The organism is Clostridium sp. 29_15, from assembly GCF_001916075.1.
GTDB classification, from domain to species: Bacteria; Bacillota; Clostridia; order Clostridiales; family Clostridiaceae; genus Clostridium; species Clostridium lentum.
Window position 1 is genome coordinate 1 of sequence record NZ_MNRT01000039.1, and the last position, 57,671, is coordinate 57,671.

The 57,671-nt window shown below is 27.3% G+C and carries 55 protein-coding genes, 2 CRISPR repeat arrays and 2 riboswitches (1 of these 59 running past the window's edge); of the genes, 37 read left to right on the plus strand and 18 right to left on the minus strand.

The features are described from left to right. Positions 1–121: 121 nt before the first annotated feature. A CRISPR array of direct repeats spans positions 122–874; the repeat unit is 29 nt; unit sequence GTTTTAGATTAACTATAAGGAATGTAAAT. Between the two features lie 251 nt (positions 875–1,125). From BHW04_RS09335 to BHW04_RS09405, 15 genes are all read left to right on the plus strand, one after another. Beyond that, the gene (locus BHW04_RS09335) at positions 1,126–1,371 is read left to right on the plus strand and encodes a helix-turn-helix transcriptional regulator (RefSeq protein ID WP_302699440.1); all 246 of its coding nucleotides are present in this window, start codon (positions 1,126–1,128) and stop codon (positions 1,369–1,371) included. A 57-nt stretch (positions 1,372–1,428) separates the two neighbouring features. Then, positions 1,429–2,061, plus strand: coding sequence for a WYL domain-containing protein (locus BHW04_RS09340; RefSeq protein WP_302699441.1), 633 nt, complete (start codon positions 1,429–1,431; stop codon positions 2,059–2,061). A gap of 69 nt (positions 2,062–2,130) precedes the next feature. Continuing rightward, complete coding sequence (gene cas6 / locus BHW04_RS09345) at positions 2,131–2,865, plus strand: CRISPR-associated endoribonuclease Cas6 (protein WP_302631275.1); 735 nt, start codon at positions 2,131–2,133, stop codon at positions 2,863–2,865. Positions 2,866–2,877: 12 nt separating this feature from the next. After that, the gene (gene cas8a1 / locus BHW04_RS09350) at positions 2,878–4,551 is read left to right on the plus strand and encodes a type I-B CRISPR-associated protein Cas8b1/Cst1 (RefSeq protein ID WP_302631274.1); all 1,674 of its coding nucleotides are present in this window, start codon (positions 2,878–2,880) and stop codon (positions 4,549–4,551) included. Next, positions 4,544–5,425 (plus strand): type I-B CRISPR-associated protein Cas7/Cst2/DevR, encoded by an 882-nt coding sequence (gene cas7i / locus BHW04_RS09355; RefSeq protein WP_302631273.1) that lies wholly within the window; start codon positions 4,544–4,546, stop codon positions 5,423–5,425. Before cas8a1 ends, cas7i begins: the two co-directional genes overlap by 8 nt. A gap of 9 nt (positions 5,426–5,434) precedes the next feature. Further along, entirely contained in the window at positions 5,435–6,175 is a 741-nt protein-coding gene (cas5b, locus tag BHW04_RS09360; RefSeq protein WP_302699442.1) for a type I-B CRISPR-associated protein Cas5b, read from the plus strand. Positions 6,176–6,224: 49 nt separating this feature from the next. Then, positions 6,225–8,552 (plus strand): CRISPR-associated helicase Cas3', encoded by a 2,328-nt coding sequence (gene cas3, locus BHW04_RS09365; RefSeq protein ID WP_302631272.1) that lies wholly within the window; start codon positions 6,225–6,227, stop codon positions 8,550–8,552. A gap of 79 nt (positions 8,553–8,631) precedes the next feature. Then, positions 8,632–9,153, plus strand: coding sequence for a CRISPR-associated protein Cas4 (gene cas4, locus BHW04_RS09370; protein WP_302631271.1), 522 nt, complete (start codon positions 8,632–8,634; stop codon positions 9,151–9,153). Continuing rightward, the gene (gene cas1b / locus BHW04_RS09375) at positions 9,153–10,136 is read left to right on the plus strand and encodes a type I-B CRISPR-associated endonuclease Cas1b (RefSeq protein WP_302631270.1); all 984 of its coding nucleotides are present in this window, start codon (positions 9,153–9,155) and stop codon (positions 10,134–10,136) included. Before cas4 ends, cas1b begins: the two co-directional genes overlap by 1 nt. Before the next feature lies 1 nt (position 10,137). Continuing rightward, entirely contained in the window at positions 10,138–10,401 is a 264-nt protein-coding gene (gene cas2 / locus BHW04_RS09380; protein WP_302631269.1) for a CRISPR-associated endonuclease Cas2, read from the plus strand. 190 nt (positions 10,402–10,591) lie between these two features. Then, a CRISPR array of direct repeats spans positions 10,592–13,959; the repeat unit is 29 nt; unit sequence GTTTTAGATTAACTATAAGGAATGTAAAT. A gap of 401 nt (positions 13,960–14,360) precedes the next feature. Next, on the plus strand, positions 14,361–15,137 hold the full coding sequence (locus BHW04_RS09385) for a potassium channel family protein (RefSeq protein WP_302653264.1): 777 nt from the start codon (positions 14,361–14,363) through the stop codon (positions 15,135–15,137). Positions 15,138–15,202: 65 nt separating this feature from the next. Beyond that, on the plus strand, positions 15,203–16,165 hold the full coding sequence (locus BHW04_RS09390) for a D-2-hydroxyacid dehydrogenase (protein ID WP_302699443.1): 963 nt from the start codon (positions 15,203–15,205) through the stop codon (positions 16,163–16,165). Between the two features lie 125 nt (positions 16,166–16,290). Next, on the plus strand, positions 16,291–17,958 hold the full coding sequence (gene leuA / locus BHW04_RS09395) for a 2-isopropylmalate synthase (protein WP_302699444.1): 1,668 nt from the start codon (positions 16,291–16,293) through the stop codon (positions 17,956–17,958). A 57-nt stretch (positions 17,959–18,015) separates the two neighbouring features. After that, positions 18,016–18,092, plus strand: a riboswitch (glycine riboswitch). Further along, a riboswitch (glycine riboswitch) is annotated at positions 18,093–18,179 on the plus strand. A 101-nt stretch (positions 18,180–18,280) separates the two neighbouring features. Next, complete coding sequence (locus BHW04_RS09400) at positions 18,281–19,657, plus strand: alanine/glycine:cation symporter family protein (RefSeq protein ID WP_302699445.1); 1,377 nt, start codon at positions 18,281–18,283, stop codon at positions 19,655–19,657. Positions 19,658–19,803: 146 nt separating this feature from the next. Then, a complete protein-coding gene (locus BHW04_RS09405; protein WP_302631027.1) occupies positions 19,804–20,766 on the plus strand; it encodes a glycoside hydrolase family 73 protein in 963 nt (320 codons plus the stop codon). Positions 20,767–20,803: 37 nt separating this feature from the next. Here BHW04_RS09405 and BHW04_RS09410 read toward each other — a convergent pair whose 3' ends face one another. The 6 genes from BHW04_RS09410 to BHW04_RS09435 are packed head-to-tail and all read right to left on the minus strand — an operon-like array spanning position 20,804 to position 25,432. Then, positions 20,804–21,073: an acylphosphatase gene (locus BHW04_RS09410; protein WP_302631026.1), complete on the minus strand. Its 270-nt coding sequence runs from the start codon at positions 21,071–21,073 to the stop codon at positions 20,804–20,806. Between the two features lie 13 nt (positions 21,074–21,086). Then, on the minus strand, positions 21,087–22,145 hold the full coding sequence (locus BHW04_RS09415; protein WP_302632859.1) for an ABC transporter substrate-binding protein: 1,059 nt from the start codon (positions 22,143–22,145) through the stop codon (positions 21,087–21,089). Further along, positions 22,146–22,949 carry an ABC transporter permease gene (locus tag BHW04_RS09420; RefSeq protein ID WP_302631024.1) on the minus strand — a complete coding sequence of 268 codons (804 nt, stop codon included), beginning with the start codon at positions 22,947–22,949 and terminating at the stop codon, positions 22,146–22,148. Then, the gene (locus BHW04_RS09425) at positions 22,950–23,789 is read right to left on the minus strand and encodes an ABC transporter permease (RefSeq protein ID WP_302699446.1); all 840 of its coding nucleotides are present in this window, start codon (positions 23,787–23,789) and stop codon (positions 22,950–22,952) included. A 1-nt stretch (position 23,790) separates the two neighbouring features. Next, on the minus strand, positions 23,791–24,834 hold the full coding sequence (potA, locus tag BHW04_RS09430) for a spermidine/putrescine ABC transporter ATP-binding protein (RefSeq protein WP_022211081.1): 1,044 nt from the start codon (positions 24,832–24,834) through the stop codon (positions 23,791–23,793). Positions 24,835–24,892: 58 nt separating this feature from the next. Beyond that, positions 24,893–25,432: a helix-turn-helix domain-containing protein gene (locus BHW04_RS09435; protein ID WP_302631709.1), complete on the minus strand. Its 540-nt coding sequence runs from the start codon at positions 25,430–25,432 to the stop codon at positions 24,893–24,895. Positions 25,433–25,841: 409 nt separating this feature from the next. Between BHW04_RS09435 and pflA the strand changes: the two genes are divergently transcribed. Next, positions 25,842–26,558 (plus strand): pyruvate formate-lyase-activating protein, encoded by a 717-nt coding sequence (gene pflA, locus BHW04_RS09440; protein WP_022211083.1) that lies wholly within the window; start codon positions 25,842–25,844, stop codon positions 26,556–26,558. Between the two features lie 86 nt (positions 26,559–26,644). Here the strand turns inward: pflA and BHW04_RS09445 are convergent, their stop codons facing one another. Next, on the minus strand, positions 26,645–27,277 hold the full coding sequence (locus tag BHW04_RS09445; RefSeq protein ID WP_022211084.1) for a 3'-5' exonuclease: 633 nt from the start codon (positions 27,275–27,277) through the stop codon (positions 26,645–26,647). Positions 27,278–27,376: 99 nt separating this feature from the next. Continuing rightward, positions 27,377–28,276, minus strand: a complete 900-nt coding sequence (rocF, locus tag BHW04_RS09450) for an arginase (RefSeq protein WP_302699447.1) — start codon at positions 28,274–28,276, stop codon at positions 27,377–27,379. A 374-nt stretch (positions 28,277–28,650) separates the two neighbouring features. Here rocF and BHW04_RS09455 point away from each other — a divergent pair, with 374 nt between their 5' ends. The 4 genes from BHW04_RS09455 (at position 28,651) to BHW04_RS09470 (ending at position 33,320) form a co-directional block, all read left to right on the plus strand. Further along, entirely contained in the window at positions 28,651–29,949 is a 1,299-nt protein-coding gene (locus BHW04_RS09455) for an LCP family protein (RefSeq protein WP_370545590.1), read from the plus strand. A 125-nt stretch (positions 29,950–30,074) separates the two neighbouring features. Next, on the plus strand, positions 30,075–30,710 hold the full coding sequence (locus BHW04_RS09460; protein ID WP_022211087.1) for a site-2 protease family protein: 636 nt from the start codon (positions 30,075–30,077) through the stop codon (positions 30,708–30,710). 71 nt (positions 30,711–30,781) lie between these two features. Then, positions 30,782–32,158 (plus strand): hypothetical protein, encoded by a 1,377-nt coding sequence (locus BHW04_RS09465; RefSeq protein WP_302631023.1) that lies wholly within the window; start codon positions 30,782–30,784, stop codon positions 32,156–32,158. Positions 32,159–32,204: 46 nt separating this feature from the next. Beyond that, the gene (locus BHW04_RS09470) at positions 32,205–33,320 is read left to right on the plus strand and encodes an AI-2E family transporter (RefSeq protein ID WP_291660875.1); all 1,116 of its coding nucleotides are present in this window, start codon (positions 32,205–32,207) and stop codon (positions 33,318–33,320) included. Positions 33,321–33,342: 22 nt separating this feature from the next. On the opposite strand, the gene feoB is transcribed toward BHW04_RS09470, so the two are convergent. Beyond that, entirely contained in the window at positions 33,343–35,241 is a 1,899-nt protein-coding gene (feoB, locus tag BHW04_RS09475) for a ferrous iron transport protein B (protein WP_302631022.1), read from the minus strand. Positions 35,242–35,253: 12 nt separating this feature from the next. Further along, the gene (locus BHW04_RS09480; protein WP_022166644.1) at positions 35,254–35,475 is read right to left on the minus strand and encodes a FeoA family protein; all 222 of its coding nucleotides are present in this window, start codon (positions 35,473–35,475) and stop codon (positions 35,254–35,256) included. A 206-nt stretch (positions 35,476–35,681) separates the two neighbouring features. Here BHW04_RS09480 and BHW04_RS09485 point away from each other — a divergent pair, with 206 nt between their 5' ends. Next, complete coding sequence (locus BHW04_RS09485) at positions 35,682–36,377, plus strand: ribonuclease H-like domain-containing protein (RefSeq protein ID WP_302631021.1); 696 nt, start codon at positions 35,682–35,684, stop codon at positions 36,375–36,377. Between the two features lie 47 nt (positions 36,378–36,424). On the opposite strand, the gene BHW04_RS09490 is transcribed toward BHW04_RS09485, so the two are convergent. Next, positions 36,425–37,294, minus strand: a complete 870-nt coding sequence (locus BHW04_RS09490) for a ComEC/Rec2 family competence protein (RefSeq protein ID WP_302631020.1) — start codon at positions 37,292–37,294, stop codon at positions 36,425–36,427. A 114-nt stretch (positions 37,295–37,408) separates the two neighbouring features. Here BHW04_RS09490 and BHW04_RS09495 point away from each other — a divergent pair, with 114 nt between their 5' ends. After that, positions 37,409–38,125 carry a lysophospholipid acyltransferase family protein gene (locus BHW04_RS09495; protein WP_302653273.1) on the plus strand — a complete coding sequence of 239 codons (717 nt, stop codon included), beginning with the start codon at positions 37,409–37,411 and terminating at the stop codon, positions 38,123–38,125. Positions 38,126–38,488: 363 nt separating this feature from the next. Next, positions 38,489–40,237: a phosphoenolpyruvate carboxykinase gene (locus tag BHW04_RS09500; RefSeq protein ID WP_302631018.1), complete on the plus strand. Its 1,749-nt coding sequence runs from the start codon at positions 38,489–38,491 to the stop codon at positions 40,235–40,237. 38 nt (positions 40,238–40,275) lie between these two features. On the opposite strand, the gene BHW04_RS12265 is transcribed toward BHW04_RS09500, so the two are convergent. The 3 genes from BHW04_RS12265 to BHW04_RS09510 form a co-directional block, all read right to left on the minus strand. After that, a complete protein-coding gene (locus BHW04_RS12265) occupies positions 40,276–40,938 on the minus strand; it encodes a putative ABC transporter permease (RefSeq protein ID WP_022211095.1) in 663 nt (220 codons plus the stop codon). A 91-nt stretch (positions 40,939–41,029) separates the two neighbouring features. Continuing rightward, the gene (locus BHW04_RS09505) at positions 41,030–41,230 is read right to left on the minus strand and encodes a DUF378 domain-containing protein (protein WP_022211096.1); all 201 of its coding nucleotides are present in this window, start codon (positions 41,228–41,230) and stop codon (positions 41,030–41,032) included. A gap of 63 nt (positions 41,231–41,293) precedes the next feature. Beyond that, complete coding sequence (locus BHW04_RS09510) at positions 41,294–41,761, minus strand: Lrp/AsnC ligand binding domain-containing protein (protein ID WP_022166651.1); 468 nt, start codon at positions 41,759–41,761, stop codon at positions 41,294–41,296. A 203-nt stretch (positions 41,762–41,964) separates the two neighbouring features. Here BHW04_RS09510 and BHW04_RS09515 point away from each other — a divergent pair, with 203 nt between their 5' ends. Then, a complete protein-coding gene (locus BHW04_RS09515; RefSeq protein WP_302631017.1) occupies positions 41,965–42,312 on the plus strand; it encodes a hypothetical protein in 348 nt (115 codons plus the stop codon). Between the two features lie 24 nt (positions 42,313–42,336). On the opposite strand, the gene BHW04_RS09520 is transcribed toward BHW04_RS09515, so the two are convergent. Further along, complete coding sequence (locus tag BHW04_RS09520; protein WP_302623721.1) at positions 42,337–43,380, minus strand: CehA/McbA family metallohydrolase; 1,044 nt, start codon at positions 43,378–43,380, stop codon at positions 42,337–42,339. Between the two features lie 121 nt (positions 43,381–43,501). On the opposite strand from BHW04_RS09520, the gene BHW04_RS09525 reads away from it, so the two are divergent. Further along, positions 43,502–44,002, plus strand: coding sequence for a gamma carbonic anhydrase family protein (locus tag BHW04_RS09525; RefSeq protein ID WP_022211099.1), 501 nt, complete (start codon positions 43,502–43,504; stop codon positions 44,000–44,002). A 13-nt stretch (positions 44,003–44,015) separates the two neighbouring features. Continuing rightward, on the plus strand, positions 44,016–44,849 hold the full coding sequence (locus BHW04_RS09530) for a CvfB family protein (RefSeq protein ID WP_022211100.1): 834 nt from the start codon (positions 44,016–44,018) through the stop codon (positions 44,847–44,849). A gap of 69 nt (positions 44,850–44,918) precedes the next feature. Here the strand turns inward: BHW04_RS09530 and BHW04_RS09535 are convergent, their stop codons facing one another. Next, on the minus strand, positions 44,919–45,410 hold the full coding sequence (locus BHW04_RS09535) for a restriction endonuclease (RefSeq protein WP_022211101.1): 492 nt from the start codon (positions 45,408–45,410) through the stop codon (positions 44,919–44,921). After that, the gene (locus BHW04_RS09540) at positions 45,403–45,957 is read right to left on the minus strand and encodes a restriction endonuclease (RefSeq protein WP_302631016.1); all 555 of its coding nucleotides are present in this window, start codon (positions 45,955–45,957) and stop codon (positions 45,403–45,405) included. The genes BHW04_RS09535 and BHW04_RS09540 overlap by 8 nt, the downstream gene beginning before the upstream one ends. Before the next feature lie 263 nt (positions 45,958–46,220). Here BHW04_RS09540 and BHW04_RS09545 point away from each other — a divergent pair, with 263 nt between their 5' ends. The 6 genes from BHW04_RS09545 (at position 46,221) to BHW04_RS09570 (ending at position 52,303) form a co-directional block, all read left to right on the plus strand. Continuing rightward, a complete protein-coding gene (locus tag BHW04_RS09545) occupies positions 46,221–46,607 on the plus strand; it encodes a hypothetical protein (RefSeq protein WP_302653278.1) in 387 nt (128 codons plus the stop codon). A gap of 80 nt (positions 46,608–46,687) precedes the next feature. After that, entirely contained in the window at positions 46,688–47,110 is a 423-nt protein-coding gene (locus BHW04_RS09550) for a YaaR family protein (protein WP_302623494.1), read from the plus strand. A 21-nt stretch (positions 47,111–47,131) separates the two neighbouring features. Continuing rightward, a complete protein-coding gene (locus tag BHW04_RS09555) occupies positions 47,132–48,847 on the plus strand; it encodes an ABC transporter ATP-binding protein (protein WP_302699448.1) in 1,716 nt (571 codons plus the stop codon). Positions 48,848–49,074: 227 nt separating this feature from the next. Continuing rightward, positions 49,075–49,389 (plus strand): thioredoxin, encoded by a 315-nt coding sequence (gene trxA / locus BHW04_RS09560; protein ID WP_186834816.1) that lies wholly within the window; start codon positions 49,075–49,077, stop codon positions 49,387–49,389. A 16-nt stretch (positions 49,390–49,405) separates the two neighbouring features. Then, positions 49,406–50,266: an NAD(P)/FAD-dependent oxidoreductase gene (locus tag BHW04_RS09565; RefSeq protein ID WP_022211107.1), complete on the plus strand. Its 861-nt coding sequence runs from the start codon at positions 49,406–49,408 to the stop codon at positions 50,264–50,266. Positions 50,267–50,374: 108 nt separating this feature from the next. Beyond that, positions 50,375–52,303, plus strand: a complete 1,929-nt coding sequence (locus BHW04_RS09570) for an HIRAN domain-containing protein (RefSeq protein ID WP_302699449.1) — start codon at positions 50,375–50,377, stop codon at positions 52,301–52,303. Between the two features lie 47 nt (positions 52,304–52,350). On the opposite strand, the gene BHW04_RS09575 is transcribed toward BHW04_RS09570, so the two are convergent. Further along, a complete protein-coding gene (locus BHW04_RS09575) occupies positions 52,351–54,255 on the minus strand; it encodes an NAD(+) synthase (RefSeq protein WP_302699450.1) in 1,905 nt (634 codons plus the stop codon). 430 nt (positions 54,256–54,685) lie between these two features. Here BHW04_RS09575 and BHW04_RS09580 point away from each other — a divergent pair, with 430 nt between their 5' ends. The 5 genes from BHW04_RS09580 to BHW04_RS09600 form a co-directional block, all read left to right on the plus strand. Beyond that, entirely contained in the window at positions 54,686–55,114 is a 429-nt protein-coding gene (locus BHW04_RS09580; RefSeq protein WP_022211110.1) for an NfeD family protein, read from the plus strand. Between the two features lies 1 nt (position 55,115). Next, on the plus strand, positions 55,116–56,054 hold the full coding sequence (locus tag BHW04_RS09585; RefSeq protein WP_302631356.1) for an SPFH domain-containing protein: 939 nt from the start codon (positions 55,116–55,118) through the stop codon (positions 56,052–56,054). Positions 56,055–56,180: 126 nt separating this feature from the next. After that, the gene (locus BHW04_RS09590; protein WP_302699451.1) at positions 56,181–56,681 is read left to right on the plus strand and encodes a GNAT family N-acetyltransferase; all 501 of its coding nucleotides are present in this window, start codon (positions 56,181–56,183) and stop codon (positions 56,679–56,681) included. A 221-nt stretch (positions 56,682–56,902) separates the two neighbouring features. After that, the gene (locus BHW04_RS09595; protein WP_308779218.1) at positions 56,903–57,118 is read left to right on the plus strand and encodes a hypothetical protein; all 216 of its coding nucleotides are present in this window, start codon (positions 56,903–56,905) and stop codon (positions 57,116–57,118) included. A gap of 13 nt (positions 57,119–57,131) precedes the next feature. Continuing rightward, positions 57,132–57,671, plus strand: partial view of a MutS-related protein gene (locus BHW04_RS09600; RefSeq protein WP_302631357.1) — the beginning only. Its footprint extends 1,167 nt past the window's final position; 540 of the gene's 1,707 nt are visible here — the first part of the coding sequence; it begins with the start codon at positions 57,132–57,134; the stop codon falls past the right edge of the window.

The window sequence follows — 57,671 nt, forward strand, 5'->3', positions numbered from 1 at the left end:
TATTATTTCCAATTTATTATGTGTTTTAGAGGTATTTTTTATAAAGGGTGGCCTACTTTTTAATGAAATTTATGGTCTACTAATAGTGTCTCCTATACACCACTGTTATTTTTAACAACGAGTTTTAGATTAACTATAAGGAATGTAAATTCACATAACGAATTAAATTTGTCAATTAAATCAACTGGTTTTAGATTAACTATAAGGAATGTAAATGAAGGTATAACAGTACATAATACTGCAAATGATGCAGTTTTAGATTAACTATAAGGAATGTAAATTTTACATTAAAAGAAAAATATTTATTTGCTATAGAAGGTTTTAGATTAACTATAAGGAATGTAAATATATTATTATAAGTAATTCCATCTTGACCAATTCTACGTTTTAGATTAACTATAAGGAATGTAAATGATTCTAAATTTATAAAAGATGATATTGTAAGTAATGTTTTAGATTAACTATAAGGAATGTAAATGATGATATTGATATATTTTATGGTACACTACCACTATGTTTTAGATTAACTATAAGGAATGTAAATTAAAAATAATCTTCAAACTACCAGGATTATTAATTGGGTTTTAGATTAACTATAAGGAATGTAAATTCCAATAATAAAGCACTACAGGCATCTGTAACTAAAGTTTTAGATTAACTACAAGGAATGTAAATTCATCTTCTGTGATATTTTCTTGACAGCCTATAGAGTATGTTTTAGATTAACTATAAGGAATGTAAATTTTGTAATAGCCCATACTTTAGTTTGAATTTGTGTAGGTTTTAGATTAACTATAAGGAATGTAAATTATTTATCTTGTCCACATCCTGCTGATTTTTCTATTGTTTTAGATTAACTATAAGGAATGTAAATTAAGGTATAGATAAGTTTTATATTATCTATGCTTTATTATTTTAAGTAATGAATTTACACCATACAAAGAATATTATTTTAATTCCACTGCAAATGTGTTAAAGGTTTTTTAAAATTATATAAATATAATATTGACGGTTAATTTAAAAATAAAGTAACATAAAAATACAATATTATACAAAGTTATACAAGTTTATAAGAATATATATTTTAAAATTTGACTATAGAAAATTAAAAAAATGGGGATCAATATGGGAGCATTAGAAAATACATTAAAAATGTTATTTAAATTAAGAAATGGGGGAGTAATAAAAAGGCAAGAGCTAGCTGAATATTTAGGGGTTAGTGAAAAGCAAATTGCTAGATATAAGAAAGAATTAGATTCAATGTTTACTATTGAAACTATTCCTGGACCTTTAGGTGGTTATAAATTAGTAGATAGCTACTTTCCATTTAAGGAGTTATTATCTGATAAAGAAATTGAATTATTAAAATAATATAGTAAATCGCTTCAATATATTAATAATAAAGAAATAGAAAAAGCTTTAGATAAGATGAATTATTCAATATTAAATAGTAAAAAAGATTTTAGTGCAGAGATAATACCATATTCAAGAATTAGAGATGACTTTAATATTAGTAAATTTGAAGGGGAAATTTATGAAGCAATTTTGGATAAAAATGAAATAATTATCTCATATAAATCTAACAGAGGAATAATAACTAGAAGAAAAGTTCAACCATTTAAACTATTTATATATAAAGGTGAATATTACTTAATAGCTAAATGTTTAACTAAGAATGATATAAGATATTTTAAGCTTACAAGAATAAAGGATATGATTAAAACAAGCTTTAAATTTGTAAGTGATTTTAATGTTGATGTTTATTTAAAAGATGCTAAAGAAAATAGTTTAGGAATTTTCTTTGAAAAAAGTTATAATATTAAGCTAATAGTTTATCCACCTATGGCTAATACAATTAGTGAGAGAATATGGGTAGATAATCAAGTAATAACTGAATTTGAAGATGGAAGAATATTATTTGAAGCAACTATGAAAGGTGGACCAGAAATAGTTTCTTGGATATTATCTATGCAAAGTCATGTAGAAGTTTTGGAGCCTCAATCATTAAAAGAAGAATTGAAAGAAGAATTAGAAAAAATGATAAAAAAATTAAAAGTTTGAAAATCCATGACCGTTTTTGGGAGGGATATAAATTATATTTAATTTAAAGTTAATAATAGGAGGTAAGTTATGAGGTTTAAAATAGAATTAAATGCTTTAGATAAAAAAATTCCTATTGGCAATAGATTTATGATTTGTAGCTTAATTAAGAGAGCTATTTCAGATGGGGATACAGAATTATTTAATAGTATTTATAAATATGAAGATAAGAAAAATAAGAAGATAAAAGATTTTACCTTTTCTATATATCTTAATGATTTTAAAGTTTCTCAGAGCTATATAGATGTTAATGGAAAAATTATAGTAACAATTAGTACTAGTAATTATAATGTTGGAATTGCAATTTATAACGGACTTTTAGGAAATAAGAGTTTTACTTATAAAGATTATAAATTAGAAGTTGTTAAGGTTACTTTACTTAAGGAAAATAAGGTAACTACGAATAGCATAGTTTGTAAAACATTATCTCCTATTTTTATAAAGGATAAAGAAGGAAAAGCTATAGATATTTATGATGATAGTTTTGAAGAAACACTTAATTATATATCTGATATATATTTAAAGACATTTAGGGGAATGGGATTAACTGAAAGAATTAAGTTTTCACCTATAGATATGAAAAAGGTTGTAATTAAAGAGGAAATTGCAGGTTTCCAAGAAGTGACTGGAAAGAAATTTATATTTATTGATGCATATAAGGGAGTTTTTAATTTACAAGGAAATATTCACGACCTTCAAATTTTACTAGAAGCAGGCTTAGGTTTTAGAAGAAGTGAAGGATTTGGTTTAATAGATTTAATATAAGGAGGTGGTATTTTGGCTTTGATAAAAATTGAGAGTGGAGATTGGTTAAAGAATGCATCAATAGTAGGGATTATAAAAGTATTAAAAAACAAAAGAAAAAGTAATGAAAATATTGAAATTGCAAGTAATTATATTCAATTTGATTCAGCAATGTTAGATGGATTTGAAGAAGCTTATTTTGAAACTATATTTGAGGAATATGGCAAAAGAGTATCTTGGAATAAATTGGTTGGATATATAGATGCAATAGAAGGTATAAACAAGCAAGCGATTACTTTTGAAAATATAAAGAAATTTAATAAGATAATCGATGATGTTAAAAAGATAATTAAATCTTCTAGTTATAAAAGTGCCTATCTTTTACTTGAGGATGGAGCTTGGATAGAAGGTAAAGAGAGTGAATTAAAAAAGATTAATTGTAAGAAGAAAGATAATCCTGAAGACTTTAAAGACAGTGTATTAATTCAATTAAATTTAATGGTAGATATAATTAATTGGTTTAATAGAAAAGATGTAAAAAGAGTAATATTAGCTAAAAATGTTATGTATGATTATATTCAACCGTTTTGGAATAACATAAGTATCTTATTAAGCAACAATAGTAATAAAGATATGTACAAATTATATAAAAATGATTTTATAGACTCTACAATTAATTATATTAATAGTGATACAGAGCTTTATAAGAATAATTGCTTTACTTGTGATAAAAAGATAAAGACATTAAATAAACCAAATGCTTTTGATTTAACATGGCTAGTTAAAACTGGGGTTGATATGAGGAGAAAGTCTTCTCATTTCTGGAATATGAATGGAGATGCTTATATTTGTCCAGTATGTAATTTATTATATTCATGTTTGCCCATAGGATTTAAAACGATAAATAATAAAGGTATTTTTATAAATTTTAATCATAATATTAATGTTTTATGTCAGGCAAATATTACAAAAATGAATGAGGAGATAACCTTTTCCCAGTTGGAGAATTTATCCTACTATAATGTAATAGATTCAATGGATCATATGTATACCAAAAATATTGAGAATGAATTTGAGAATATACAAGTTGTTAAGATAGATGGGAACAATTCATTAAGACCGTATAGTTTTAGTATATTATCACCTAATATTATGAAGGTGATATATCGCAATAAGAAAAATTTAGAGTATCTAATAAAAATAAAAGTAAAGATAACAGAAAAGTATTCTATAAATTTATATAATGAGGTAATAAACCGAATATATGAAGGTAAAAATCTATTTGATTTAATAAATAAACTTCTATTTATATATTTAGATGGTAAGTTTAATAATATTAAAGCAATTAGAAATATTATTATAATCAATAATTTCTTATTAGGAGGAAAGGCAATGAGGATTGATGATATAAATAAGTTCGAAAACTATGGTTATGAATTAAGAAAAAGCTATTATGAAAAAAATGCAGAAGCAAAATTAGTGGGTATTATTTATAGATTACTAAATTCAATTAAAATTAAAGATTCAAGCAAGTTTATGGATACAACAATTAATTCTTATATGTATTTAGGGAAAAGTATTCCAAAGGGATTTTCCTTAGCTCTTAGTGATAGTGATAGATTACAAAATATAGGATATGCATTTATTTTAGGATTACAAGGTGAAATAAATAAAGACTCTAAAAAAGGAGATGAAGGTAATGAATAGTATAAAGGGCTTAACAATGACTTTTGTTTTTGAAGCAGAAAGTGCAAATTATGGTGAAGGTATAGGTAATGTAACTTCTTTAAAAAAGCTATCAAGAGACAGTGGAAGAGCATATACGTATATATCAAGACAAGCATTAAGATATAATATAATAAATCAAATGGGGTGTGATAATACACCATTAGATTTATATAAAGATGTTATACAATTTGCTCCAGATGCAACAATTAAGGACTATCCTGAGATTGATTTATTTGGATATATGAAAACAATTAAACCGACAAGGACAAGACCAGCTGTTACAAGATTGTCAAATGCAATTGCACTTGAAACATTTAATGCTGACTTAGATTTTTTAACTAATAAAAATTTGTTAGATAGATATAATGAAGATGTTAGTAAGAAAAAAAATGGATCAAATATATCTCAAAGTGAAATACATAAATCTTACTACTCATATACAATAACTATAGATTTAGATAAAGTTGGTATTGATAAAAATGATAAAATTGAAATAGAAAATAGTGAAAAGGCAGAAAGAGTTAAAAAGCTTTTAGATGCAGTTAAGTTCTTATATAGAGATATAAAAGGAAGAAGGGAAAATCTTTCTCCAATATTTGCAATAGGAGGAGTATATTCTATAAAGAATCCTTTCTTTGAAAATAGAGTGAAATGTTATAATAATATGATTAATATTGAAGCAATAAAAAGTGTATTAAATTTAGACAAAGAAATTTCTGATAATACAAATGTTGGTTTAATTAATGGTATATTTAGAAATAATGATGAACTTATCAATGAATTAAATGCAATTGATATGTCTGAATTATTTGATAAGATTAAAGGCGAAGTAGACGCTTATTATAAAGAGTAGGTGTTATATATGAGTGCTAAAAAGGCAGTACGTTTATGCTTATATCAAAATCTAGTTAATTATAAAAAGCCTACAAGTTTTCAATTAAAAGAAAGTTATCCATTACCACCTCCATCAACAGTTATAGGAATGGTTCATTTTGCATGTGGATATAGTGAATATGAACCTATGGATGTTTCAATTCAAGGTAACTTTAATTCAATAGTATATGATTTATATACTAGATATGAATTTGCAGGTTTAGATTATAGAGAAGATAGGCATCAACTTAAATTTGAAAGTAAGGATAATAAAACTTATGGAGCTGTAAGAGGAATTTCAACAGCAGAATTATTAGTTGATGTTAATCTTATAATTCATATATGTCCTACAAATCAAAATAAAATTGATGAAATATATAATGCTTTTAAATATCCAACAGAATATCTATCGTTAGGTAGGCGTGAAGATATAGTGCAGATAAATGAAGTTAAAATTGTAGAGCTAAATGAAGAAAGTATAGAATTTGAAGTTTTAGATGAAAATATTAACTATTATATACCAATAGATAAGGTTGTAAATAATGAGGTTGATACTAATGCTACAATATATACTCTTAACAAGGTTTATAAGAAGGAAACAGTAAGAAAAGGTGTGGAATTTAGAAGATGGGAAAAAAGTAGGGTAGCATATTGTGTTGGTGGTAAAAATACCATTGATTTTACAGAAGTACATAGAGACAATGATAAGAAAATAGTATTTCTTATTTAGTTTGAAGCAGTTATATTATTGTATAACTGCTTTTTTAGAGGGAGGTATAATGAGTAATAAAAATTTATTTTTAGCTAAAAGTAATCCAAAAGAAACTATTATGGAACATACTGATAAATTATTAGATGAATTTTATTTGTTAAAATCTATATATCCAAATTTAAAAAATATTAATTGGGAATTATTAAGGATAGCTTGTATTTACCACGATGTTGGAAAAATGAATACTAAATTTCAAAATAAGATAATATCAAATATAAATAGGCAATATGAAGCTAGTAATAAATTAGAGCAGATAAAATTACTAGAAGATAAATTAATGAAAGTAGAAGAAATACCTCATGGATATTTAAGTAATGCTTTTATTCCACGAGAGTTTATAAATAATAACTTTACAGATGAAGAAATTAGAATTTTATATGAAAGTATATTTTATCATCACAACAGAGAAAAGCTTGAAGGTAATAGGAAAACAGAGTTGTTAATGGTAATAAGGGAAGATTTAAGCCAATATATAGATGAGTTTAAGTATGATAAGCTTATTGATAATAATATTGAAATAAGTACTGATTTTATGAGGATAATAAGAGAGAGAATACTTATAGAAAACAGCATTTTAAACATTGAACAATATGAAATTGCTAGTAAATTTATTATGATAAAAGGTTTATTAAATAAAATTGATTTTGCTGCAAGTAGTAATGTAAAGGTAGAAATAGAACCAGGTAGATTAACAGATTTAACTAAGAAGTCAATTGAACCATATAAATTAAATGATTTACAAGAGTATATGGAGAAAAATAAAGATGAAAATTTAGTTATAGTTGCATCGACTGGTATAGGAAAGACAGAAGGTTCATTATTATGGATTGGCGATAATAAGGGATTTTTTACATTGCCACTTAGAGTATCAATAAATTCTATATATGATAGAGTAGTATCAAAAATTAGCTATGGGAAAGAAAAAACAGCTCTACTTCATTCTGATAGTGCTGCTGAATATATGAAAAGAGAAGCTGGAGGGATCATCGAAAGAAATTGCTTAGATGCAACAAAGCAATTATCATATCCATTAACAATATGTACTTTAGATCAGCTAATTGATTTTATTTTTAAATATGAAGGGTTTGAGTTAAAGTTAGCTACTTTAAGTTATTCAAAAATTGTAATAGATGAAATACAAATGTATTCTCCAGAGATGATTGGATATTTAATTATAGCATTGAGAGATATTGTAAAGATGGGAGGAAAGTTTGCAATAGTAACAGCTACTTTTCCTCCTATATTTGAATATTTTATGGAGTATGTAGGAATTAAAAGTAATGATGATTATAAGAAGTGTAGCAAACCATTTTTGAAAATGGAAAATAATAAAGTAATGCTAAGACATAAAGTTCGAGTATTTGAGGAAAATATAGCTGCAGAGAAGATAAAAAATGCGTATAAAGGACAAAAAGTTTTAGTAATTGTAAATACAGTAAATAGAGCTCAAGAACTTTATAATGAATTGATAAATGATAATAAATTTAAAGATAAAGTTTATATGTTCCATAGTAGATTTATTAAAGAGGACAGATATATAAAAGAGAAGTTTATATTTAGGGATGGACAATTAAAAAATCATTTTTCAGGAATTTGGATAACAACACAAGTTGTAGAAGCCAGTTTAGATATTGATTTTGATGTATTATATACAGAACTTTCAGATATAAGTGGCCTTTTACAAAGAATGGGAAGAGTTTTTAGAAATAGAAGTTTATTAGAAGATAAAGTTAATATACACGTATTTGTAGGGAATAGTACTTTACCTTCAGGAATTAGAGATGATGTGTCTAAGTATGATTCAATTATAGATATTGATATATTTAAAAAGTCAAGAGATGCTATATTAAAATATAATAATATGAAATTAAATGAGTTGGAAAAAATGAAGTTAGTAGAAGAAGTTTATTCTGTGGAACATTTAGAGAACTCAAACTATTTTAAGAAAATAAAAAAGATAATAGATGATTATGAAGGAATTATTCCATATGATTTAAAGAAAAACGAAGAGAGGTTAAGGGATATAGTATCAAAAGCTATAATTCCTTTATGTATATATGAAATTAATAAAGATAAGATTAATGAAGTTATAAATAGAATTAAGGTAGCTAATGATTTTTCAGAGAGAGTTCAACTTAAGGAAGAGTTTATGAAAAAAACATTAACAGTTTCAGAAGGTATATTTGATAGAGTAAAAAGAGAAGGCGGTATAGTGGAGAGTATAGAGGTAAATAGTTATGAAACTATTTATATAGTAAAAGGGGATTATTCTTTTAGTGGGGGATATACTCCTTATAAAAGAGAAAAAGGTTTTTCAGAAGATCAGTTTGTATAATAAATAAATTAGATACTAAATATGTACATAATTGATGATATGATTCAATTATGGATTTTATTTAGTATAAGGAGGGTATATGGAATTTAATTTTGATGATTTTAAGGTTCAAGGAACTAAATTTAATTACTACTATATATGCAAAAGAAAGTTGTGGTTATTTTCTAAGGGAATATGTATGGAAAGTGATAATGACAGGGTACAACAAGGAAGAATTACTCATGAGGACTCTTATAAAATTAAGGAAGTGAATAAAGAAAAATTAATTGATGGAATTATAAAAATAGATATATTAGAAAAAGACAGTGTAAGAGAAGTAAAATTGACCAGTAAGATGCAATCATCAGATAGGATGCAGCTTTTATATTATTTGTATTATTTAAAGCAACTTGGAATTAATAAAACAGGTACTTTAAATTATGTAAAGGAAAAGAAGGTAGAGCATGTAAATTTAACTGAGGAATATGAAAAAGAAATAGAAACTACATTAGTAGATATAAATAAAATATTAAGATTAAAGCTCCCACCAAAGATAGAAAAATATAGTATTTGTAATAAATGCTCATACTATGAATTTTGTTATGTAAAGGAGATAGACTGATGGGAAGAGATTATTATATTTTTTCTAATGGAAGAATTAGAAGGAAGGATAATACTATTTATTTTATAGACACTGATGATAATAAAAAAGGTATTCCAATTGAGGATATAGAAAGATTGCATTTATTTGGAGAGGTTGATTTTAATACTAAATTTTTAAATTATATTTCTAAATATAGTATTTTAATAAGTATTTATAATTATTATGGGTTTTATAGTGGTACTTATTATTCTAAGAAGAAAAATCTATCAGGAGTAGTTGTAGTAAATCAAGCTAAAGCATATTTAAATGATGAAATTAGATTACAGATAGCAAAATCTTTTATTGATTCTGCATTCCATAATATGTTGAGGAATATAAGAAGACATAAAAATGTACCTAAAGATATTATTGATAAAATATTAGAGGAAAGAAAAAATATGAATAATTCAAAATGTATAAGTGAGCTTATGGGGGCAGAAGGAAGAGGACGTAAAAAATATTATGAAGCTTTTAATTATTTTCTAAAAGAAGATTTTACTTTTAAAAGTAGACAAAAGAGGCCACCAATAGACCCAATAAATGCTCTTATATCATTTGGTAATTCGATGATGTATACAACCGTATTAGGAGAAATTTATAAAACACAGCTAGATCCTACAATAAGTTATTTACATGAACCTTCTACAAAAAGATTTTCTTTATCTTTAGATATTGCAGAAATATTTAAACCTTTAATTATAGATACGGTTATTTTTACATTGATAAATAAAAATATGATTACTAAAAAAGATTTTATCATTGAGGAAGGTCTATGTTACTTAAATGACAATGGTAAAAAGAAATTTATAAGAGAGTATGAAAATAAATTAAATACTACTATAAAGCATAGGACATTAAATAGAAAAGTATCATATAGGTATTTAATAAAGCTTGAATGTTATAAGTTAATTAAAGCAATTATTGGGGAAGAAGAATATAAAGCAATAAAGGTGTGGTGGTAAAATGTTCGTAATAATAACTTATGATGTAGGTGAAAAGAGAGTAAATAAAATAAGAAAAAAGTTAAAGATGTATTTAATATGGACTCAGAATTCTGTGTTTGAAGGAGAAATTACAGAAGCTAAGTTAAAGAAGTGTTTAGCAGAACTAAATAAGATATTAAATAAAGAAGAGGATTCTTTGTATATTTATAGAGTCAAAAATAGTAATAATATAAATAAAGATATAGTCGGATTTGAAAAAAATTATGATGATTTATTTATATAAATTTATTAATGCAGTAAATCAATTTCTAGAATATGAGCTCTTAAGCGGCACTATATCTATGTTAACATGGTATTTTTAAAAATATATAAATATATTATTGACGATGTACTGCAAATTAAAGTAATATATAATAAAAATAAATTGGCTTAAGTAGCTATTTATCTAGAAAAACTATTAAAGTATTTAGGGGGTTTTAGATTAACTATAAGGAATGTAAATGAAAGGACAAGGGGAAGTTTCTTTACATCAGCACTTGTTTTAGATTAACTATAAGGAATGTAAATGAGGTATTTGCTGAAGAACTTGACTTTTTAAGCAGAGTTTTAGATTAACTATAAGGAATGTAAATACAGATTTAATTGACAAATTTATTTCGCTATGCGAAGTTTTAGATTAACTATAAGGAATGTAAATTCTTTATACAAAGAAAAAGTAAAATTACTGTGGTCAAAGTTTTAGATTAACTATAAGGAATGTAAATAATTATAGCTTTCATCAAAATTCTTACTTCTTGTAAAGTTTTAGATTAACTATAAGGAATGTAAATTCTAAATATAAATCTTTATGAAATTGTAAAGTGTATAGTTTTAGATTAACTATAAGGAATGTAAATCCGTTACATTCGAAAAACAAATATTTATCGTTACTTGTTTTAGATTAACTATAAGGAATGTAAATTTGCTTATATTGTTTTTGCTCTTGAATCTCAAAGTAGGTTTTAGATTAACTATAAGGAATGTAAATAGCGAATAAATAAATATAAATTAGTTGTTACATTATGTTTTAGATTAACTATAAGGAATGTAAATATCACATGACGAAAAAGGCATATTATTATTGTTTGCGTTTTAGATTAACTATAAGGAATGTAAATATGAATGTTGAAGCACCAACTGTTGATACTTCAAAGTTTTAGATTAACTATAAGGAATGTAAATAAAGATGAAATGGAACAGGCTAATATTATGAGCATCGTTTTAGATTAACTATAAGGAATGTAAATGGTCAAGGTAAAACCTATCACATGACGAAAAAGGCAGTTTTAGATTAACTATAAGGAATGTAAATAGAATTCGATGCACTTACTAGCTTTACATATAATTGGTTTTAGATTAACTATAAGGAATGTAAATAGAAAAAATTATACGCTTAGTATTGAAACTATTGCCAGTTTTAGATTAACTATAAGGAATGTAAATTAGAGGAAAAAACAAGATATACAAGTAACTTTATAACGTTTTAGATTAACTATAAGGAATGTAAATATTCTCAAGAAAGAATTTCTTAGTCAAAAAGATTATCGTTTTAGATTAACTATAAGGAATGTAAATAGGAAAAATTATACTTTGAGTGTTGAAACTATTGCTAGTTTTAGATTAACTATAAGGAATGTAAATTAAATATTTCATCTGCTGCAAGTTCTGTAGTCTTACGTTTTAGATTAACTATAAGGAATGTAAATCAATAAGAACTATTTTGTCTTAAATCAGTAATATCTGGGTTTTAGATTAACTATAAGGAATGTAAATCAAGATATAGTAGATTTTTTAAATCAAATTGAAGATGTTTTAGATTAACTATAAGGAATGTAAATATGATGATTAAAGAAGTTAGGGAAGTTTTAAATTTGGTTTTAGATTAACTATAAGGAATGTAAATGCTAGAACTTATGTTGATAAAATAATTTGTATCATGGGTTTTAGATTAACTATAAGGAATGTAAATTATACTTCAAGTTTGTCACCAGCTTTGATTTCAACCGTTTTAGATTAACTATAAGGAATGTAAATTCTAGAACTGCGCTGTCATTACGAATTTCTATTCTCGTTTTAGATTAACTATAAGGAATGTAAATTATATGTAGCTACCTCTTCAAATTGAAATTCATTAGGGTTTTAGATTAACTATAAGGAATGTAAATTACAATTTTTATAACTCATTTTATGAACTCTCATTGCGTTTTAGATTAACTATAAGGAATGTAAATAAGAAATCAATTCTTGAGCTGAATAATCTTTACTTAAGTTTTAGATTAACTATAAGGAATGTAAATAAAGGGAAAAATAATATCAATGCCAATACTACAAAGTTTTAGATTAACTATAAGGAATGTAAATTTAACTAAAGATAGTATTATATCTACTCCAGAATTTGCTTTAGATTAACTATAAGGAATGTAAATTGGGTAAAAGAAAATTTATATGTTGTTGAATTTGAAGGTTTTAGATTAACTATAAGGAATGTAAATCATTGTGCTGCTGAACTTTTTGAAGATTACGAAGAAGTTTTAGATTAACTATAAGGAATGTAAATTGATATCGGAGGTTACATCAACTAAAGCAGTTAGATGTTTTAGATTAACTATAAGGAATGTAAATCTTAAAAAAGTGTTTATAGTATCTATAGCAACTTGCGTTTTAGATTAACTATAAGGAATGTAAATCCTGAATCGCAATTAGATTGTAACATATTTGTTCTCGTTTTAGATTAACTATAAGGAATGTAAATTAATCTCTGTTTTTCTTTTCTACTAATTCTGCTACTGTTTTAGATTAACTATAAGGAATGTAAATGTAAAGTCGCAAGTTTAGAGCCGGCAGTTGCTTCTAAGTTTTAGATTAACTATAAGGAATGTAAATATATTAGGAGTAGCCGTAAAATTAGGCGTAGATATAAGTTTTAGATTAACTATAAGGAATGTAAATCTTTTTTAATTCAACTTTAACACTAGAAATTAACAAGTTTTAGATTAACTATAAGGAATGTAAATTTTCCTTCACAGGTTCAACTTTAATCTTACCCTGTAAGTTTTAGATTAACTATAAGGAATGTAAATCACAAAAAGCTGGAAGATTCAATGACAAATCCATTGCGTTTTAGATTAACTATAAGGAATGTAAATCTAGTAATAACTATGTCAGCGACTACTTTATCGCTAGTTTTAGATTAACTATAAGGAATGTAAATGTTTCTATATCATATACAATTCCATTATCTATATCTGGTTTTAGATTAACTATAAGGAATGTAAATTCTATATTCTTTATCATAGCTAATTGCATTATATCTGTTTTAGATTAACTATAAGGAATGTAAATAGTTTCTTTATTAATTAATTGGGTTATCGTTTCTTCAGTTTTAGATTAACTATAAGGAATGTAAATTGAAATATAGCAGTTTCTATTGCATCTGTCATACTTGTTTTAGATTAACTATAAGGAATGTAAATTATCCCTGTTTAACTCTATTTCTTCATCATCTAATATGTTTTAGATTAACTATAAGGAATGTAAATCCTCGTTTGCATTTTGTAGTAGTTAACAATCCATCTTGTTTTAGATTAACTATAAGGAATGTAAATTGCGTTAGGTATAGTTACAATGAAAAAATCTCGTATAGTTTTAGATTAACTATAAGGAATGTAAATCCAAATAGAGCAAATGTATATGGAAGTTCTACTGTTTGTTTTAGATTAACTATAAGGAATGTAAATAGGCTACAGAGGAAGAGGATGTAAATAAAGTAGGTTGTTTTAGATTAACTATAAGGAATGTAAATTATATAGTTAAAGTCACTCTTCTGCATTTTTAATCATGTTTTTAAATTAGTATCTAATTCTTTTATTCAATATATCTACATAAAACAAATTTACCTACTTTTAATTTTTATATTTAGGTAATAAAGATATTTTTAGTATATGAAACACAAAGAAATCAATAGTATATTTTAATGCTTGTTGATAGTGAAAACATATAACTAATAAAGAATAATTAATCCAAAAAAGATTTATTAGTTAAAAATATTATAAAAAATCATAAATTAGCTAAATTAATTAGTGAAATCAGTTAGTCAGAGTTTAGAGAAGTGTTAGAATATAAAGTAAATTACAATAGAGAATTTTAATTATGTAGATTACATATAAATTAATATATTATCTTTTAAAAAGTGAGAAGAGGCATATGAATAAAAAGAGCGTATATGATTATTTTATAGGTTTATTGGCATTAATGTTAAGCTTAATAATAGTTATAGATATATTTGTAAGTATTCCTAAAGAAGTACGTCTATCATTTTATTATATAGAAAATATTATTAGGCTTATATTCATTGGTGATTATATTGGCAGATTAGTATTAAGTAAGAATAAGAAGGAGTTTTTTAAGGAAAATATAATTGATCTTTTATCAATTATCTCCATAAGAATATATTTGAAATGTTTTAAAGTAGTGAAGATTACTGAAATTATTCCTGCATATATGGTAATTAGACTATGTAAAGTTTTTATGGTTATAGTAAATATCATTAAATTTAAAGTTAAGGTAAGAGATGAAATAAGAAAAAATAAATTTAATTTTTTGCTGGTTATATCAGTAATAATAATTGTTATTGGTGCAGTAATTATTTCTACTATAGAAGGTATAAGTCTTGAAGATGCTCTTTGGTGGAGTTTTGTTACCTTTACTACTGTTGGTTATGGAGATGTACTTTTAAAAACACAGTTAGGTAGAATTTTTGCTGTTATACTTATGATAATTGGAATTGGGGTTATTGGAGTAATTACTACTACAATAACATTATATATAGTGAATTCCGGAAGAAGTAAGAGTTCAGATAATTACAAAAGTCATATTATTGAAGATATTAAAGAAAAGCTAGATAATTATGAAGAGCTTAGTGATGAAGATATAGATACAATTATAAAAGTATTATCATCTTTAAAAAAGCATGAGAAATAATAGATATAGTGATATAATGATTAAGTATTGATGAAGTATTTAAATTTAATGTAAAGGAGAAGAAAATGAAGAAGAATATTGTTATATTAGATGGAAAAAGCTTAGGCGATGTATCTTATGATAAATTAAAGAAGTATGGGAATTTTACTTATTATGATACAACTTCTTATGAAGAAGTAAGAACAAGGATTAAGGATGCTCATATAGTATTTACTAATAAGGTTGTGCTTGATAAAGGAAATTTATCAGCAGCAGAAAATTTAGAGTTAATTTGTGAAGTTGCTACTGGTTTTAATAATATAGACATAGAATATGCTAAGGAAAGAAACATAGCTGTAACAAATGTTGCAGGTTATTCTACTAGTACTGTAGTTCAACATACCTTTGCCACAGCTTTAGCTTTAATGGATGAAGTACTTTATTATGATAATTTTGTAAAGAGTGGTGAATATTCTAAGTGTGGATTATTTACATGTTTAAATAAACCTTTTAATGAAATAGAAGGAAAGACATGGGGAATAATAGGTTTGGGAAATATAGGAACAAGAGTGGCTAATATAGCAGAAGCCTTTGGTGCAAAAGTTATTTATTACTCTACATCAGGAAAAAATTCATCTAAGGACTTTGAAAGAGTTTCATTTGAGGAATTATTAAAAGAAAGCGATATAATATCTATTCATGCACCATTAAATGAAAAGACTGATAGATTAATAAATTATGATGCATTATGTCAAATGAAGAAAAGCTCTATTTTAATAAATATGGGTAGAGGACCTATAGTATGTGAAGAAGATCTTGCTAAAGCCTTAAATGAAGGAAAAATAAAAGGTGCTGCTCTAGATGTATTTGAAATTGAGCCAATAAAAGAAGATAGTCCAATATTAAAAGTTGAAGATAAAGAAAAACTTATTTTATCACCTCATATTGCATGGGCAAGTGTAGAAGCTAGAGGAAGATTATTTGATGAGGTAATAAGTAATATAGAAGCTTTCTATAATGGGGAAGAGAGAAATAGAGTAGAAAACTGAAAGTAAAATATTGACAAAAAAGTATTAATTAGATAATATAATAAAAAAGAATACTTAAAAGTAATGATTGAGAGTATTAGAAGGGTGAAGATTTTTTATATAAACATTTTTAAGGGGGCTATTAAATGTTAAATTATAAAAAATACAAAAGATTTGAAACTATAGAATTGAAGGATAGAAAATGGCCAAATAATACAATTAATAAAGCGCCTATATGGTGTAGTGTGGATTTACGAGATGGAAATCAAGCATTAATAAATCCAATGACTGTAGATGAAAAGGTAGAGTTTTTTAAGCTCTTAGTAAAGCTTGGGTTTAAGGAAATTGAAGTAGGGTTTCCTTCTGCATCAAAAATAGAATATGACTTTTTAAGAAGGTTAATTGAAGAGGATATAATTCCAGATGATGTGCTTGTGCAGGTTCTTACTCAGGCTAGGCCGCATTTAATAGAAAAGACTTTTGAAGCTTTAAAAGGAGTAAATCAGGCTATAGTTCATATTTATAATTCTACTTCAATACTGCAAAGAGATGTTGTTTTCAATATGAGTAAAAGTGAAGTAAAAGAAATAGCTATAGAGGGAACAAAACTTGTAAAGGAATATGTAAAATCATTTCCAGGGAAAATATATTTAGAGTACTCTCCAGAAAGTTTTACAGGGACAGAAATGGATTATGCTCTTGAAGTATGTAATGCAGTGGTAAAAACTTGGGGAGCAGATAAGAATAATAAGGTCATAATAAACTTGCCATCAACAGTGCAGATGGATACACCAAATATATTTGCAGACCAAATTGAATATATGTGCAGGGGTATAAAATCTAGAGAAAATGTTATTATAAGTGTACATCCACATAATGATAGAGGAACAGGGGTAGCTGATGCTGAAATGGCACTTTTAGCTGGTGCTGATAGAGTTGAAGGAACTTTATTTGGTAATGGTGAAAGGACTGGTAATGTAGACGTACTGACAGTTGCTTATAATATGTTTTCTCATGGAGTAAATCCGGAGCTTAATATTGAAAACATCAATGAAATAATTGAAATATATGAAAGGTGTGTAAAGATTCCAGTGCATGTAAGGCATCCATATGCAGGAAACTTAGTCTTTACAGCATTTTCAGGTTCACATCAAGATGCAATAAATAAGGGAATAAAAAAATATAATGAAAGGCATAAGAACATATGGCAAGTACCGTATTTACCTGTAGATCCAACTGATTTAGGAAGAGAATATGAGCCTTTAGTAAGAATAAATAGCCAATCAGGAAAAGGAGGAGTAGCCTTTATTATGGATCATTGTTTTGGGTATAAGCTTCCAAAATCAATGCAACAAGAGTTTGCAGAAGTAGTTCAGAAAATTTCAGAGTTAAAAGGTGAAGTACAACCGAATGAAATAATGAATGCTTTTAGAGAACAATACTTAGATATAAAAGAGCCCATGAAGCTTAATAACCTTAATATTGAAGATATAGTAGAGGTAAATGAAAAGGTAAATACAAAAGTAAAGGCAGAAATAACTTTTAAAAATGAAAAACATATCATTGAGGGAATTGGAAATGGACCTATTGATTCTCTTTTAAATGGATTATCAAAAAGCAAATTGATTAATGTTAAAATATTAGATTATAAAGAACATGCCTTAAGCATGGGTTCAGAAGCGGAAGCGGCTTCCTATGTGTATATGGAGAGACGGGATAGCTTTATAAAAACTTTTGGTGTAGGTGTAGATAGTAATATTACTAAGGCTTCTATTAAGGCTATGATCAGTGCTATAAACAGATTATATAGATAAATATTGAAAAAATTTATCATAAAGTATATAATTAATCTAACAAAATAATATGTTCGGTTGAAGGTAGTGGGAGAGCGATTTAATAATCCACCGAAGAAGTAAATCTTTCAGGTTTGTAGGACCGCTATTGGACGAGCCCTTGGAGAGACTCAAAATTTTTGAGCACCGAAGGAGCAAGACAGAAATGTTGAAACTCTCAGGTAAAAGGACAGGGGATTAAATAAAAATATTATATTTAATTTCTTAAATATTTTAAAAGTTTAAATATAATTATATATAATATTTTTATTAATCTCCTCCTAAAATAATAGGAGGTTTTTTTATGAAATTTTTAGAGATAGTAAAAAATATTTTAAATTTAATGAACAATTTAGTATGGGGACCACCACTATTAATTCTCTTAGTAGGAACAGGAATATATTTTACAGTAAAGTTAGGCTTTTTACAGATAACCAAGCTTCCACTTGCTTTTAAGTATTTATTTTCTAAGGATGAAGACCAAGTTAAAGGAGATGGTGATATATCTAGCTTTGCTGCTCTATGTACAGCTTTATCAGCAACCATAGGAACAGGAAATATTGTAGGGGTTGCAACGGCTGTGGGAACAGGAGGACCAGGAGCAATACTTTGGATGTGGCTTGCAGCTTTTGTAGGAATGGCCACAAAATATGCAGAAGGATTTTTAGCTATAAAGTATAGAGAATGTGATGAAAATGGTCAGATGTGTGGAGGCCCTATGTATTATATAGAGAAGGGAACAGGCAATAAGCTTTTAGCAAAATTATTTGCTTTCTTTGGATTAGCAGTAGCTCTTTTAGGAATAGGAACATTTGGGCAGGTAAAATCTATATCAGATGCAGTTACTAAAGGTTTTAATATTCCTCCCCAGATTACAGCAACTGTAATTACAGTATTAGTTGCTGCTGTTACATTGGGAGGAATTCAAAGAATATCTAAAGTAGCAGAAAAAATAGTACCATTTATGGCTTCACTTTATATTATAGGAGCCTTACTAATACTTATATGTTATTTTAAGGAGATACCAGAGGCTATTCTGTTGATAGTGAGCAGTGCATTCAATCCCCAGGCTGCACTGGGAGGTGCAGCTGGAATTACTATTAAAACAGTAATTCAAAGAGGTATAGGTAGAGGTATCTTTTCTAATGAAGCAGGTCTTGGAAGTGCACCTATAGCAGCTGCAGCTGCAAAAACAAAATCACCAGTTAAACAAGGACTTATTTCAATGATAGGAACATTTATTGATACTATATTAATATGTACAATGACTGGTCTTGCACTTGTATTGACAGGAGCATTTAATAGTGGACTTGAAGGTGTGGCTATGACAACAGCTGCTTTTGAAACAGCATTTCCTATAGCAGGTATTGGAAAGTTTATTGTAAATATAGGGCTTATATTTTTTGCCTTTACTACAATTATAGGTTGGAATTATTATGGTGAAAAGTGTCTTCAATATCTAGCAGGTATAAAGAGTATAAAATTATATAAGATAGTATTTATATCATTTGTTGCTGTTGGGCCATTTTTATCGTTGGACACGGTTTTTGTGATAGCAGATATAGTTAATGGATTAATGGCTTTACCTAATTTGGTGGGACTTATTGCTCTTAGAAAAGTAGTAATTAGCGAAACTGAAGAATTTTTTGCCAAAGAAGAGTTAAAGATAGAAAAAGTTTAAAAATATAAGTATAAAAGGTATTAACAAATTAAGGAGTAGATATGGTATGTTAATACCTTTTATTATTTTTGTTTAATTTTTTTGTAATAGTAATGTAATAAATAATTCAAAGAATATATATATAATTAAAGAGGGAGGTGAAAAGAGTGCAAAATAAGAGTGTTTATAATGGAATTGAAGAATATAAGGTTGAAAAAAATAAAACAACTTCAGTAACGATATTTGTAATATTGTTTATAAGTGTTTTTTTACTTACGTTTTCTATAGTAATAAATATGTTTAATATAGATATTTTAAAGAAGGAAATATTTACAGCAGAACAGATGGAGGATTACATAAATATAGCTGATTCAGTGAGTTATGGAAGAGCTCAAGTTAATTGGCAGGAGGTTATGGCCATTGCCATGGTATTGTATGATGGAAACTCTACTTTAATTCAAGATGATGATTTGACTATGATTGCAGAACGATTCTTAGAAAAGGTAGATGCACTATATAAGATTAAGAATTTTCAAAGTGTATTAGAAGATTTAGGACTTGAAGAAGAACAGATTGTTGAAGCAAATGAGTATTTAGAAAAAATAAAGTACTGCTCACTATATGAAGGATTATATTACGATTATGATAAGATAGAGTTTATTGAATCAATAGAGCAGCAGGCATATATCAATTATAAGAAGTATGGTATATTGCCATCTATAACTATAGGACAGGCTATTTTAGAGTCTGGATGGGGAAAATCACAGTTAGCAATGGAACATAATAATTTATTTGGCATTAAAGCTGATAGTAGATGGAATGGGGATATAGCTACTATGACTACAAATGAAAATTATTCGGATGTAATTGAGGCTAGTTTTAGGAAGTATGATAGCAAAGCAGAATCGATAGAAGATCATGGACTATTTTTATATGAAAATGAAAGATATACCGTTAATGGTGTATTTATTGCAAAAGACTATCGAAGTCAGGCTTTAGCCCTTCAAAGCGCAGGATATAGTACTGCTAAAAATGAAGCTGGAGAGCTTATATATGCTGATAAGCTTATTAATATAATTAAGAATTACAATTTAATGTTATATGATACAAAAGTGGAAAGGGAGGATTGATAATTGAAAAAAGGACTTTTTTTCAGTCCTTTTTTCGTTATCTTATTGAAAACTTTTTTTCAGAAGGATGTAAATCTATTTTCTTCTGGCTTAAGTTATTTACTCTTATGAAGAAATTACCTTTTTTTATGTTATGAATAAATATATTTATTTTTTCTTCAGAGCCTTGAACTTCAATTTCTACCATGCCGTTATTAAGATTATGGGCATAACCAGTTAAATTAAGTTCAGCGGCGTTCATCTGACAGAAATATCTAAATCCAACTCCTTGTACCCTACCATCACATATTATATAGTATCTTACCATAGTTTAAATTTCCTTAATTTGAAAGTACATCAGTAAATGCTGATTCATATAGTTTTAATGTTTCTGAATTTAAGTTAGTAAATATTGTACATCTTGCTAAAGTTTCTTCAGAAGGGTAAGCAGCAGGATTATTTTTTGTTTCTTCATCTAACATCTCAAAAGCAGCTGTATTTGGTGTTGAGTATTCAATATATTCAACATTTTTTAATGCATTATCAGGATCACATAGGAAGTTTATGAAAGCTTCTGCACCTGATTTATTTGGAGCACCTTTTGGTATTACTAAAGCATCAAACCATTTATTAGAACCTTCTTCGGGGATAGCATATTTTAAATTAGGATTTTCATTCATGATATAAATTGCATCACCAGACCATACTGTAGCTAATGCTTTTTCTCCAGCTATCATGTTATCTTTAACTTCATCAACAACATATACTGGATTAGTTGCATCTCTTTGTGCTATTAAAGCATTTTTAGCAGCTTCAATTTCTGATGCATCAGTTGAGTTGATAGATGAACCAGTTTTAATTAAACCAATAGCCATTGTATCTCTAATTGAATTGAACATATAAACATTATCTTTATATTGTTTATCCCATAGAATATTCCAACTTGTTACAGGTTCAGTAACAACTGAAGGATCATAAATTATACCAATAGTTCCCCACATATATGGTACAGAATATTCATTATTAGGATCGTAAGAAAGGTTCTTATAATCTTCACCAATATATTTATAGTTAGGAATATTTGAAAAATCTATATTTTCTACCATATCTTCTGCAATCATTTTTTCAATCATATAATCAGAAGGAACAACTATATCATATGTTCCAGGATTAGTTTTAACTTTTTGATACATTATTTCATTTGTATCATAAGTATCATAATTTACTTTGATACCTGTTTCTTTTTCGAATTGGTTAATTAATGAAGGATCAATATAATCACCACAGTTAAATACGTTAATAGTTCCATTTTCTCCAGCAGAGCTTCCAGAGCATCCTACAAAAGCAGAAGATGCTAATAATACAGCTGAAACACAAGCAATAGATTTTTTTATTTTCATTTACTTTTCAACACCTTTCGTACTAAAATCTTTTCTATTTACTATTAATAATAGTATAAGCACTATTATAAACATTAATGTAGATAATGCGTTAATTGATGGATTTATTCCTTTTCTAGCCATTGAGTAAATCTCAATAGAAAGGTTAGTAACACCAGGACCTGTGGTGAAGAAGCTTATTACAAAGTCATCAATAGACATTGTAAAGGCCATAAGCATACCAGCAAAAATTCCTGGCTTTATTTGTGGAAGTACTATCTTTCTAAGAGTATACAAAGGAGTTGCACCTAAATCTAAAGCAGCTTCTTCTATGTTAGTTGGCATTTGCTTTAATTTTGGTAGTATTGATAATACAACATAAGGAATATTAAAAGTAATATGAGCTATTAGCATAGTAGTAAAACCAAATTCAATATTTAAATAAGGAGTTACAAATATAAATAAGCTCATAAGTGAAATACCAGTAACAATATCAGGATTTAACACAGGAAGGTAATTGATATTAAGCAATGCTTTCTTTTTAAATCCCCTCATTTTATGTATTCCTATAGCAGCAAAAGTTCCAATGATAGTAGCAACAACTGAAGCAATTACGGCAATTATCAATGTTGTTTTAAGGGCAAGAAGAATTCTATCATTTTGCATAAGCTCCTGATACCATCTTAAAGTAAAACCTTTCCATTGCCCCATAGATTTAGAGTCGTTGAAGGAGAAAACCATTAATGTTACTATAGGAGTATATAGAAATATAAAGATTATTAATAGATAAAACTTTTTGATAAAACTAGATATTTTATTTAACATTTATTTTCCTCCTTCCATACTTTCAGTACCTTCAAATTTATTCATTATAGCCATAGAAATTAAAATTATAATCATCATAAAGATAGCTAGTGCTGAACCAAAATTCCAATCTCCCATGGTTGTAAATTGGGTTTCTATTAAGTTCCCTAACAGCATGTACTGTCCACCACCAAGAAGTCTTGAAATAACAAATGTAGAAACAGCAGGCATAAATACCATTGTTATTCCTGTAATAACTCCAGGCATGCTTAATGGAAATATGATTCTAGTAAATATTTGTCTTTTATTTGCACCTAAATCTGCAGCAGCATCAATAAGACTGTTATCCATTTTTATCAGCACTGTATATATAGGCAGTATCATAAAAGGCAAAAAGTTATAAACCATTCCTAAAAGCACAGCTGCATCAGTATAAAGTATATTTATAGTATTTAAGCCAATGGCAGATAAAAAGTTATTTATTACACCGTTTTTTCCTAGTATAGGAAGCCATGCATATGTTCTAAGTAGAAAATTCATCCACATTGGAACAATAAATAACATGATTAATATATTTCTTCTATTAGATTTCATTTTTGAGATGAAATATGCTACAGGGTATCCAAGTATAAGACATAGCACTGTAGATTGAAAAGCTAACACTAGACTTCTTCTAAATACAGAAACATACTGTGAATTTAATACTCTTTTAAAGTTTTCTAAAGTAAAAGAATAGCCAGAAGCTGTTTCTTGTGTGAAGCTGAAGAAAACAATTATAATAAGTGGAATTACAATAAATAATGTGCTCCATACTATATAAGGTGAAGCAGGAAGAGTACTTGAACCATTATTCTTCTTCATTTTACATCATTACCTTTCTCATGATATGAATAGACTCTGGAGAAATATTTAATCCCACCATAGCTCCGATTTCTGCATTTTTTATATTATGTACAATCCACTTATGTTCATTTTCAATTACTTCTATCTCATAATGAACGCCTTTAAATTTAACGGAATTTACTTTACCAGTAATCATTCCTTTTTCAGGTGAGATAATTTCTATATCTTCAGGTCTTATTACAACGTCCACTACTTCATTGGAATTAAATCCTTTATCAACACATGTGAATACATGATTACAGAATTCAACTTTTAAATCTTCAAGCATTATTCCATCAACTATATTACTTTCACCAATAAAATCAGCAACAAAAGCATTGGCAGGTTCGTTATAAATATCTTCTGGAGAGCCCATTTGTTGAATTATTCCCTTATTCATAACAACAATAGTATCTGACATTGTCAGTGCTTCTTCTTGGTCATGAGTAACAAAGATAAATGTTATTCCAAGTCTTTGTTGAATTCTTTTAAGCTCACTTTGCATTTCTTTTCTAAGTTTTAAATCTAAAGCACCAAGAGGTTCATCAAGTAGTAATACCTTAGGTTCATTAACTAAAGCTCTAGCAATAGCAACTCTTTGTTGTTGTCCACCACTTAGAGAATCTATAGATCTTTTCTCAAAACCTTCAAGAGCAACAAGCTTTAGCATTTCACTAACTTTTTTATCTATTTCATTTTTTGATACTTTCTTAATTTTTAATCCAAAAGCTATATTTTCATATACATTCATATGAGGAAATAGGGCATATTTTTGGAATACAGTATTTAATTGTCTCTTATATGGAGGTAAAGCTGAAATGTCTTCATCGTTAAATAAAACTTTACCGATGTCGCTATTTTCAAAGCCTGCTAATATTTTTAGAGTTGTTGTTTTACCACAGCCGCTTGGACCTAATAAAGTAAGAAATTCATTTTTCCTTATATTAAGAGATAAGTTATTTAAAACAGTATTATCACCGTATGTTTTAGACACATTTTTTATCTCAATTATATTTTGACTCAATATAAACACCTCTTTCTGTATATTAAAAATTATAATTTATTACTAATATTTATATTAATTAAAATGATGGAGGAGTACTAATCCAAATAACTTTCGCTACAGTTTTTCCATTGTTTGAAATATAGTGGTTGGCCTTAGGTTTAAAATAGAAGCTTTGGCCTTTTTTTATCTTATGCTTAGTATCACCAAGATGTAGCGTTATATTACCAGAAAGTACAAATCCAAATTCTTCTCCTTCATGAGGATCTTCTTCTAGATATTGTCCTCCAGGTTGTAATGTAATCATAATTGGTTCCATCATGTTTTTCTGTGCATTAGGCACAAGCCACATAAGGGAATACTTTAATTCCTCATTTTCTGTTTCAAACATATCTTCATAAGTATATGTAATTTTTTCATCTCTATCATCGCTAAAAAATTCTTTTAAATTTGTACCAAGTATCTCTAATATATCTATTAAGGTTGCAATAGAAGGAGATGTTAAATCATTTTCAAGCTGTGAAATGAATCCTTTAGATAATTCACATCTATTGGCAAGCTCTTCCTGAGTGAGACCTTTTTCAATACGCATTCTTTTGATTTTATCACCGATTTTCAAACTATTCACCTCCCAGGATAAATCTCAATTTGTAGAACTATTACTAAACTGAGGGTTTAAAATTACTAAACAAACAAAGCATATTATATATATATTAGTAAAAAAAATCAATATTTTTAAGGAAAAAAATGCTTTGAAGTGCCAATCCTTTTTATTTTATCACATATATTGTTAAAAATGTTAAATAAAATATTAGAGAAAATAAAAGAACATTTAGTTTTATAAGATTAACAAAAAGATCAACAATTAGAATTTAGCAGCAGAACATTCCATGAATTAATGTAATGTGATATTATATATTTGTGGATTGTAATATCAGATTAATAATAAAGTAATTTATTGTTAGCAGGTTATGGTTTGTTAGCAATATTTATAATTCATATTAGTATGACTTGTGGGAGGATGGCAGATGATTAAAGGAAAAATTCATTCAGTGGAAAGTATGGGGCTAGTAGATGGGCCTGGTATAAGAGTTGTAGTATTTATGCAAGGTTGTACACTAAGGTGTCTTTATTGTCATAACCCAGATACTTGGACTTTAGATGGAAATAAAGATGCGTTAGATTTTACACCTGAAGAATTAGTAAATAAGATATCTAGATTTAGAAGTTACTTCGAGAAATCAGGTGGTGGAGTTACTTTTTCAGGAGGAGATCCATTAAAGCAACCTGAATTCCTTAAGGAAACATTAAAGCTATGTAAGGAAGCAGGAATCCATACTACTTTAGATACTTCAGGAGTAGGATTTGGAGATTATGAAGAAATATTAAAATATACTGATTTAGTTTTATATGATGTGAAGCATTTAACTAGAGAAGGTTATAAGGATATGACTGGAATAGAAATAGATGAAACACAAAAGTTCTTAGAAGCATGTAAGAAGATGGGTACTAAAATGTGGATAAGACAAGTAGTAGTTCCAGGAAAAACTGATAGTGAAGAATACATAAGAGAGCTAGGAAAGTTTATTAAGACACTGGATAATGTTGAAAAGGTTGAATTGCTTCCATATCACTTACTTGGTGTAAATAAGTATGAGACTTTAGGTATTAAGTATAGACTTGAAGGATTAGAAGCGATGGATAAGGAAGCTTGTAAGGCACTTTATAAATTCTTAGAATTATAAAAATAGATTTATTTTTACTATGTTTAAGTATTAATAAAGGATTTAAATGTTAGTTAAAGAAATAGCATCCCATTAATATTAGGATGCTATTTCTTTAATTGTTCTGAGAAAAAGCCAGGTTTGATATATTTTTGCTTTATACCTTCTATAACTAATAAATAAGTAGCAGCAGTATCAAATCTTGCATCATGGTAGTTTCCACTTCCTTGGAATAGTTCATTAGCTTTGGTAGCTATTTTATCTTGAGATATATTTAAGAAATCAATAACTTCTGAAAGTTTAGGATTCTTAATGCCATTCCCTCTTGGAGCAGGAATATTGCAAATGTTTTTATAATATGTCATAGTACAAAATGAGTTTTTAGGTTCCCATGTCTCATCAATCATACCCACTTCATAAAGAGAGTTTAGTTCATGTTTTAAGAATTTAATATCAAATTGAACATTGTGTCCAATAACAAAATCAGCATCAAAGAAGTCTTTCATAAAATCTTGTAGTTGATCTAAAAATTCCATTCCTTCAGAAAGCTCATATAATTTTTCAAGAGAAAATCCGTGAACTTCTTCAGCACCTGGATCCATTTCATCTACAGTAAAAAAGAAGTTTTTGCCAATAGTTCTTTGAGGTTTAGTAGTTGTATCTACTGTAATATAACTTAACTGACATATATGGCCAGGTTTTACGCTTGTGGTTTCAGTATCAAAAAAAAGTAATTTCATTTTTTCCTCCAAATGTATTTAATTATGATTTTATAATATCATAATGTGCTTTAATTAACAAATTACTTATTATTAAAAAAACTCCATAAATATGGAGTTTCAATGAAGTTCTTGAGATATTAAGTTAATAAGCTGTATACAGGTTTCTTTAGTTTTGTTATCTTTATCCAAAGTAGGGTTATATTCAACAAAATCAATACATTTTACATGGCTTGTACCAAATATTCCATGAAGAAGTATTTGGCTTTCTTCAAATGTTAATCCATTATTTACTGGGGTTCCAGTACCAGGAACATAAGAAGGGTCTAGGCAGTCAATGTCATAAGAAAGATGTATATTAGTTAAATGGTTGTTATTGATTTTTCTTAGTAGTTCTTCAATGGTGGCTTCAGCTCCTTTATTTTTAATATCTTCAATTGTCCACATATTTATTTCTAAATTATTTATTAATTTAATTTCGCCACTATCTAAATCTCTACAACCTAATAAAAAAATATTTTTTGGATTTACTTTTTTTTTATTAAATAGAATAGATGTTAGAGATTTATATCCAAGGCCTATGGAAGCTGCTAAAGGCATTCCATGAATATTACCACTAGGTGAGGTTTCGTGAGTATTTAAATCGCCATGGGCATCTATCCATATTACAGCCAAATCATCATTAAAGTATTTACTAGTGCCTGCTAAAGAACCTAAAGCAAGTGAATGATCTCCACCTAAGATAAAAGGTATAGTACCATTATTAAGAGCAAGATATACTAGTTCAGCTAAAGAGGTGTTACATTCAATAACTTCATTTAAATATTTCATTTTAGGATTAATCAAAAATTTTTTCTTAGCATCTAGGAAAGGTACGCTTATATCGCCTAAATCAATAACATTATGTTTTTTTGCAAATATATCTATAACATTATTTTCTCTAAGTATTTTTGGTCCTTGCTCAACACCGGGTTTATCACAGCCATAAAAAAGAGGCATACCAATAATGCTTATATTCATAGAAAGACCTCCAATCATAATTACCTTATTAATGATATATTACATTAATAAAGTTAAGTAGATGTAATAATTTATAATAGATTATTAATATTTTGTCCTAAAACAATAAAAAAATGATAGTATATATTAAGGTATAAAGGAATATTATGTTTTAAAAAGTAAAAAATACACAAAATATGATAAATTTAAAAGTGGCAATTTTACAAAATACCATATTATATACAAAGATAATATGAATTTACTTAAAATATATTATATTATTATTGTAATATATTTTAGATTAGTTATATAATATTATAAGAAAAGGAGGCGGAAAAATGAGCAGAAAGAAAAAGAACTGGTCAACGACAAAAAAGGTAGTCTTATCTTTAGTAATGGTTTTAGTTATTTTAATAGGAACTGTATTAGGATTTTATAAGCATATAAAAAATAAAATTTATGTAAAAAAAGAACCATCAATTTCTAACAATGATTCAGAATTCAAAGAAGTTGAAGGAATTACAAATGTTTTATTAATAGGAGTAGATGCAAGAGATTTAGATGAACCTTGTAGATCAGACTCTATGATAATTGCAACATTGGATAATAATAATAAAAAAGTTAAATTAACATCGTTATTTAGAGATACTTTAGTAGATATACCAGGACATGGAGAAGCTAAACTTAATGCAGCATATATGCTTGGTGGGCCAGAGCTTTTAATGAAAACTGTTAAGGAAACATATAATGTAAGTATAGATAAATATATAATAATTAATTTTTGGGGATTTGAAACTATTGTTGATTACATAGGTGGAATAGAGGTTGATGTAAAAGATTATCAATTAGAAGAGCTTAATAAATATATAGGTGAATCAACTGGTGGAAATGATTGTCCTGTTGAAAAGGCTGGTATACAGACTTTAAATGGTAAACAAGCTTTATCGTATGCGAGAATTAGATATAACGTTGGGGATGAATATGAGAGAACTGACCGTCAAAGAGAAGTAATATTTAAAGTGATAGAAAAATTACAAAATACCAAGCCAAGTAAATATTTGGGAATAATGAATACTATGCTTGAATATATCAAGACAAATATTGATCCGTTGGAAGCTTTAAATATGGCATATACAATATATAAGCTCCCAAGTCTTGATGTGGAACAATTACAAATCCCATTAGTTGCTTTATCTGAAACAAGAAACTATAAGGAGTTAGGTTCTGTATTCTTGATGGATAGACTACAAAATGCAAGTATATTATATAACTTTATATATGAAAATAAATATCCAAATGAAGAAGAATTTAATTATGATTCATTAAAAACAGAACTTCAAAAATATGCAAATCAAGAATCAGTTTATAATAAAATGTACGATATAAATCCAAATGATTATATTGAAGCACAAGATGGTGAAGTCAAAAGAGGTAATAATTATATGGAAGCACCGCAAGAACCAAATTATGTACCGAATGAACCAATTTCTGCACCTGAAGAAGAAGCAGGTGATAATAGTGGACAAGTTCCACCAAATGAAGATTCTGGAGAAAATATACCAAGTACACCTGTCCCAGAAGTACCTAAAGAACCATCTGAAGGAACTGGAGATAGTAATTCTGGAACTGAAGAAACTGAAACTCCAAGTGAAGGAGTGCAGCAAGGGATAAATGATAATTTAAATGGAAATTAAATTTAAAAGAACTGCAATGTTGCGGTTCTTTTAAATATGTAAAATTATAAACTTATTATTAAATTTATATTATTTGAAAAAATTATGATATAATAATAAGCAAATTATGCAAAAGAGGTGAAAAGATGAGAAATTTTGATTTATTTAATTTGATTATATCTGTACCAGCAGTATTAATTGCTTTTACAGTACAGGGATATGCTAAAGCTTTTGTAGCTGATAAGTTAGGTGATAAGACACCTAGATTTCAAGGAAGATTGACTTTAAATCCAATAGCCCATATTGACATTGTAGGGTTTATCATGATTTTGTTATTTCGTTTTGGGTGGACAAAGCCTCTAGAAACAAATCCAAGGGCTTACAAAAGAGGATATAAAGATGCAATAAAAGTATCTATTGCTGCACCTATAGGAAATTTAATTGCAGCATTTATTGGAATGTTTATATATGTATTCTTAATAAGATTCATGGGAACGGTGTTAAGTGGTGCAGCTGGAACTGTAATATTAAGCATGGTTTATGCTGTTGTAAGTGTAAATGTAAGTTTATTTGTATTTAATTTACTACCGCTTCCAGGATTGGCTGGATTTGAGATATTTAGAGATTTAGCACCTAAACATTTTTATAAAATGGCAGATAAGATATATGAATATCAATTTTTAATCTTAATGTTTGTAGTTTTTGTGGGATCAAGCATTCTTTACTATCCTGTTAGTTTTATAATTAATTTATTTTATAGTATTGTGAGAATTATACTTTAAAAGAAGTGGCTTTGCCACTTCTTTTGTCTTATAATTAATTTTTAAATATAGATATGTTTAGGGAGAAGTTTATGGATGAGATAAATATTATAGTAGGCATTATTGAAAAAGAATTTGATGTTAATAGAGACATAATAAAAAAATCTATACGAAGAAATACTTCAAAAGAGTATGGAGATTACAGTGTGCTGTGCTATATGTTAAAAAAGAATTTTAAAGAAAGTCCTTTAATTATTGCAAAAAAAATATCATATATTTTAAAGGAAAATGGAATAGAAAGCTTTGAAGTAATAGGGCCTTATGTAAATTTATATATAAAAAAAGATAGGATGTTAGAAAGTTTTTTTTCGCAATTTAAGGTTGAGGATAAAAGTATACATAGCAATGAAAAAATATTGATTATAAATAAAATGAAAAGTTTATCTATAGTAACAGAATTAAATGATCTATATAAATTAATAATAAATAAATTTATTGAAGGGCTATATAGAGAGCAGGGGTATAATTGTGAATTATATAATCCAATCCATAGGGAGAAAAAATTATTTAGTACTAATTATATTTTAGAAAATATTAGAAATAAAGGATTAATAAAGAAATTTAATCATGAAGAAATAGTAGAGCTTAAAGAATTTAATCTTCCACCTTTAATAATTAGAGATAAAGATTATAATTTGACCATAGAAGATTTAGCTTATCCGTTACATAGAGCATATGATAAAAATACTACTAAGATAATAATAATTAGAAATAAATATGAACATACCAGATACAATCAAATATATTCTATTATGAAAAAGGTAGATTATGAAATAGCAGAAAAGCTAGAAAGTGTATCCTTAGGATTTATTAAATTAAATGAAAATATAAAAAAATATATAAGGAATGAAAATCATATTATAAAATTATTATTAAAGAGGTCTAGAGAAGAAGTGGTTCTTGCTTTGGATAAAAATGAAATAAATATTAAAGAAGTAGATATTGAGAGGATAGTTATTGAAAATTTGATTTTTAAATTTTTTAAAAAAGATATAGGTAGTGATGTTATTTTTGATTACTATGAATCATTTAGCATTAAAGATAATAGCTATTTAAAAATTAAAATTATGGAATGTTATCTTAATGAAAAGTTTAATAATATGCAAGGAAAAGAGTCAGCTATAAATTATGATTATTACCACTTAAAAGATAAATTAGAGTTAATAAATTTAATAGAGGAGTATATACAAGCTATTAAAACTAGTAGAAAGAATTATAGTAGTGCACAAATAATAAAATTAATAGATAGAGTTGCAGAGCAAATATCAATAATACGTGAAGAAAAAATAGATGATGAAAAGATTTATTTATTAATAGCGATTTGTAATGTTACAAAAAAGGCTTTTAAGTTGCTAGGGGTCAGCAATGATATGTTAATAAATAAGATACAAAAGTTAACTGTATCTTAATAAATTTTTTGGTATAATCAAATTATGTAATAAAGGAGTGAAATGATTGTTTTTAAAAGATAATAAATATAAAGATGTAATAATAGCTGTTTTGATAACATTTACATTTTGCATAATTATTTATAAAGCATTTGATATATTAGGTCCAGGAATAACTTATTTTTTTAAGGAGTTTGTATCATTATCAATGCCTTTTGTTTATGGAATTGTAATTGCGTATATTTTAAGTCCTGTTGTTAGGATTTTTGAAAGAAGATTAAAGTTAAGTAATGGAATTTCTATTGCACTAACATATGCAGTATTTTTAGGAATAATATTTGTTTTATGTATTTATGGTATACCATCTTTAATTGATTCCATAAAGGATATAGCTTCTAATGCAGATAGTTATATGGAGTCAGTACGAAGTTTTATTGATAAAATAACAAATAATCCTATGTTAAAGGATTTTGCAAGCACTACTGGAGTTGTAGCAAATTTGGAAACATATATTAGTAAGGTTGGCACAATAGCTGTTAATTTATTAGAAAGCTCATTAAGTGGAATATTTAGTGTATCTTCCCAAATAGTAAAAGTTATTTTAGGATTTATAGTATCCATATATGTTTTAATAGATAAAAATCGTTTAATTGCAGCAAGTAAGAAATTTTTAGAACTTTTTATTAAAAAAGAAAAAACGGAAAAAATTATTGAATTTATGAAAATTTATAATGATATGATAGGAGCTTATATAGGTATAAAGGCTTTAGATTCATTGATAATAGGCATAATGGCATTTATATTACTATCTATCGTTAATTCTGAATATGCTGTACTTTTATCAATTATTGTAGGATGTACTAATATGATTCCTTACTTTGGTCCTTTTGTGGGAGAAATAGTGGGATTTTTAATTAATTTATTTGTTTCACCTATAAAAGCAGTTATAGTGTTTGTGGTGCTATTTTCTTTACAGATGTTTGATGGATGGTATCTAGATCCTAAATTAGTAGGTAATAAAGTTGGTGTAAGACCTTTTTGGATTATATATGCTGTGGTTATTGGTGGAGGATTCTTTGGAGTGGCAGGGATGCTTTTAGGCTCACCTACAGCAGCAGTAATAAATATTTATTATAAAAGAATAGTTGGAAAAAAACTATCTAAGAAAAAAGCAGAAAAATAGAAGGCAGAAATTAATCTGCCTTCTATTTTTCTAATTTAATATTACAACTATCACAAGAACCTTTGCAGTTTTTGCATGAATTATTTTTTGAAGATCTATATAATATAAAGATAGCTGAAATTAATAATAAAGCTGTTATAAATATTTCAATATAAGATTTATTGTAAATAATTAGTGATCCTATATTATATACAGCAAATGATGCTATCCATGCTAATAATACTTGATATATAACAGAAAAAGCACACATTTTATTGCCAAATTCTTTTTTCATAGTTCCAATAACTGAAATACATGGTGTATATAAAAGTACAAAAACCATAAATGAAAATGCTGAAAGTGCCGTAAAGTGTAGCGGAAGCACAGCATATAAATCTCCAGAGAAGATTACTGACATTGAGGCTACAACAGATTCTTTAGCTAATAGTCCTGTTAATAATGAAACAGAAGATTGCCAGTTTCCAAAACCAAGAGGTTTGAATATAGGTGCAATAAAGCTACCTATTGAAGCTAATATACTGTCATTTACATCACATAATCCATGGATATTAAAGTTTGATAAAAACCATAATACTATGCTCATAGCAAATATCAGTGTACCTGCTTTAGTTAAAAAGCTTTTAGTTTTTTCTAATAATTGATTAGAAAGATTTTTAAATGATGGTGCTTTATATTCAGGCAATTCTATTAAAAATGGCTCTTCATCATTTTTAAATATAGTCTTATTAAATATAAGACCTATTACAAAGGCCATTATTATACCTAAGAAATATAATGAAGCAACTACTATTCCAATATGTTTTGGGAAAAATACTAAAGCAAAAATACTGTAAACAGGAAGTCTTGCATTACAACTCATTAAAGGAACAAGCAATGCTGTTAACTTTCTATCTTTTTCACTTTCCAATGTTCTTGCATTCATTATAGCTGGTACAGAACAGCCAAATCCCATGATCATAGGAATAAATGCTTTGCCAGATAAACCAATTTTTCTCATAATCTTGTCCATTAAGAAAGCTACTCTAGCCATATATCCACTATCTTCAAGGATTGTTATGCATGTAAAAAGAGAAAGTATTATAGGTAGTAATACTATTATTCCTCCTACACCAGCAATAATACCATCTAGAATTAATGATTGAAACCATGGGTTAAAACTAGAAATAGAATTTGCTACAAAAGGAGTGAAATAATCATCAACTAATACTCCTAATAAATCTGAAAGAGGTTGTCCAATCCAAGAAAATGTTGCTTGGAACATCAATGCTAAAATCATAAAGAATATAGGATAAGCAAGCCATGGGTTAAGAAGTAGGCTATCTAGCTTATCATTTCTTTTAGAAGTCTTTGGTTTGATGTTTTTTTGAGACTTTGACAAAATTGTCTCTATGTATTTATAGGTTTCTTTTTCAGATGAAAAACTATTTATTTTATTTGTACATTTTAAAGCTTCTAAATTTTTCAAAGTAGCTTTGATTTCACTAATACCTAAGCCCTTAGAAGCTTGAATTGGTACTATAGTAACATCTAATAGAGAAGATAGTATATTGAAATCAATAAAAATACCTTTCTTTTCAGCTACATCAATCATATTTACTGCTAATACTATTGGTTTATTAAATTGTTTTAACTGAGTTGTAAGGTATAGATTTCTATCTATGTTGGATGCATCTACAATATTTAATATTATATCTACATCTTCATTTAGTAAAAAGTTCTTAGATACAATTTCTTCGTTAGAATAAGTATCCATAGCGTATATACCAGGCAAGTCCACAATTTTGATATCATCAAAAAATCCTTCCTTTTTATCAATGGTTACACCAGACCAATTTCCCACTTTTTGATTAGAACCTGTTAACAAGTTAAATAAAGTGGTCTTACCAACATTAGGATTACCAAGTAATGCAACAGTTTTCATATAATTCACCGCCTATTTAATTAAAAAAATATTCTTTGCATCTTTTTTTCTTATGGCTAAATCAAAGCCACGTATATTTATTACCAAGGGGTCACCAAGAGGAGCAACGCGTTTTAGTTCTACTTCCGTACCTTCTACTAATCCTAAAGCAGAAAGTCTTTTTGCTAACTTTAAGTCTCCTTTAATGCTATGAATTTTACCTTTTTCACCTAATTTCAAATCACATAAACTCATAAAATCACCTCGAATTGAAAATCATTATCGTCTGATTAGTTATGTCAATATAATATCAAAATCTTTATAAAAGGTCAATGAGGTGTACTTGTTATCTAAAAATTACATATATCTATAACAAAATAATTTTGTGTGATATAATATATTTTATAAGTGTAGAAATGATTTATACAGGCGATAAAATTATGTAGAGAAAGAGTGATATTGTGATTATTCGAGAAAATGTCATTGAAGTTGAAGGCTATGATGAGATTGATATGCTAGAAGTTAATGGGGAAAAGTGTAAGCCAGAGGAATTGATATTTTTTGATTTAGAACATTATGTATATAAAAAGCCTAAATGTATAGGTGTTTTTGGTGCTTGTATATATAATAATATAGACAAAAAACTTTATGTTACCCAATATATGATTGAAAATAAAGGCGAAGTAGTAGATATATTAGTATTAGCAAAGAAGTATTTTTTAAAGATGAGGGAAATAGGTAAGAAGTCTATTGTGACCTTTTCTGGAAATAATGATTATACTGTTATTAATTATTTATTCAAGAAATACAATATAAATTTTAATATTGAAGGGGAATTTAAATCTATCGATATTCAAAAGGAATATGAGAAAAATAAAAAGACTTCTATAGGGCTTAAGAACTTAGAAAAGATTTTTGAGATATTTAGAGAAGGCGAAGTAATAAGTGGATCAAATTTAGCTAAAACTTTTCATAAAGTTTTAAAAGATGATGAATATATTGAAAGAATGCCTAAAGAAAAAATTGATACTATCTTGCTATATAATGAGCAAGATGTAGTAAACTTATTTAAAATTCTTACTCTATGGGGAAGATATATGAAAGAAGAATTTTTAAGTGATGATGAGCAAAAAGAAGATGAAGAGGAAAGTCAATAAAAAAAATGAAAGATAGATTCTTTTTAAGAATAAATCTTTCATTTTTTTTATTGATAAGATATTGAAAAAGATGAACCATCAGATTTTATAATTATGCTTCCTAAGAGGTCTGTTCTGTAAATTTTTATATGATGATTTTTTAAGAGATTTAATGTTGAATAAGCAGGATGACCATACTTATTCTTAGAGCCCACAGATATAATAGCGACTTTAGGATTTACTGAGTTTAAAAAAACTTCAGAGGTAGAGGAACTTGAACCGTGATGACCAATTTTTAGTATATCAGATTTGATATTTATTTTATTATCAGTTAAAAATTTTTCATTTTCTAATTCTGCATCACCGGTAAATAAAAATGAAATATTTTTATATGTAAATTTTATTATTGGTGAATAAAGATTTAATTCATCATTTATATTTATATTTGGTAAAGTGTAAAATGTAATAGAGGTTCCTGTTCCTAAATTAATAGAGTTAGAACCAGTAGATATAACGGAAATTTTTAAATTTTTATCGTTTAAAGCAGTAACCATATTTTCAAAGGTTATGGTTGAAGCAGTTGCTTTAGGTGCAAGAAATTTACCAATATGGTATTTGCGTATTAGGGCATCCATGTTTCCTATATGATCCTCGTGAGGGTGAGTGGCTATTACGTAGTCAAGCTTAAAAATATCTAGTTTATCTAGATAGTTCAGCAAATCATTTCTAGCGGTAGATGGTCCGGAATCTATTAGTAAATTATAATCATTAACGTTAATAAGGATACAGTCACCTTGCCCTACATCGATAAAATGAACTGAAAGGTAATTGCTATTTGAATTAGTTTTATTATATAATGAGGTGAATTGCTGAGAACACAGTAAGGTAAGAATTAATATTAAAATGGTAGTAAAAGTTTTAAAGTGCGTCTTCTTCATAATTCACCTCCATGGTTAAGAGTTTTGACATGAATATGAAATAATATTCGCTAAAAAATAAAAAAAGTTAGACTTATAGTTATATATGACAAAGCAAGGAGAATTAAAAGTAATATGTTTTTTAAAGGAATAATGTACATAATATATATGATTGTAGTAAGAATTAAAGGAATTAAATATTCTTATTTAAAAAGATATAAAGGAGATGAAACAGCAGAAAAGTTTGTAGAAGATATAACCATGAAATGGTCTGATTACACAATTAAAACCATAGGAATAGAAATTGAAGTTGAAGGAAAAGAAAATATTCCTACAGAACCTTGTGTATTTATAAGTAATCATACAAGTATATTGGATATTCCAATACTTTTTAGAACTATTGGAAAGCCTTTAGGGTTTATAGCGAAAAAAGAAATGTTAAAGGTACCTGTACTGGGATATTGGTTAGAAAAGGCTCATTGTGTTCCATTAGATAGAAGCAATGCCAGAGAGGCTGTTAAATCTATTAGCGAAGGTGTAAAAAATATAAAAGAAGGGTTTTCTATGGTTATCTTCCCAGAGGGTACTAGAGGTAAAATGGGACAGGTAGGTGAATTTAAAAGAGGGAGTCTTAAATTAGCCACAAGAGCTGAGGCATTAATAGTTCCTGTAACTATTGAAGGAGCTAGCAAAGGGTTTGAAGATGAAAGAAGATTTAAACCTTGTAAAGTGAGGGTTGTATTTGGTAAAGCTATAGATACTTCAATGCTATCTAAAGATGAATTAGCTAATTTAGCTGCAAATATTAGGAGTGAAATAGTTTTGAATATAAAAGATTATGGATCAAATTGAAATATTAACTCAATTTGATCCATTGTTTTATCAAGAATTCTTTTTATTATGCAATAATGTTAAATTAAAAATTGCAAAAAAAATAGTTAAATATTTCATTACTATATAATATTTGGTTTCACATCACAAAAATACAAAAATTTAGTGAAAATAATAAGTAAAAAATTAAAATAAATTAAAAAAATACATATAAAATATTAAAAATATAAAAAAATATACGTAAAAAATTAAGTAAAAATAAAAGTGTGTTAAAATAGTGAATAAAAATATTTTATTTATTGCAAAATAGTGATATAATGTAGGAGAGAGACAAGTATATTTGTGGTACAAATTGGTGTAAAAGTATAAATGGAGGGGACAAAAATGAAAAAAGAATTTTCTATTAGTAATGATAAAGTTTTATTGAATTTTTCAGCAAAATATTGTACTAATTTTGAGTCTGTTTTAGAAAGTGAAGGATTTAGAAGGGTTTTAGATGTATATTTAAAAAAATCAGAAAAAAATGTTACGCTTTCATATAGATTTTTAACTGATTCTTTAGGAAGTAAGGATAGACATTTTATAAAAAGAGAACTACTTAAATTATTTAAATGGCTTACCATAATGGATGCCAATGAAATAATAGAAATTGAAAGTAATTACAGAGCTATATTTGAAGATAATCAAGAGTTTATTAAGGTAATAGAAGATTTATATTTATTTTGGAGAAGATTAGAAAGATATACAATTATTCATACAGATAAAGTAAGACAAGGTATTGCAGCAATGAATTTTACTGAAGCTAACTCTGAATTTGCTAAGCTTATTTTAAGATTATATAGAAGAATAGAAGAAAATATTTTAGGAGTCTCTCCTAAAGTATTTAGACAGATACCAGCAGGAGGTAACTGCAGTCTTATGATTAACTCTCTTTTATGGCCAGTACCTAATTGTTATGAAATATTAGAGGATATAAGTTTTATAGATTCTATATTATTAGAAGCTCCATTCATAACATATCCAAAGAAAAATACAAGAAATGGTATATTTAAAGAAATAAAACATAATCCATTAGAATACGCACATATAACTAAAGAGCATTGGTTTTGTTATCCTGCTAAAGTTGGAGAACTTTTGGCTTATGTGTATTTCCATAGAGATTTTATGGAGCACGGAGTTACTCTTTGTAATCTTTTTGAAATGGCAAAAGTAGAAGAATGTAGAGGTAGAAAACCAGATATGATATATGTCTTTGGGGCAACTGATGAGGATGAAGAATTAAAAACAGTATTTTATGATGACAAAGATAATAATATAATGCTTGGTTATGTAAATTATTCAGATGAAATAGATTATTTTGGTTATATGAAAAAGATGCTATTAACACTGCATAATTTAATAATGATAAAAAGAGGATATCTACCAATACATGGTGCCATGGTAAATATTGAAATGAAGAATGGTAAGCATGCTAATGTTGTAATAATGGGAGATAGTGGTGCAGGTAAATCAGAAAGCTTAGAAGCATTAAGAGCACTTGGTGAAAATCAAATAAGTGGTATGATAACTATTTTTGATGACATGGGTATATTTAAGGAGAAAGATGGCAATATTTATGGTTATGGAACAGAAATAGGTGCTTTTGTAAGATTAGATGATTTAGATCAAGGATATGCATTTAAAGAATTAGATAGAAGTATATTTATGAACCCAGATAAAATTAATGCAAGGCTTGTTATGCCAGTAGCTCCATATAGTGAAATAATAAAAGGATATAAAGTAGACTTATTCCTATATGCTAATAATTATACTGAAGTAAAAGAAAATGAAAAGCATATAGATTACTTTGAAAATGTTGAAGCAGCAATTAAGGTGTTTAAATCCGGTGCAAGAATGGCAAAGGGAACAACCACAGAAAAAGGCTTAGTTGAAAGTTATTTTGCTAATCCATTTGGACCAGTGCAAAAACAAAAGGAAACAGATATATTAATTGATAAATACTTTGAGACATTATATAGTGCTGGTGTTAAAGTTGGGCAAATTAAAACTTGTTTAGGAGTAAGGGGACAAGAAAAAAATGGTCCTAAAGATGCAGCATTAGAACTATTTGATATTATTAAATCTATTAAATAAAACATAAGATATTGGCTTTTTCAGCCAATATCTTATGTTCATATTTTATTAAATGAAATTAATAATTGCAAATAAAGATTGTCTTTTATTAGTTCTTTATAAAAATTATATTGATGTATGTTGAGAGAAACTAAACAACTGGAAAACCAATAAATATTCTGCAAAGGTATTCTTACAAATGTTAATTTATATGAGCTCATAATAAGATCACCAATGAAATAAAATAAAATCAAAAAGCAAATGGAACCTAGTTTATTAGATGGTAGCAAAGATATAAGAAAAGAAAGTGCTGGATTTAATATTTTAATAAGTATAAGGGAGCTAATACCCCAAATCAGAGAAAAGTAGAGACATATATATCCTTTTATATTTAAAGGATAAGAAGTGTAATTCCAGTATCGTGTATGAAAGAAAGTATCTAAAGCCCAACCAGTAATAAGCTCTAGTGCAGAAGTGAGTAAAATTGAAAAAATAAAAAGTGAGCAGAGATTATTTTTAAATTTATGAAGTAGTAAGTAAATTATAAGGAAGCCGAATCCATAAATAGTACAAAAAGGACCAGTTAAGAATCCTCTGTTAACAAAGTGATGATGAATTGAATAGGCATATAAGACTTCACATGTCCAACCTAAGAAAGAATAAAGAGTAAATAAAATAATCATCTTGTAAAGATTTGAATTTATGGATTTATAAATTTTCATTAATTATCAATCCTTTTAAATTTATATCAATCATAAAAAACATAAAAAAGTCCTACATATTGGTAAGACTTTTTAATCATTAGTTCTATAATTAATCAATTACCTTACTTTTTGCAAAGAAAGAAATTGCATATAAGCCACTTATTCCAACAAGGGCATATATAATTCTACTGAACATTGTCATTGAGCCAAATAATGCTGCCACTAAATCGAATCTAAAGAAGCCTATTAAGCCCCAGTTTACTGCACCTATTATTACTAAAAGTAAAGCTATAGTATCTAATACTTTCATAAAAACAACTCCTTTATATTTGTTTATATATATTTTTTACATAAAGAAGTGTTTTTATGTATTCTAAATTGTAATGTTTCTATCGATTGGTTGATTTAGTGAAATAATAGTATCAGTTCTTTGTATACCGTGGATTACATTTATTTTATTTAAAAGAATATCTTGTAAATCAGAGATATTTTTACATATAACCTTAGCAAACACAGTATAATCTCCAGTTGTTAAATGAAGCTCAACAACTTCGTTGATTTTAGACATTTCATTAACAACTTCTGTATAAGAAGAAGTCTTATCAATATAAATTCCTACAAAACAACATACATCATAACCAAGCTTAGGAAGATTTAAAAGAATTCTACTTCCTTTAATTATGTTTAATTCCTCCATTTTTTTCATTCTTACATGAATAGTACCACCACTAACATGACACATTCTGGCAATTTCCAAGTATGGAGTTCTACAGTCTTTGATTAATATATCTAAAATTTGAAGATCTAAGTCATCAAGTTGATAGTTTTGATTTAAACCCATTATAACACCCCTTTTAGTAATTTAATAATATCTTTAGTACATTTTATCAAAATATATATAAAAAATGAAGTGAAAAATAAAATCTTTTAATAGTGAGCTGTATATTTAACAATTTATCAAAAAATGGAATATAAAATTATGTTGAAAATATATTCATTTCCTTATAATATATAAGTATATTGTTATGAAGGGAGTATATAATGATGAATTTTTTAAAATGGATATTATATTTTATATTATTATTTGCTTTGACTTTGGGAGTGTCATTTTTAGGGAGAAAATATGTTTTTTCAAAAGTTAGAATCAATAAATTTATTCCATTAGCAATTGCAATTATATTATTAGTTGTACAAATGTTCTTACCAAGCATAGTTAGTTGGGGAAGTAATATTATTGTTGTAGTTATAATGACTATACTAACAGTTACTTTTTTCATGTGGTTCTTAGAGATACAAGCTACTGGAGGACCTAAGAAAAAAGATAAAGAAATAGTTATTAGACCTAAGGCTAAGCCTAATAGAGTTAAGCATTTAAATAAAGATGCAAAATAATTATATTTAATATTGGACTGCTGATTAATTTTCAGTAGTCCAATTTTTATTTTTAATTAGTGAATCTTCAATAAATATAGGAGAGCTTAAGGCTATTTTATTGTTTTCTTGCATCACTCTAATTACATACCATGTTTCATTTTTTTCATGAATATGCTCGTAAAAATAGCGGATATAGTTTAAGTTAATATTTTCAATACTCTTTATTATAGTACCTTTATTGGAGATGATTTGTATATGCAGTATTCTATATTTTACATCCTCTACAAAAATACTAAACTTTAATTTATTGGAAGTAATAAATAAGGTATCACCCATGAATGTGTTATTTAAAAGGAAGTGGAATTTTAAAAATTTAGATTCTGTTGAATAGGTACGGTGATTTCTAAATGCATCAATCAAGGAGTTTCTGGATAATTCATTACCTATATAGGCAGTTAGGTATTCTGAATCAGCAAAGTTTATGCGGTGGTTGTCTTGACCATTTATAGCACTGAGCTTCCACCCTCTATCTAGTAAAGCAAAGTAATATTTATCATGCCTAGTGTATTTAGAAGCAGGATTTCCGTTACAAACTTCAATGGAAGTTATAAGCTTATTTAAAATAGCATTATACTGAAGATTAAGTATGTTTTTATGAGGATGATTTATTGATATAAATGAGTTGTTATTATTTAGCATCCATAAGGTTAGTAAGCGGATATCAGATACAGTACCTGTAAAAAAAGAATTTGGATTTATTATATTTAAATCACCATAAACACTTTTACATTCAAAACCTAGAATAGGAATAAAGTTGGAGGAGTTTTTATAAGCTTTAGTAGTAATTATGGTACTTAATTCCCATTTGCTCATAAGGTCATCTTTATATTTTGTTTTAGTAATTAAAAAGTCATTATGGTCAGTTAAGAATAAGAAATCCAATCCGCATTTAATAGCTGCAGTATATATCTCAAGAGGATTTCCTTTTCCAGTTGAATAACTGCAATGGCAATGAGGAATACCATAATAGTATTTAATCTTATTTCGATCAAAAGTGATATTATTTCGATGCCTGCTTTTGCTCAAAAACTTTCCTCACAAAAAGTTATTTATTCTATATATAGTATTCTAGTTATTAAAATAATGACAATAATAACAAAGAGTGATAAAATAAAGTGATAATTTTATCCAAGAGGTGACTGGGAGTATGAAATTGCAGTTTAATGGCGTAGCCCCTAGTATAAATGAAAATGCATATGTATCGGAATCAGTAGATATTATAGGTGATGTTAAAGTTGAAGAAAACGTAAGTATTTGGTTTGGTGCCAGGTTAAGAGCTGATATGAACAAGATAGTAATAGGAGCAAATAGTAATATTCAAGAAAATGCTGTAGTGCATGTTGATATAGAAAGTCCTGTAATTATAGGTGAAAATGTTACTATAGGACATAGTGCTATTATTCATGGGTGCAATATAAGTAATAATGTTTTAGTTGGAATGGGTAGTATAATATTAAATAATGCTAAAATCTCAAAAAATTCAATTGTTGGAGCTGGTGCATTAGTAACTCAAGGTAAAGAGTTTGAAGAAGGGGTACTTATATTAGGTAATCCTGCAAAGGCTGTTAGGAAGTTATCAGAAGAAGAAATTAAAAGCATTAAGAGGTCAGCAGACAATTATGTTGCTTTAAGTAAAAAATATAAGTAATTAGGAGGTCTACATGTTAAGAATAGGCGAGTATAATAAAATGAAAGTTGATAGAGAAAAAGACTTTGGATTTTATTTAAGAGAATTAGATGGAAGAGCTGAAGTACTACTTCCAAAATCATTACTAGAAGGAAATAAAGTAAGTGTTGGTGATGAAGTAGAAGTATTTATATATAGAGATTCAAAGGATAGAGCTTTAGCTACATTTAAAAAGCCTTTAGCAAAGGCTTTTGACGTTGCGTATTTAAAAGTTGTACAACAAAGTGAATTTGGTGCATTCATAGATTTCGGTTTAGATAGGGATATTTTTGTTCCTCTAAAAGAGCAAAGATATAAATTACATACTGGTAAGAAATATTTATTCTATATTTATGTAGATAAGACAGATAGATTAGCAGCAACAACTGAAGTTGAAAATTACATAGAAATTGGTGAAGGATATAAAGTAGGTGACGAAGTTACTGCAATGGTATATTCAAAAACACCAGCTGGAACTTTAAATGTTGCCATAGATGGAAAATATAAGGGGTTAGTATTACCAAATGAATACTATTTCGAAGTTCATCCAGGTCAAGAAATGAAATTAAGAGTTAAAAGAGTATATGAAGATGGCGTAATTGGTTTAACACCTAGAAAGACAAGATTAAATGAAAGAGATGCCCTTCAAGAAAAAATTGTTAAATATATGAAAAAAAATGGAGGGTTTATGACTTTCAATGATAAATCAAGCCCTGAAGATATAAAAATAACTTTTGGAACAAGTAAAAATTACTTTAAAATGGCTTTAGGTGGATTAATGAAAAAAGGATTAATAGCACAAGATGCAGAGGGATGTAGATTATTATAGTTTATGAAAAAATATAGGTAAATCAGAAAAGTTGATTTACCTATATTTTTATATTAATTATAAATTAAATTATTTAGGGTGATTAATGCTATACTTTAAATCATCACCAGAGATAATTTGAATATAGTAATCATTAGGGATAGAAGAAAGAGAATCTTTAATAGTTTTGCTTATTTTACCTGTAGTCACTACAATTCCTTTATGAATATTATCTAAAACCATGGAGCCTAACAAAGAATCAATATCATCTTTAGTAAGACTTTCAGTACTAGATGATTGCTTACAAAGTACATAAAATGTATTTTGATCTTTAGTGCATACTATATCTTGTGAATGACATTGAGAGTTTGAACAAGTAACAATATTGCTAAAGTTGTTATTATATAAAAAATCACAAGTCCAAATTGCAAATTCATCCTTGGTTAATGAGCACATGTAATTTAAGATATCTGTGGATTCAACGTATTCCTTTTTTAGCTTATAAATGATATAGATATTTTTAATAAGCTTACCGATAAAAGGAGAGATAAGTATCAAAAATATATAAATATAATCAAACATATTTAGCCTCCTTAGAAGTAATTCCATTTAAATTTCTAATAAATCTGCTAAGTTCATAGCCATCTATCAACTTAATTTTAAAAGAAGAATTATTATTGAAGTTATTGACAGTTTCAATATAATCAGTATTAAAAACTGAATTAGTAAATAAAAATCCATTTTTACATTGATGCTTTACCATATTAGCAATAAATATATCAAGCCAAGGTTTATTTGTTAAATCAGATTCTTTATTTCTGTAGGAAATAAGAGAAATATAAATATTATCTTCGTTTAAGTAACAGGTTAAAGATGGGGCTGAAATATCAGAATTCTTAATAACTCTGATATCTTTATATCCTTTTTTGGTAAGATAAGTATTTACCAAGGATAATAAATTACAAGAATCAATATCCATTAAGTCTTTAATAGATAAAAATCCTTTACTTTTTTGCATATCATTAATTTCTTTAATTATTGAATGCTGTTTTAATTGAAGCAAATAATTAATAATTTTTATAATAAAGAATAAAGAAAAAAATATTATTAAATAAATTAAAAATTTCATAAATATATCACCTCTTAGTTTGTAGTATATCCGTAAAAATAATCTATTATACATATAATGGATTATTGAATAACTAATTTTTACAAATTTTGTTTATTCAACAACTTAATATATAAAAGAAAAAGATAAAAAAATATTAAAAGTGATAAAAATAAAAAAATATTTGAATATTTTTGTTAGAAAGTTATAATAGATATAAGACTAAAAAAAATATATATAAATTGATTGACAATTTTTTATCAATTAAAGTAGTGGAGGAAAGTATGGGAAAGGTTGTTAAATCTACTATAGTTATTTACGACGATTTTAAAAATATACTTATTGCAGAAAGGGGAAAAGGAAAGAACACTCCAAAGCAATGGGGGTTATTTGGGAAAGAATTAAAGGGAAAAGAAACAGCAGAAAGAGCTATAATAAAAGCTGTAGATAAAGATATAAAATGTACTATCTTTGATTTAGAGAATTTTAAGGAATATAGTGCTAATGAAAATGGTGATGAAACTATTCAAGTTTATACAGGAACAGTAAGAGAGTATATCACTACACATAAAACAATTAACACTGTAAGATGGATAGGAAAAAAAGATATAGAACAGTATAATTTTTCTCATGAAGATTTAGAAATTATAAAAGAGTATTTTTCAATATAAATAAAAGCTTAAGATGGCATAGCACATATGTATCTTAAGCATTATTTATATAAAAAATAAGTAAACAGAGGGTGAATAATATGGAGATTGGAAGAATTCAAAGAGGAAATGCATTAACTCAGGAAGTAAAAGTATCAGGGAACAAAAAGGATTTTTCCCAAAGTTTTAATCAAGCTAGAGACAGGCGTTCGCAAGAACAGCTTAAGCAGCTTATTGATGATATAAAAAAGAAAGGTAATAGGCTTGTGATAACAAAGACTTATATAGATGTAGTAAATTACAAAAAGATGATTAAGGAGTATCTAGAATCTGTATTGAAATATATGTATGAAACTAAAAAAGATATAAGCTTTTGGCAAACTCAATATTTTATCACAGTAAATACTATAGATGGAAAGCTTGAGGAATTAACATCTGCATTTTTAAATGGAGAAATGGAAAATATAAATATTGCAGCAACTGTTGATGAGATACAGGGGTTAGTGGTAGATATTTATAGATAAATAAAATACGGGAGAAAATTAATGTTAAAAAATTTTATAAAATTTTATAAACCATATAAAAAATTATTTTTTTTAGATTTGTTGGTGGCGACCATAGCATCGGTATGTGAATTAATATATCCAATGCTTACAAGAACATTGATTAATGAAACTATACCTAATAGGAATATAAGAACTATAGGTGTATTTGCAGTAGTTTTAATTATATTATATTTAATCAAAGCAGCATGTGCATATTTTATGCAATATTGGGGACATGTAGTTGGTGTAAGAATGCAGGCGGACATGAGAAAGGAGCTATTTAATCATTTAGAAAGGCTTCCTAATAAGTATTTTGATAATACCAAAACCGGTGAAATAATGAGTAGAATGATTAATGATTTAATGGAGATTTCTGAACTTGCTCATCATGGTCCGGAAAATATATTTATTTCAGCAATAATGTTTATTGGTTCATTTATAATATTAGCAGGAATAAATATAAAGCTTACTCTTATCATATTTACAGTGCTTCCTGTTATAGTTATTTTTACCTTATATCAAAGAAAAAAGATGAAAAAGGCTTTTATGCAAACGAGAATTGAAACAGCGGAAGTAAATTCAACTTTAGAAAATTCCATAGCAGGAATTAGAACATCTAAGGCTTTTTTAGGACAGAAGTATGAAGAAGAAAAGTTTGAAAAGGGAAATGTTAGGTTTAAGGAAGCAAGAGAAAAAGCGTACAAGGTTATGGCAGAATACTCTTCGGGAGTGAATTTTGGACTAGATCTTTTAGATTATGTAGTTTTAATAATTGGTGGACTATTTACTTATTATGATTTAATAAATCTTGGAGATTTCTTAGCATATGTATTATATATAAAATTATTTAAGCAACCAATAAAAACTATAGTGGACTTTATGGAACAATATCAAAATGGTATGACAGGATTTAAGAGATACCTTACCATTATGGAAGAGGAAGAAGAAAAAGAAGGTAATGAAAACCTAAGAGAGGTTAAAGGGAAAATTACTTTTGATAATATTCATTTTAGTTATGAAGATAATAAGGTGTTAAATGGATTAAGTCTTAATATAGAAGCAGGAAAAATGCTTGCGTTAGTTGGACCTTCTGGTGGTGGGAAAAGTACTTTATGTAATCTTATACCAAGGTTTTATGATGTTGATGGAGGTGATATATTAATAGATAATAAGAGTATTTATGATTTATCACTAGAATCATTAAGAAGCAATATTGGTATTGTACAGCAAGAAGTATTCCTATTTACTGGAACTATTAAGGAAAATATTAAATATGGTAAGCAGGATGCAACTGATGATGAAATAATAGAAGCTGCTAAAAGAGCTAATATTCATAAGTTTATTATTAGCCTTCCAGATGGATATGATACTTTCATAGGAGAAAGAGGAGTCAAGCTTTCTGGAGGACAGAAACAAAGGTTATCCATTGCTAGAGTATTTCTTAAGAATCCTCCAATATTAATTTTAGATGAAGCTACTTCTGCTTTAGATAATGTGACAGAATTCTTAATACAAAAATCTTTAGAAGAATTATGCAAGGGAAGAACTACAATTGTAGTTGCTCATAGGTTATCTACTATTAAAAATGCAAATGAAATAATAGTGCTTACAGATAAGGGTATTGAGGAGAGAGGAAACCATGAAGAACTATTAAGAAAAGACGGAATATATGCAGAATTAAATAAATATGCAGAAAAACATAAGAGTATCAGCTAACTTAAAAAATTAGGATAAAAAGGTTGACATATAATATTTAGATGTATATCTATGTGAAAGATAAGTTTTAAATATAGAGGGTGTTTCACTTTTTTTACGGCATTAAGTTTAAAATAAAATTATATTGCATAGAATAATGATGTATAAATAGTGTATTGACTTATTTATAAAGTAGTTGTAGAATTTAAACAAGGAAATACCCCATGGGGGTACAAGGAGGATTTAAAATGGTAGAACATATAAGTGAAAATGATTTTGTATCTAAGGTAGTAGAATTCGATGGGATTTCAGTAGTAGATTTCTGGGCTGAATGGTGTGGTCCATGTAAGATGATAGGACCTATATTTGAAGAAGTTGCAGGAGAATTAACAAATGCTAAGTTTGTTAAAGCTAATGTAGATGAATGCCCTAATTTAGCTGGTAAATATAGAGTTGCAAGTATTCCAACAATAATGGTATTTAAAGATGGTGCTCCAGTTGATACTTTAGTTGGATTTATGCCTAAAGATCAATTAAAGAATGCAATAGCTAAACATCTTTAAGATATAGAGGTGCTAAGTGGAAAGAGTCGATATTGCTATAATTGGAAGTGGGCCAGCAGGATTATCAGCAGCATTAAATGCAAAGATTAGAAATAAAAGTTTTATTGTATTTGGGAATAATAATTTATCAAATAAGATAACTAAAGCATCAAAGATAAATAATTATTTAGGTTTTTATGGTGTTACAGGAAAAGACCTAGCGGAAAAATTTAAAGAACATGTAGCTTCAATGGATATTAAAATTACTGAAGAAAGAGTTAATAATATTTATGCAATGGGTGAATATTTTGCTCTTATGGTAAATGAAAAAATGTATGAAGCTAAAGCTATTATTTTAGCCACTGGAATGGAAGTTGGTAAGACTTTAGAAGGTGAAGAAAGACTGCTAGGAAAAGGTGTAGGATATTGTGCAACTTGTGATGCACCTTTATATAGAGATAAGGTTGTAACTGTCATAGGATATAATAAAGAAGCTGAAGAAGAAGCAAATTATGTTAGTGAATTAGCTTCTAAAGTAAACTATGTTGCTATGTATAAAGATGAATATGATCTTAAAGATGACATAGAAGTAGTAGTTGATAGACCGTTAGAAATACTAGGAGATACAAAAGTAAATGCTGTTAGATTTAAAGATAAAGAAATTGAAAGCGATGGAGTTTTTGTATTAAGAGATAGTATATCACCTGGACAGCTTGTTCCAGGGCTACTGATGGAAAATGGCCACATTAAAGTTGATAGAACTATGGCTACAAATATACCAGGATGTTTTGCAGCTGGAGATTGTGTTGGAGTACCATACCAATATATAAAATCAGCAGGTGAAGGTAATATTGCTGCTTTAAGTGCAGTTAAATATTTAGATGGATTAGCTAAATAATATATTATTTAAAGATAGGTTGTCGTTAAAATTATTTAATGATAACCTATTATTTTTGTGAATATATGTTACAATTATACATATATGGTGTAAAAAGGGGGAAGAGATATGGTTGTAAATAAATTATATAAAAATTTAATGGAACATTGGAATAAATATGGATATAGCGTTTATAAAAATCAGGATTTAAGTGAAGCGGGTAAAAATGATTGTGAAGAATTATATCTAAATGACCCTCTAGAAGCAGAAGTGAAAAATCAGTTAGCTACAGAACTTATTGAGATGTTCTTTGGAAATAATGATAGACAATATGTTGATGATGATATAATAAATTATTTAAATAGTAATCCTTTAGTAAGATATTATTTTGCCTTTGAAGAAAAATTAAATGTTTATATTAAAGAAGGATTAATAAGTAAGAATAATATTTTTTCAGCAGCACAAAATTATTTATTAGATAGTGATGATGTTGAAGGAATAAAATTTGCGTTATCACTGTTGAGATATTGTGCCAATGAAGAGGCAGAAGAAATATTAAAGGCTTTTTCAAATCATAATGAATTTATCTTTTACTGTATAGAAGGCCTTAAGGAATATGATAAATGCAATAGCATAATTTTTGAAATAGCAAAAGCATCAAGAGGTTATGGCAAGATAATGGCCATAACTAATTTAGAATATATAAATGAAGAAATAAAGAAATGGGTAATTGAAGCAGAAGCAGATAATGAAATGTTGGAGACTGTCCTTGTGGCAATGACTTATAATAATGATTATTATATTGAATACTTCTTTGGTGATGAATATACAGAAGAAAAGTATAATTTATTGACTAAAAAGCTGAAAGAATTGTACACATTAAAAGGATTTTTTATTGAACACATAACTATAGATATAGTATATGGATATTGGAATTATTATAGAAAGTTTGGTAAGAATTTTAATTCTCTATATGTAATGTGTGAATTATTATCATTATTTTTAAAGGAAGATAAAGATGATGTACAGCTGATGGAAGTGATATCAATGTCATCTGATGATAAGATAAAGATAGAGGAAATGAAGAATATTATAATGAGTGACAATAATGATGGCGTTATTAAGAGGGCGCTTTCTGATGAAAGTAGTGATGTGGATGAAATAGTTGATATAGCATTAGCTATAAATGTATGTCTTCAATATGGCGATTTTGAAGAACGATTATGGAAGGATTCGTCACAAGTTAGCATTTACAATTATATTATGACTGAATGTGATAAAGAATCAAAAGAAAAGCTTATTGAGTTTGCAAAAGTATATTTGGATATAGATAGGGTCACAGGAGGAGCGGAACCTTTAGATGAGGAAAATCTAGATTATAGATATATTGTTGATAGCTGTTTATATTTAATTGTGTCATATATGGATGAACTAAAAGATAAATATATTGATATAAACATAAAGGCTTTAAGTGCAAGATATACTCCAACTAGACGAGCAGCACTTAATAATTTAAGGGGCATAAATTATGAATATTTAAACAACTATATTCATATTATTGAAGGGTGTTATAAAAGAGAAGTAAATAAGGAGCTTAAGCAAAGTATTATAAGATTTTTAGATGGACTTAATAGCAAAAAGAAAAGGCAATATGAAAACATTGGTGATGTAAGGGTATCTCCATATACAAAAGATGCATTTTTAACTATAACCAAGGTGGAAGATATGGATAAATTTGATTTGACCATTGTAGAAAATAAAATAAGATCAGGAGCATTAGTTTATTTAAAGAGGGATAAGGATAATGCTGAAGCTGAAAATGCTATTATGGTGTTAACAGAAAAGGGATATTTACTAGGTTATGTATCAAAAGAAAATAATTATATATTAAAAAATTTAATGGATTGGGGTAAAATCTTATATGGACAGATAAAGAAAGTAGATGAAGATTATAAGTCTATGGAAATAAAGGTATATTTAAGTTATGTTGATGTAATGAGAGAAGTTAAGGATACATTTAATATGGTAACAGATCAATCAATGGGATATTTAAATTAAAAGATATGTAATTAAAAATGACGGATAGCAATCTCCGTCATTTTTAATTATCTAAAGCTTTTAAATGAAGCATCTGAAGGCATTCTCCAGTCTCCTCTTGGGCTAAGCGAGATAGAACCAACCTTTGGACCATCTGGAAGGGCACTTCTCTTAAATTGTTGAGTAAAGAATCTGTAAATAAACTTATCTAGCCATTTGGCAATTTCTTCTGGAGAGTAATCATCCTTAAAGGCCACTTCTGCTAAGAATTGAATTCTTTCTTTTGAAGAACCATGTTTAATAAAATGATATAGGAAGAAATCATGTAATTCATAAGGTCCTACTATATCTTCAGTCTTTTGAACAATGTCTCCATCCTTTCCTTTTGGAAGAAGTTCAGGGCTCACAGGAGTATCTAATATATCTAAAAGAGTTTCTTTAACTTCTTCAGTAGATTCCTTTTCTGCCACATATTTTACAAGATATCTTACTAAAGTCTTAGGAATTGACGGATTTACTGAATACATGCTCATATGATCTCCATTATAAGTACACCATCCAAGGGCAAGTTCAGATAAATCACCAGTACCTATTAATAATCCGCCTTCCTTGTTGGCAAGATCCATAAGTATTTGAGTTCTTTCTCTAGCTTGAACATTTTCATAAGTAACATCATGAATATCTTTATCATGACCAATGTCTTCAAAATGTTGCAGAGCAGCTTTTACTATATTAATTTCTCTTAAATCACAGTTTAATTCTCTGCAAAGAGTTAAGGCATTGTTATAAGTTCTATCTGTAGTACCAAAGCCTGGCATTGTAATGGTAATTATGTTTTCATGGTTTATTCCAAGCATATCAAATGTTTTCACTATTACAAGAAGAGCTAAAGTTGAATCAAGACCTCCTGAAATACCAATGACAGCTTTCTTTAAATTAGTGTGTTCAAGACGTTTTGCTAAAGCTGAACATTGTATATTGAATATTTCCTTACATCTTTCATCTCTTGCAAGAGGATTTGAAGGAACAAAAGGATGTTTATCCACATATCTGTCAAAGTTAGTAATTTTAGTGTTTTTAAAGGAAAAATCTATAGTTTTTATATTAAAAGGTAAAAGCTTGTTCATATCTCTAAAGCTTAGATTTTTTAGCCTTTCAGAATTTAATTTAAATAAATCAATAGATGTTGTAATAACTTCGTTATTTCTTTGGAATCTTTCATTTTCTTTTATTATTGAGCCGTTTTCAGCAACTATTAAATGACCACTAAATAGTAAATCAGTAGTAGATTCATGAACTCCGCTTGATGAGTATAAATAAGCTCCAAGGCATCTAGCACTTTGATTTTCAATAAGTGATAATCTATAATCTTTTTTACTTACCAGTTCATTAGAAGCTGAAGGGTTACCAATAATATTAGCACCAGCTATTGAAAGGTATGAACTAGGTGGAATTGTTACCCATAAATCCTCGCAAACTTCCACACCAAATCTTGCTTCGCCAGCTGTAAATATTAAGTTTGTTCCAAAAGGAATATTATCTTGGAAAGGTAATGATGTGGTTTCATCAATTACGTTAACACCTTCAGTAAACCATCTTTTTTCATAAAATTCACTATAGTTAGGTATATATGATTTTGGAACAATCCCCAATATTTTACCGTTAAATATCATATAAGCACAGTTATATAATATATTATTATGTAAATGAGGTGCTCCTATGGTTATAAGCATATCTTTGTAAAGAGAGTGTTCAACTATATTTTTGATACCGTTTATAGAGGCATTTAATAAAGCAGAGTTTAAAAATAAGTCACCACATGTATAAGAAGTTACAGCAAGTTCAGGGAATACTAAGTACTTAACTTCTTTATCATAAGCTTCATCAATACATAAATTTATATTTTCTACATTAAAATCAACATCTGCAACTTTGGTTACAGGACATGCAGACCCTACTTTTATAAAATTCATAATATCATCTCCGTTATTTTAAATTTTAAATAAATTAAGTGATTCAATTTCTCCATAAGAGTCTGTCTCTTATCTTTAGTATTATATTATCTAACTAATAAAATACATAAGCGGAGGTTTGTTTCATATATAATGATAAAAGGAAAACCTTAGAAAATCAATGATTTATATTGTGTAATGTGGTTAAAATATAAGATAAAATGCTAAAATAAGGAATATAAATAAAAAGTATATAGAAATATTAAAAGAGTTAATAAAAAACTTATTTAATAATAAAAAATATCTTGATAAGTGTTAAATAGTATGATAATATAAGAATATACCAGTTAATGGTAAAGATAATATACTATTTTATACCAATATGATATATAATTTAATATAACAAAAGATAAATAAATAATAGATTAATGGTTGAAAGGGGGAATAATTAGTGTTTGAAATAATAATTTGGTTATTAATTGCATTTTTAGTTGTAGTAATAGATATAGTAACTAGCAGCTTTATATTTATGTGGTTTTCCATTGGGGCAATTGTAGCAATAATTTTATCATTACTAGGACTAGCAATAAAAATACAAATACTTGCATTTTTGATTATAGGAATTGCTATGGTGTGTGTAGGATACCCATGGGTAAAGAAAAAATTTAAAGTTGAAAAGAATCATATACCATTGATGGAACAAACTTATATTGGAAAAATAATGATAGCAGAAAAAGATATTGATGAAAAAAGTGAGATAAAGGTAAGCGGTATATATTGGACAGTTATTAATAAAGGATCTAAGATCAATAAAGGTGATAAATTTGTAATTACAGGTATTGAAGGGAATAAATTAACTGTAAAATTAAAGGAGGATTAATATGGGATTAATAGTTTTAGTAATAGTACTTGCAATAGTATTGTTTGTAGTATTATCATCAGTAAAAGTAGTAAACACAGGATATTTGTATGTGGTAGAAAGGTTAGGACAGTTCAGTAGGATACTTGAGCCAGGTTGGCATTTTATTATTCCAGGCATTGATTTTGTTAGAAAAAAAGTTTCAACTAAACAACAAATTTTAGATGTACCACCACAATCAGTAATTACTAAGGATAATGTTAAGATTTCAGTTGATAATGTTATTTTTTATAAAATGCTTAATGCAAAGGATGCAGTTTATAACATTGAAGACTATAAATCAGGTATTGTTTATTCAGCAACAACTAATATAAGAAATATATTAGGTAACATGACACTAGACGAAATACTAAGCGGAAGAGATTTAATCAATCAAAACTTATTAAGCATCATTGACGAGGTTACAGATGCTTATGGTATTAAGATACTATCAGTAGAAATTAAAAATATAATTCCACCAGAAGAAATACAAGAAGCTATGGAAAAACAAATGAAAGCTGAAAGAGATAAGAGAGCTATGATCCTTCAAGCAGAGGGGTTAAGACAATCTCAAATTGAAAAGGCAGAAGGTGAAAAACAAGCTAAAATATTAGCTGCAGAAGCTGAAAAACAAGCTAATATTAGAAGGGCTGAAGGTTTAAGAGAATCTCAACTTCTTGAAGCAGAAGGTAAAGCTAATGCTATTGAACAAATTGCTAAAGCAGAATCAGAAGCAATTATGAAAGTTAACCAAGCTATTATTAACTCTGGTACTGATGAAAGAGTTATAGCACTTAAACAAGTTGAAGCTCTTAAAGAAATGGCTAATAATCCAGCTAATAAGCTTATATTACCAAATGAGACCTTATCATCATTAGGTAGTATTGCTGCCATTGGAGAAATGCTTAAAAAAGATAAATAATAAATTATGTTAATTAAGGAACTCTTGTGAGTTCCTTTTTTAGTTACATTATCATTGAAAAGGTATTGAAATATAGATATAATAACAAGTAATTGAAAATATGTAATATTTTATAAGGTGGTAAAAATGAATATTAGAAAGATTAAAATGGAAGATGCAAATAGTTATTTAGAAATGCTTTTAAATTTAGATAAGGAAACTAAATTTATGATGTTTGAACCAGAGGAACGTTCTAATAGCATTGATATAGCAAGAAGAAAAATAGAAAACACCATAAAAGGTGACAATTTAATTTTAGTAGCAACTGAAGGCACTGAGATAATTGGTTTTCTTTCAGTGGAAAGAGGGGTACCTAGAAGAATTAGACATACTGGCTATGTTGTTGTTGGCATACGAGAAAAGTATAGGGGCATGGGAATTGGCAGTAAATTATTTTCAGAACTTGATAAATGGGCTAGAGAAAATAATCTAACAAGGCTTGAACTTACTGTTGTTTCTTCTAATATAGTAGCTAAACATCTTTATGAAAAGAATGGATTTGAAATAGAAGGCACTAGAAAGAATGCAATGATTATAGATGGTAAATATGTAGATGAATACTATATGGCCAAGCTTTATGAAGATTAATGTTATTTCATAAAAAGCTTATCTTCAGTTTTAGCAGTTTTAATTTATTATATTCTACTGTATAATTATGTATAAAATGTAAAAGTAAAGAGGGGTGGGGATTTAAATGTTAGATAGAATTGTAATGTATTTAGTGCAAGCTAGGTACTATTTAGAAAGTTCCCTTGCTATAGGTTGAAGAAGATAAGATGAAAGATGAATATATCTTACAAGTGCGGAATATGTGTAAGATATTATATCCTCTTAATATTAATATAGATTATTTTCCAACCAATTTTATTGTGAAAGATGAAGTGCTTTGGTATATAGATTATGAGTGCAATGAATATATGGAGCAGTGGAATTTTGAAAACTGGGGAATAGAATACTGGTCTAAAACTAAAGACTTTAGGGAATATGCTCTAAAAGATAAAAAGGAAAAAAATAATATGGAATAAAGGGGAGGAATAAGTGGAGATAGGAATGTGGACAAAGCTTGCAATTATCGCAATGCTTATAGTGTTATTTATTTGTACAGTGTATTTTAGCAGTAGTAAAAGAAAAGAAAAATTGTTTTTAAAATATAATAAGAGTTTTGGTAAAGAACCGCAAAACTATAATAAAGAAGCTAATATAGAGTTTTTAAAAGATTTTTACAAAGCCAGGAAAGAAAATGAAAATGAAAATGAAGAAGAGGTAATTGATGAAATTACCTGGAATGATTTGGATATGAATAATGTATTTCAAAGGATAAATTATACTAATACTACCCTAGGTGAAGCATATTTATATAAAAGTATTAAGGAAATAAAGTATAGTAAAGAAAAATGGGATGAATTAGAAGGGCTTATTAAGGTGTTTTCAGAAAATGAAGACTTAAGAAATGAAATTAGATACAATCTTTCTACCATTGGAAAACTAAATGATCCAAAAGTATTTAATTTTATATATAGACCACAATTTAATAAGGTGCAAGGATATTTTAAATATCCTATTTTAGCAGGAGGATTT

What these genes read in the sequence shown, in the direction of transcription:
- BHW04_RS09555 (WP_302699448.1), top strand. Translation starts at nt 47,132, where the DNA reads ATGTTAAAAAATTTTATAAAATTTTATAAACCATATAAAAAATTATTT.
- BHW04_RS09515 (WP_302631017.1), top strand. Translation starts at nt 41,965, where the DNA reads ATGAATTTTTTAAAATGGATATTATATTTTATATTATTATTTGCTTTG.
- cas5b (WP_302699442.1), top strand. Translation starts at nt 5,435, where the DNA reads ATGAGTGCTAAAAAGGCAGTACGTTTATGCTTATATCAAAATCTAGTT.
- BHW04_RS09385 (WP_302653264.1), top strand. Translation starts at nt 14,361, where the DNA reads ATGAATAAAAAGAGCGTATATGATTATTTTATAGGTTTATTGGCATTA.
- BHW04_RS09415 (WP_302632859.1), bottom strand. Translation starts at nt 22,145, where the DNA reads ATGAAAATAAAAAAATCTATTGCTTGTGTTTCAGCTGTATTATTAGCA.
- BHW04_RS09590 (WP_302699451.1), top strand. Translation starts at nt 56,181, where the DNA reads ATGAATATTAGAAAGATTAAAATGGAAGATGCAAATAGTTATTTAGAA.
- BHW04_RS09525 (WP_022211099.1), top strand. Translation starts at nt 43,502, where the DNA reads ATGAAATTGCAGTTTAATGGCGTAGCCCCTAGTATAAATGAAAATGCA.
- BHW04_RS09410 (WP_302631026.1), bottom strand. Translation starts at nt 21,073, where the DNA reads ATGGTAAGATACTATATAATATGTGATGGTAGGGTACAAGGAGTTGGA.
- cas4 (WP_302631271.1), top strand. Translation starts at nt 8,632, where the DNA reads ATGGAATTTAATTTTGATGATTTTAAGGTTCAAGGAACTAAATTTAAT.
- BHW04_RS09420 (WP_302631024.1), bottom strand. Translation starts at nt 22,949, where the DNA reads ATGTTAAATAAAATATCTAGTTTTATCAAAAAGTTTTATCTATTAATA.
- BHW04_RS09400 (WP_302699445.1), top strand. Translation starts at nt 18,281, where the DNA reads ATGAAATTTTTAGAGATAGTAAAAAATATTTTAAATTTAATGAACAAT.
- BHW04_RS09550 (WP_302623494.1), top strand. Translation starts at nt 46,688, where the DNA reads ATGGAGATTGGAAGAATTCAAAGAGGAAATGCATTAACTCAGGAAGTA.
- BHW04_RS09445 (WP_022211084.1), bottom strand. Translation starts at nt 27,277, where the DNA reads ATGAAATTACTTTTTTTTGATACTGAAACCACAAGCGTAAAACCTGGC.
- BHW04_RS09490 (WP_302631020.1), bottom strand. Translation starts at nt 37,294, where the DNA reads ATGAAGAAGACGCACTTTAAAACTTTTACTACCATTTTAATATTAATT.
- feoB (WP_302631022.1), bottom strand. Translation starts at nt 35,241, where the DNA reads ATGAAAACTGTTGCATTACTTGGTAATCCTAATGTTGGTAAGACCACT.
- BHW04_RS09530 (WP_022211100.1), top strand. Translation starts at nt 44,016, where the DNA reads ATGTTAAGAATAGGCGAGTATAATAAAATGAAAGTTGATAGAGAAAAA.
- BHW04_RS09535 (WP_022211101.1), bottom strand. Translation starts at nt 45,410, where the DNA reads ATGTTTGATTATATTTATATATTTTTGATACTTATCTCTCCTTTTATC.
- BHW04_RS09510 (WP_022166651.1), bottom strand. Translation starts at nt 41,761, where the DNA reads ATGGGTTTAAATCAAAACTATCAACTTGATGACTTAGATCTTCAAATT.
- cas6 (WP_302631275.1), top strand. Translation starts at nt 2,131, where the DNA reads ATGAGGTTTAAAATAGAATTAAATGCTTTAGATAAAAAAATTCCTATT.
- cas2 (WP_302631269.1), top strand. Translation starts at nt 10,138, where the DNA reads ATGTTCGTAATAATAACTTATGATGTAGGTGAAAAGAGAGTAAATAAA.
- BHW04_RS09575 (WP_302699450.1), bottom strand. Translation starts at nt 54,255, where the DNA reads ATGAATTTTATAAAAGTAGGGTCTGCATGTCCTGTAACCAAAGTTGCA.
- rocF (WP_302699447.1), bottom strand. Translation starts at nt 28,276, where the DNA reads ATGAATATAAGCATTATTGGTATGCCTCTTTTTTATGGCTGTGATAAA.
- BHW04_RS09425 (WP_302699446.1), bottom strand. Translation starts at nt 23,789, where the DNA reads ATGAAGAAGAATAATGGTTCAAGTACTCTTCCTGCTTCACCTTATATA.
- BHW04_RS09585 (WP_302631356.1), top strand. Translation starts at nt 55,116, where the DNA reads ATGGGATTAATAGTTTTAGTAATAGTACTTGCAATAGTATTGTTTGTA.
- trxA (WP_186834816.1), top strand. Translation starts at nt 49,075, where the DNA reads ATGGTAGAACATATAAGTGAAAATGATTTTGTATCTAAGGTAGTAGAA.
- BHW04_RS09455 (WP_370545590.1), top strand. Translation starts at nt 28,651, where the DNA reads ATGGTTTTAGTTATTTTAATAGGAACTGTATTAGGATTTTATAAGCAT.
- cas1b (WP_302631270.1), top strand. Translation starts at nt 9,153, where the DNA reads ATGGGAAGAGATTATTATATTTTTTCTAATGGAAGAATTAGAAGGAAG.
- BHW04_RS09545 (WP_302653278.1), top strand. Translation starts at nt 46,221, where the DNA reads ATGGGAAAGGTTGTTAAATCTACTATAGTTATTTACGACGATTTTAAA.
- BHW04_RS09335 (WP_302699440.1), top strand. Translation starts at nt 1,126, where the DNA reads ATGGGAGCATTAGAAAATACATTAAAAATGTTATTTAAATTAAGAAAT.
- cas3 (WP_302631272.1), top strand. Translation starts at nt 6,225, where the DNA reads ATGAGTAATAAAAATTTATTTTTAGCTAAAAGTAATCCAAAAGAAACT.
- BHW04_RS09465 (WP_302631023.1), top strand. Translation starts at nt 30,782, where the DNA reads ATGGATGAGATAAATATTATAGTAGGCATTATTGAAAAAGAATTTGAT.
- pflA (WP_022211083.1), top strand. Translation starts at nt 25,842, where the DNA reads ATGATTAAAGGAAAAATTCATTCAGTGGAAAGTATGGGGCTAGTAGAT.
- BHW04_RS09495 (WP_302653273.1), top strand. Translation starts at nt 37,409, where the DNA reads ATGTTTTTTAAAGGAATAATGTACATAATATATATGATTGTAGTAAGA.
- BHW04_RS09570 (WP_302699449.1), top strand. Translation starts at nt 50,375, where the DNA reads ATGGTTGTAAATAAATTATATAAAAATTTAATGGAACATTGGAATAAA.
- BHW04_RS09500 (WP_302631018.1), top strand. Translation starts at nt 38,489, where the DNA reads ATGAAAAAAGAATTTTCTATTAGTAATGATAAAGTTTTATTGAATTTT.
- leuA (WP_302699444.1), top strand. Translation starts at nt 16,291, where the DNA reads ATGTTAAATTATAAAAAATACAAAAGATTTGAAACTATAGAATTGAAG.
- BHW04_RS09505 (WP_022211096.1), bottom strand. Translation starts at nt 41,230, where the DNA reads ATGAAAGTATTAGATACTATAGCTTTACTTTTAGTAATAATAGGTGCA.
- BHW04_RS09595 (WP_308779218.1), top strand. Translation starts at nt 56,903, where the DNA reads ATGTGTAAGATATTATATCCTCTTAATATTAATATAGATTATTTTCCA.
- BHW04_RS09340 (WP_302699441.1), top strand. Translation starts at nt 1,429, where the DNA reads ATGAATTATTCAATATTAAATAGTAAAAAAGATTTTAGTGCAGAGATA.
- BHW04_RS09460 (WP_022211087.1), top strand. Translation starts at nt 30,075, where the DNA reads ATGAGAAATTTTGATTTATTTAATTTGATTATATCTGTACCAGCAGTA.
- BHW04_RS09540 (WP_302631016.1), bottom strand. Translation starts at nt 45,957, where the DNA reads ATGAAATTTTTAATTTATTTAATAATATTTTTTTCTTTATTCTTTATT.
- BHW04_RS12265 (WP_022211095.1), bottom strand. Translation starts at nt 40,938, where the DNA reads ATGAAAATTTATAAATCCATAAATTCAAATCTTTACAAGATGATTATT.
- BHW04_RS09390 (WP_302699443.1), top strand. Translation starts at nt 15,203, where the DNA reads ATGAAGAAGAATATTGTTATATTAGATGGAAAAAGCTTAGGCGATGTA.
- BHW04_RS09480 (WP_022166644.1), bottom strand. Translation starts at nt 35,475, where the DNA reads ATGAGTTTATGTGATTTGAAATTAGGTGAAAAAGGTAAAATTCATAGC.
- cas7i (WP_302631273.1), top strand. Translation starts at nt 4,544, where the DNA reads ATGAATAGTATAAAGGGCTTAACAATGACTTTTGTTTTTGAAGCAGAA.